53 protein-coding genes, 1 tRNA gene and 1 pseudogene (1 of these 55 running past the window's edge) are annotated in these 57,671 nt (G+C 63.2%); 24 read left to right on the top strand and 31 right to left on the bottom strand.

The features are described from left to right. The 10 genes from IHE30_RS14405 to IHE30_RS14360 form a co-directional block, all read left to right on the top strand. Window positions 1-420: part of a UDP-N-acetylmuramate--alanine ligase coding region (locus IHE30_RS14405; protein ID WP_337691614.1), annotated on the top strand (this coding region is incomplete at its 5' end). 28 nt of the annotated region lie to the left of the window's left edge; the window shows 420 of its 448 annotated nt. A gap of 134 nt (window positions 421-554) precedes the next feature. Further along, window positions 555-1,160: a TlpA family protein disulfide reductase gene (locus tag IHE30_RS14400; protein ID WP_337691613.1), complete on the top strand. Its 606-nt coding sequence runs from the start codon at window positions 555-557 to the stop codon at window positions 1,158-1,160. A gap of 273 nt (window positions 1,161-1,433) precedes the next feature. Continuing rightward, complete coding sequence (aroQ, locus tag IHE30_RS14395) at window positions 1,434-1,883, top strand: type II 3-dehydroquinate dehydratase (protein WP_337691612.1); 450 nt, start codon at window positions 1,434-1,436, stop codon at window positions 1,881-1,883. A gap of 75 nt (window positions 1,884-1,958) precedes the next feature. Continuing rightward, complete coding sequence (accB, locus tag IHE30_RS14390; RefSeq protein WP_337691610.1) at window positions 1,959-2,429, top strand: acetyl-CoA carboxylase biotin carboxyl carrier protein; 471 nt, start codon at window positions 1,959-1,961, stop codon at window positions 2,427-2,429. Window positions 2,430-2,444: 15 nt separating this feature from the next. Further along, on the top strand, window positions 2,445-3,812 hold the full coding sequence (gene accC / locus IHE30_RS14385) for an acetyl-CoA carboxylase biotin carboxylase subunit (RefSeq protein ID WP_337691608.1): 1,368 nt from the start codon (window positions 2,445-2,447) through the stop codon (window positions 3,810-3,812). A gap of 5 nt (window positions 3,813-3,817) precedes the next feature. Then, window positions 3,818-4,717, top strand: coding sequence for a 50S ribosomal protein L11 methyltransferase (gene prmA, locus IHE30_RS14380; protein ID WP_337691607.1), 900 nt, complete (start codon window positions 3,818-3,820; stop codon window positions 4,715-4,717). Window positions 4,718-4,783: 66 nt separating this feature from the next. Then, window positions 4,784-5,134, top strand: a complete 351-nt coding sequence (locus IHE30_RS14375) for a zinc-ribbon domain-containing protein (RefSeq protein WP_337691604.1) — start codon at window positions 4,784-4,786, stop codon at window positions 5,132-5,134. A gap of 243 nt (window positions 5,135-5,377) precedes the next feature. Further along, window positions 5,378-5,878, top strand: coding sequence for a thiol peroxidase (tpx, locus tag IHE30_RS14370; protein ID WP_337691603.1), 501 nt, complete (start codon window positions 5,378-5,380; stop codon window positions 5,876-5,878). Window positions 5,879-6,036: 158 nt separating this feature from the next. After that, complete coding sequence (locus tag IHE30_RS14365; protein WP_337691602.1) at window positions 6,037-6,975, top strand: carbohydrate kinase family protein; 939 nt, start codon at window positions 6,037-6,039, stop codon at window positions 6,973-6,975. 21 nt (window positions 6,976-6,996) lie between these two features. Beyond that, entirely contained in the window at window positions 6,997-7,473 is a 477-nt protein-coding gene (locus IHE30_RS14360) for a glycine zipper 2TM domain-containing protein (RefSeq protein WP_337691600.1), read from the top strand. 105 nt (window positions 7,474-7,578) lie between these two features. Here the strand turns inward: IHE30_RS14360 and IHE30_RS14355 are convergent, their stop codons facing one another. The 6 genes from IHE30_RS14355 to IHE30_RS14330 all read right to left on the bottom strand — a co-directional run bounded on the left by IHE30_RS14355 (window position 7,579) and on the right by IHE30_RS14330 (window position 15,504). Continuing rightward, window positions 7,579-8,157: a histone H1-like DNA-binding protein gene (locus tag IHE30_RS14355; protein WP_337691598.1), complete on the bottom strand. Its 579-nt coding sequence runs from the start codon at window positions 8,155-8,157 to the stop codon at window positions 7,579-7,581. A 440-nt stretch (window positions 8,158-8,597) separates the two neighbouring features. Continuing rightward, window positions 8,598-9,833, bottom strand: a complete 1,236-nt coding sequence (locus tag IHE30_RS14350) for a ribonucleotide-diphosphate reductase subunit beta (RefSeq protein ID WP_337691597.1) — start codon at window positions 9,831-9,833, stop codon at window positions 8,598-8,600. A gap of 391 nt (window positions 9,834-10,224) precedes the next feature. Then, complete coding sequence (locus tag IHE30_RS14345) at window positions 10,225-13,206, bottom strand: ribonucleoside-diphosphate reductase subunit alpha (protein WP_337691595.1); 2,982 nt, start codon at window positions 13,204-13,206, stop codon at window positions 10,225-10,227. Between the two features lie 345 nt (window positions 13,207-13,551). After that, window positions 13,552-14,166, bottom strand: coding sequence for a 1,6-anhydro-N-acetylmuramyl-L-alanine amidase AmpD (gene ampD / locus IHE30_RS14340; protein ID WP_337691620.1), 615 nt, complete (start codon window positions 14,164-14,166; stop codon window positions 13,552-13,554). Window positions 14,167-14,173: 7 nt separating this feature from the next. Beyond that, window positions 14,174-14,548, bottom strand: a complete 375-nt coding sequence (locus tag IHE30_RS14335; RefSeq protein ID WP_337691594.1) for a PP0621 family protein — start codon at window positions 14,546-14,548, stop codon at window positions 14,174-14,176. Between the two features lie 26 nt (window positions 14,549-14,574). Then, complete coding sequence (locus IHE30_RS14330; protein WP_337691592.1) at window positions 14,575-15,504, bottom strand: cytochrome C assembly family protein; 930 nt, start codon at window positions 15,502-15,504, stop codon at window positions 14,575-14,577. Window positions 15,505-15,632: 128 nt separating this feature from the next. On the opposite strand from IHE30_RS14330, the gene ffh reads away from it, so the two are divergent. Together ffh and IHE30_RS14320 are read left to right on the top strand one after the other, a co-directional pair. Further along, on the top strand, window positions 15,633-17,000 hold the full coding sequence (gene ffh, locus IHE30_RS14325) for a signal recognition particle protein (protein WP_337691591.1): 1,368 nt from the start codon (window positions 15,633-15,635) through the stop codon (window positions 16,998-17,000). A gap of 100 nt (window positions 17,001-17,100) precedes the next feature. Next, complete coding sequence (locus tag IHE30_RS14320; RefSeq protein WP_337691590.1) at window positions 17,101-17,649, top strand: hypoxanthine-guanine phosphoribosyltransferase; 549 nt, start codon at window positions 17,101-17,103, stop codon at window positions 17,647-17,649. Window positions 17,650-17,702: 53 nt separating this feature from the next. On the opposite strand, the gene IHE30_RS14315 is transcribed toward IHE30_RS14320, so the two are convergent. Continuing rightward, window positions 17,703-18,299, bottom strand: a complete 597-nt coding sequence (locus IHE30_RS14315; RefSeq protein ID WP_337691588.1) for a MarC family protein — start codon at window positions 18,297-18,299, stop codon at window positions 17,703-17,705. 12 nt (window positions 18,300-18,311) lie between these two features. Next, window positions 18,312-20,048, bottom strand: coding sequence for a proline--tRNA ligase (locus tag IHE30_RS14310; protein ID WP_337691586.1), 1,737 nt, complete (start codon window positions 20,046-20,048; stop codon window positions 18,312-18,314). A gap of 112 nt (window positions 20,049-20,160) precedes the next feature. Here IHE30_RS14310 and IHE30_RS14305 point away from each other — a divergent pair, with 112 nt between their 5' ends. Next, window positions 20,161-20,841: an RNA pyrophosphohydrolase gene (locus tag IHE30_RS14305; RefSeq protein WP_337691583.1), complete on the top strand. Its 681-nt coding sequence runs from the start codon at window positions 20,161-20,163 to the stop codon at window positions 20,839-20,841. A 130-nt stretch (window positions 20,842-20,971) separates the two neighbouring features. After that, on the top strand, window positions 20,972-21,574 hold the full coding sequence (locus IHE30_RS14300; RefSeq protein ID WP_443193682.1) for a CNP1-like family protein: 603 nt from the start codon (window positions 20,972-20,974) through the stop codon (window positions 21,572-21,574). Window positions 21,575-21,648: 74 nt separating this feature from the next. Here the strand turns inward: IHE30_RS14300 and proB are convergent, their stop codons facing one another. From proB to rplU, 4 genes are all read right to left on the bottom strand, one after another. After that, window positions 21,649-22,767: a glutamate 5-kinase gene (gene proB, locus IHE30_RS14295; RefSeq protein WP_337691581.1), complete on the bottom strand. Its 1,119-nt coding sequence runs from the start codon at window positions 22,765-22,767 to the stop codon at window positions 21,649-21,651. A gap of 68 nt (window positions 22,768-22,835) precedes the next feature. Further along, complete coding sequence (gene cgtA / locus IHE30_RS14290; protein WP_337691580.1) at window positions 22,836-23,990, bottom strand: Obg family GTPase CgtA; 1,155 nt, start codon at window positions 23,988-23,990, stop codon at window positions 22,836-22,838. A gap of 266 nt (window positions 23,991-24,256) precedes the next feature. Then, on the bottom strand, window positions 24,257-24,517 hold the full coding sequence (gene rpmA, locus IHE30_RS14285; protein WP_337691578.1) for a 50S ribosomal protein L27: 261 nt from the start codon (window positions 24,515-24,517) through the stop codon (window positions 24,257-24,259). A gap of 18 nt (window positions 24,518-24,535) precedes the next feature. Then, entirely contained in the window at window positions 24,536-24,847 is a 312-nt protein-coding gene (gene rplU / locus IHE30_RS14280; protein ID WP_013434098.1) for a 50S ribosomal protein L21, read from the bottom strand. Between the two features lie 280 nt (window positions 24,848-25,127). Between rplU and IHE30_RS14275 the strand changes: the two genes are divergently transcribed. The 9 genes from IHE30_RS14275 to IHE30_RS14235 all read left to right on the top strand — a co-directional run bounded on the left by IHE30_RS14275 (window position 25,128) and on the right by IHE30_RS14235 (window position 33,787). Further along, the gene (locus IHE30_RS14275; protein ID WP_337691574.1) at window positions 25,128-26,114 is read left to right on the top strand and encodes a polyprenyl synthetase family protein; all 987 of its coding nucleotides are present in this window, start codon (window positions 25,128-25,130) and stop codon (window positions 26,112-26,114) included. 29 nt (window positions 26,115-26,143) lie between these two features. Next, a tRNA-Pro gene (locus tag IHE30_RS14270) sits at window positions 26,144-26,220 on the top strand. A 677-nt stretch (window positions 26,221-26,897) separates the two neighbouring features. Next, a complete protein-coding gene (locus IHE30_RS14265) occupies window positions 26,898-28,214 on the top strand; it encodes an HlyC/CorC family transporter (RefSeq protein WP_337691571.1) in 1,317 nt (438 codons plus the stop codon). 63 nt (window positions 28,215-28,277) lie between these two features. Next, window positions 28,278-29,768 carry a GspE/PulE family protein gene (locus tag IHE30_RS14260; protein ID WP_337691569.1) on the top strand — a complete coding sequence of 497 codons (1,491 nt, stop codon included), beginning with the start codon at window positions 28,278-28,280 and terminating at the stop codon, window positions 29,766-29,768. Between the two features lie 14 nt (window positions 29,769-29,782). Further along, the gene (locus IHE30_RS14255; RefSeq protein ID WP_337691567.1) at window positions 29,783-31,009 is read left to right on the top strand and encodes a type II secretion system F family protein; all 1,227 of its coding nucleotides are present in this window, start codon (window positions 29,783-29,785) and stop codon (window positions 31,007-31,009) included. Window positions 31,010-31,054: 45 nt separating this feature from the next. Continuing rightward, the gene (locus tag IHE30_RS14250; protein ID WP_337691566.1) at window positions 31,055-32,047 is read left to right on the top strand and encodes a prepilin peptidase; all 993 of its coding nucleotides are present in this window, start codon (window positions 31,055-31,057) and stop codon (window positions 32,045-32,047) included. Window positions 32,048-32,049: 2 nt separating this feature from the next. Then, a complete protein-coding gene (gene coaE / locus IHE30_RS14245) occupies window positions 32,050-32,664 on the top strand; it encodes a dephospho-CoA kinase (RefSeq protein ID WP_337691564.1) in 615 nt (204 codons plus the stop codon). Between the two features lie 141 nt (window positions 32,665-32,805). Next, window positions 32,806-33,561 (top strand): cell division protein ZapD, encoded by a 756-nt coding sequence (gene zapD, locus IHE30_RS14240; protein ID WP_337691562.1) that lies wholly within the window; start codon window positions 32,806-32,808, stop codon window positions 33,559-33,561. A gap of 25 nt (window positions 33,562-33,586) precedes the next feature. Beyond that, window positions 33,587-33,787, top strand: a complete 201-nt coding sequence (locus IHE30_RS14235) for a DNA gyrase inhibitor YacG (RefSeq protein ID WP_337691561.1) — start codon at window positions 33,587-33,589, stop codon at window positions 33,785-33,787. A gap of 3 nt (window positions 33,788-33,790) precedes the next feature. On the opposite strand, the gene IHE30_RS14230 is transcribed toward IHE30_RS14235, so the two are convergent. From IHE30_RS14230 to secA, 4 genes are all read right to left on the bottom strand, one after another. Then, a complete protein-coding gene (locus IHE30_RS14230) occupies window positions 33,791-34,252 on the bottom strand; it encodes an NUDIX domain-containing protein (protein WP_337691560.1) in 462 nt (153 codons plus the stop codon). Between the two features lie 17 nt (window positions 34,253-34,269). Then, complete coding sequence (locus tag IHE30_RS14225; protein ID WP_337691558.1) at window positions 34,270-35,142, bottom strand: ATP-binding protein; 873 nt, start codon at window positions 35,140-35,142, stop codon at window positions 34,270-34,272. A gap of 43 nt (window positions 35,143-35,185) precedes the next feature. Further along, window positions 35,186-36,427 carry a bifunctional glutamate N-acetyltransferase/amino-acid acetyltransferase ArgJ gene (gene argJ / locus IHE30_RS14220; RefSeq protein WP_337691557.1) on the bottom strand — a complete coding sequence of 414 codons (1,242 nt, stop codon included), beginning with the start codon at window positions 36,425-36,427 and terminating at the stop codon, window positions 35,186-35,188. 89 nt (window positions 36,428-36,516) lie between these two features. Continuing rightward, window positions 36,517-39,357 (bottom strand): preprotein translocase subunit SecA, encoded by a 2,841-nt coding sequence (gene secA / locus IHE30_RS14215; RefSeq protein WP_337691556.1) that lies wholly within the window; start codon window positions 39,355-39,357, stop codon window positions 36,517-36,519. Window positions 39,358-39,638: 281 nt separating this feature from the next. Between secA and IHE30_RS14210 the strand changes: the two genes are divergently transcribed. After that, window positions 39,639-40,118: a DciA family protein gene (locus IHE30_RS14210; protein ID WP_337691554.1), complete on the top strand. Its 480-nt coding sequence runs from the start codon at window positions 39,639-39,641 to the stop codon at window positions 40,116-40,118. Window positions 40,119-40,125: 7 nt separating this feature from the next. Here the strand turns inward: IHE30_RS14210 and lpxC are convergent, their stop codons facing one another. The 15 genes and pseudogenes from lpxC to mraW form a co-directional block, all read right to left on the bottom strand. Next, the gene (gene lpxC / locus IHE30_RS14205) at window positions 40,126-41,043 is read right to left on the bottom strand and encodes a UDP-3-O-acyl-N-acetylglucosamine deacetylase (RefSeq protein WP_337691552.1); all 918 of its coding nucleotides are present in this window, start codon (window positions 41,041-41,043) and stop codon (window positions 40,126-40,128) included. Window positions 41,044-41,542: 499 nt separating this feature from the next. After that, on the bottom strand, window positions 41,543-42,733 hold the full coding sequence (gene ftsZ / locus IHE30_RS14200) for a cell division protein FtsZ (RefSeq protein WP_041752989.1): 1,191 nt from the start codon (window positions 42,731-42,733) through the stop codon (window positions 41,543-41,545). Window positions 42,734-42,844: 111 nt separating this feature from the next. Next, a complete protein-coding gene (gene ftsA / locus IHE30_RS14195) occupies window positions 42,845-44,077 on the bottom strand; it encodes a cell division protein FtsA (RefSeq protein WP_337691550.1) in 1,233 nt (410 codons plus the stop codon). A gap of 36 nt (window positions 44,078-44,113) precedes the next feature. Further along, window positions 44,114-44,875, bottom strand: a complete 762-nt coding sequence (locus IHE30_RS14190) for a cell division protein FtsQ/DivIB (RefSeq protein WP_337691549.1) — start codon at window positions 44,873-44,875, stop codon at window positions 44,114-44,116. A 15-nt stretch (window positions 44,876-44,890) separates the two neighbouring features. Then, window positions 44,891-45,832: a D-alanine--D-alanine ligase gene (locus IHE30_RS14185; protein ID WP_337691616.1), complete on the bottom strand. Its 942-nt coding sequence runs from the start codon at window positions 45,830-45,832 to the stop codon at window positions 44,891-44,893. Between the two features lie 2 nt (window positions 45,833-45,834). Then, on the bottom strand, window positions 45,835-47,226 hold the full coding sequence (gene murC, locus IHE30_RS14180; RefSeq protein WP_337691548.1) for a UDP-N-acetylmuramate--L-alanine ligase: 1,392 nt from the start codon (window positions 47,224-47,226) through the stop codon (window positions 45,835-45,837). Then, window positions 47,223-48,353 carry an undecaprenyldiphospho-muramoylpentapeptide beta-N-acetylglucosaminyltransferase gene (murG, locus tag IHE30_RS14175; protein WP_337691547.1) on the bottom strand — a complete coding sequence of 377 codons (1,131 nt, stop codon included), beginning with the start codon at window positions 48,351-48,353 and terminating at the stop codon, window positions 47,223-47,225. The genes murC and murG overlap by 4 nt, the downstream gene beginning before the upstream one ends. Further along, window positions 48,350-49,624, bottom strand: a complete 1,275-nt coding sequence (ftsW, locus tag IHE30_RS14170; RefSeq protein ID WP_337691546.1) for a putative lipid II flippase FtsW — start codon at window positions 49,622-49,624, stop codon at window positions 48,350-48,352. Before ftsW ends, murG begins: the two co-directional genes overlap by 4 nt. Continuing rightward, window positions 49,621-51,138 (bottom strand): UDP-N-acetylmuramoyl-L-alanine--D-glutamate ligase, encoded by a 1,518-nt coding sequence (gene murD, locus IHE30_RS14165; RefSeq protein ID WP_337691544.1) that lies wholly within the window; start codon window positions 51,136-51,138, stop codon window positions 49,621-49,623. The genes ftsW and murD overlap by 4 nt, the downstream gene beginning before the upstream one ends. A gap of 23 nt (window positions 51,139-51,161) precedes the next feature. Further along, entirely contained in the window at window positions 51,162-52,331 is a 1,170-nt protein-coding gene (gene mraY / locus IHE30_RS14160) for a phospho-N-acetylmuramoyl-pentapeptide-transferase (RefSeq protein WP_337691543.1), read from the bottom strand. A gap of 11 nt (window positions 52,332-52,342) precedes the next feature. After that, window positions 52,343-53,773, bottom strand: a complete 1,431-nt coding sequence (locus tag IHE30_RS14155; RefSeq protein WP_337691542.1) for a UDP-N-acetylmuramoyl-tripeptide--D-alanyl-D-alanine ligase — start codon at window positions 53,771-53,773, stop codon at window positions 52,343-52,345. Next, window positions 53,770-55,302 (bottom strand): UDP-N-acetylmuramoyl-L-alanyl-D-glutamate--2,6-diaminopimelate ligase, encoded by a 1,533-nt coding sequence (locus IHE30_RS14150; RefSeq protein WP_337691539.1) that lies wholly within the window; start codon window positions 55,300-55,302, stop codon window positions 53,770-53,772. The genes IHE30_RS14155 and IHE30_RS14150 overlap by 4 nt, the downstream gene beginning before the upstream one ends. Continuing rightward, window positions 55,299-57,089, bottom strand: coding sequence for a peptidoglycan D,D-transpeptidase FtsI family protein (locus IHE30_RS14145; RefSeq protein WP_337691537.1), 1,791 nt, complete (start codon window positions 57,087-57,089; stop codon window positions 55,299-55,301). The genes IHE30_RS14150 and IHE30_RS14145 overlap by 4 nt, the downstream gene beginning before the upstream one ends. Then, complete coding sequence (gene ftsL / locus IHE30_RS14140) at window positions 57,086-57,445, bottom strand: cell division protein FtsL (RefSeq protein WP_337691535.1); 360 nt, start codon at window positions 57,443-57,445, stop codon at window positions 57,086-57,088. Before ftsL ends, IHE30_RS14145 begins: the two co-directional genes overlap by 4 nt. Then, a pseudogene (gene mraW, locus IHE30_RS14135) lies at window positions 57,442-57,671 on the bottom strand (16S rRNA (cytosine(1402)-N(4))-methyltransferase); the annotation flags it as partial. The gene ftsL and the pseudogene mraW, both read right to left, overlap by 4 nt.

Here is a 57,671-nt window from a genome sequence, read left to right as displayed (position 1 = left end):
GCGCTGTTCCATGGCGACACACAGCCCGGCATTCTGCGGCGACTGCGCGAAACCGCGCTGGACTGGATGGGGCAACTCACGCAATTCAACCCCTACTTGACCGGCGCCGTGCTCAACGGCACAGCCGGTGTCCATTCGGACATCCACCTGCAAGTGTTTTGCGACAATCCCAAAGAGGTGGCCATCCACCTACTGAACGCCGGCATACAGTACGACGTATCCGAGACGCGCCATTTCGCCGGCCGGGGAGCAGTTGAGACATTGAGCTTCATCGTCCGCGACGGCGACGGCAACGCGGTCGGCCTCCATGTGGCGCTATACGACACGAATGATTTGCGTGGCGCGGTCCGTGCCGATGCGCGCGGACGACAGGCGCGCGCAAACGCGGCGTCGGTCCGGGCGCTGCTCGATGTGGGTTGAATGGCAGCGGCAGTTGCCACCCGCCCACACGCCCGCACGCACGCGCCTTGCATCGCATCGCCACTGGAACCGGCGCGAGTTGTAGCAGTTCGCCCTTGCTTAATGGAAGTGCAATGAACCCGACGTTAAATGCAATGAACTCGACGTTATATCCCGATTTCTCAACTGCTTCCCCCGCACCAGCGTCGGCACGCCGCGCCCGTGCCGCGTGGCGCGCTGTAGCCTGCTTGCTGTGCGCGCCGCTGCCTGTCTGTGCAGCGCAGCCAGTGGACACCGCGCAATCGGCATACGCTGCCGCGCCGCCCTACGCGGCCCACGACGACGCGGTGCGCGCGCTGTTTGCTAGTTCGCTGCCCGATCCGGCAGGCCAGCTTCAGCCGTTGGCCCAGTATCGCGGCAAAGTCACCGTGGTGAATTTCTGGGCGTCGTGGTGTGCGCCATGCGTGAAAGAAATGCCGGCGCTGTCCGGGTTGCAACGCCGCTATGCGGACAAAGGCGTGCGCTTCGTCGGCATTGGCGTCGATTCGGCCCGGAACATATCGCAATTTCTATCCAAAGTGACGATCGGCTACCCGGTCTACGTAGCCGGCTTCGGCGGTGCAAACTTGGCTCGCCAGTTCGGCAACGAGGCCGGCGGGTTACCGTTTACCGTAGTCATCGACAAAGCGGGACACGTTCGCTACTCGAAGCTGGGTGAAATCGACGCGGCGCGGCTGAGCATGGCACTGGACGCGCTATGACATAGGCGGAACAGTCAGTGCCGTGCGGCACGCCAGCTCGGCACTCGCGTGTCAGTCATCAGCAGCATGTGCCAATCACAAATTACACGGTAATTTATCGATAAATTGTAGACGTTTGCTGCTGTTGTCTACCATTTGCCGCTAGATTGGCTGAAATTACAGCCGCCACGCTTTGCCGAACGTCCGTTCTTTTGAGGGCGAGCGCGCCGAAAACTGGACAATTTTTTTGAATCAGCGGTAAAGTGCGCGCAAATTCGCAGAAAACGAGCGCTTATGAGTCTTCGCATCCTGGTCGTCAACGGCCCCAACCTGAATCTGCTCGGTACACGCGAGCCGCAGACGTACGGCAGTACGACGCTCGCCCAAATCGAGCAGGCGCTGGCGCAGAAGGCCAACGCCGCGGGGGCGGCGCTCATTTGCTTCCAGAGCAATCACGAAGGGGACATCATCGAGCGCCTGCACCAGGCGCGCGACGAGCAAATCGGCTTTGTGCTGATCAACCCTGCGGCCCTCACGCACACCAGCGTCGCGATCCGCGACGCGATTGCGGCAACCGGGATCCCGTTTGTCGAGATCCACTTGTCGAACGTGCATCGACGCGAAGCTTTCCGCCATGTGTCGTATCTTTCCGACTTGGCGGAGGGCGTGATCTGCGGGCTCGGCTGGCGGGGCTACTTATACGCGTTGGACTTTGCGCTGGAGCACCTGGGCCGGTCGCATTGACGTCTTTTCCTGGCAACACCACACTTTCGCTATTCCGGGCTTGGCCCGGGCGCCACATCAAATTGGGGACCACCGATGGATCTACGCAAACTCAAAACCCTGATCGACCTGGTATCCGAGTCCGGCATCTCGGAACTCGAAGTCACCGAAGGCGAAGGCAAAGTCCGGATCGTCAAGAACGCGGCACCTGTCTATCTGCCGTCCCAGGCACAATATGCCCCGGCGCCGCAGGTCACCGGTGCGCCCGGCGCACCGGCTGCCACGTCGACTGAGTCCGACGCACCCGCCACCCCTGCCGCTGCCACGCCGCAAGGCCATGTGGTCACCTCGCCAATGGTCGGCACGTTCTACCGCGCGCCGTCGCCGGGAGCCGATCCGTTCGTGCAAGTTGGCGACTCGGTCAAAGAAGGCCAGACAATCTGCATTATCGAGGCGATGAAGCTGCTGAACGAGATCGAAGCCGACAAGACGGGCGTGGTCAAGGAAATCCTCGTCGAAAACGGCCAGGCTGTCGAATACGGCCAACCACTGTTCGTGATCGGCTAAAGAGTCACTGTGCCTATGTTCGAGAAAATACTCATTGCCAATCGCGGCGAAATTGCACTGCGCATCCAGCGCGCGTGCCGCGAGCTCGGCGTCAAGACGGTTGTCATCTATTCGGAAGCCGACAAGGAAGCGAAGTACGTGCGCCTTGCCGACGAAGCAGTCTGCATCGGGCCGGCGCCGTCGAACCTGAGCTACCTGAACATGCCGGCGCTCATCAGCGCGGCAGAAGTCACCGACGCCGAAGCGATCCATCCGGGCTACGGCTTCCTGTCTGAGAACGCCGACTTTGCGGAGCGGGTCGAGCAGTCCGGCTTCACGTTCATCGGCCCGCGTCCGGAGACCATCCGGCTGATGGGCGACAAGGTCAGCGCCAAGCAAACGATGATCAAGACAGGCGTGCCGTGCGTCCCGGGCTCGGACGGCGCGTTGCCGGACGATCCAAAGGAGATCGTCAAGATCGCGCGCTCGGTCGGCTATCCGGTGATTATCAAGGCCGCCGGTGGCGGTGGTGGGCGCGGTATGCGGGTCGTGCACACGGAAGCGGCACTCGTCAACGCGGTCAACATGACGCGTGAAGAAGCCGGCCGCGCGTTTGGCAACCCGCAGGTCTACATGGAAAAGTTCCTGGAGAATCCGCGGCACATCGAGATCCAGGTACTGGCTGATTCGTTCAAGAGCGCGGTCTGGCTTGGCGAGCGTGACTGCTCGATGCAGCGGCGCCATCAAAAAGTGATCGAAGAGGCGCCGGCGCCTCACATCGCACGCCGGTTGATCGAGCGGATCGGCGATCGCTGCGCCGAAGCGTGCAAGAAAATGGGCTACCTGGGTGCCGGCACGTTCGAGTTCCTGTACGAGAACGGCGAATTCTACTTCATCGAAATGAACACCCGGGTCCAGGTTGAGCACCCGGTGACCGAGCTGATCACGGGCGTGGATATCGTTCAAGAGCAGATCCGCATCGCGGCAGGCGAGAAACTGTCGGTGCGGCAACGCGACATCGCATTCCGCGGTCACGCGATCGAATGCCGGATCAACGCAGAAGATCCATTCAAATTCACGCCGTCGCCGGGACGGATTACGTCATGGCACGCGCCCGGTGGCCCGGGCATCCGCGTCGATTCGCACGCGTACAATGGCTACTTCGTGCCGCCCAACTACGATTCGATGATCGGCAAGCTCATCGCGTACGGCGCGACCCGCGAACAGGCGATCAACCGGATGCGTATTGCATTGTCCGAGATGGTGGTCGAGGGTATTCAGACGAATATCCCGTTGCACCGGGAATTGATGCTAGACGCCAAGTTCGTCCAGGGCGGCACTAGCATCCATTACCTCGAAGACAAGCTGGCTGCCAAGCAGCAGGTCGCCCCTAAGGAAGCGTAACGGGCATGAACTATCGCGAAGTCGTCGTCGAAATTGATCGCGAACGCGCCGAGCCTTTGTCAGACGCGTTGCTTGAGCTTGGTGTGTTGTCGGTCTGCGTCGAGGACGCCGACGCAGACACGCCGCACGAACAAGCGCTGTTCGGTGAGCCCGGCCTCGTGCCGGAGCGCGCCGCGTGGACGCACTCGCGGGTGATTGCCATGCTTGCCGCGGAACAGGACCCCGCCGTGCTGCTGGCGGCCGCCGTGAATGCGGTCGGCCTGCCCGCGCTACCGGCCTTTACCGCGCGCGACGTCCAGGAGCAGGACTGGGTGCGGCTCACGCAATCCCAGTTCGAACCAATCCATGTCGGCCAGCGGATCTGGGTCGTGCCCTCATGGCACGAGGCACCGCAGCACGACGCCGTGGTGCTGGAACTCGACCCGGGGCTCGCCTTTGGCACCGGCAGCCATCCGACCACACGCCTGTGCATGGAATGGATCGAACAGCACGTGCGTGCCGGCGATTCGCTGCTCGACTACGGATGTGGCTCTGGCATCCTAGCGATACTCGCGCGCAAGTGCGGTGCCACGCCGGTCGTAGGCATCGATATCGACCCGCAGGCGATCGACTCGGCTCAGCACAACAGCGAGCGCAATCGCGTCGACGTCATGTATGGGCTGCCTCACGAGTGCCCCGCAAACGAGTTCGATGTAGTCGTCGCCAACATCCTGTCCAATCCGCTCAAGCTGATGGCTTCGATGTTGGCCTCCAGAGTAAAACTGGGCGGAAGACTTGCGCTATCCGGGGTGCTGGCGCGCCAAGCGGACGAAGTCGCGGCGGTCTACGCGCGCCACATCGAGCTTGCCGTTTGGCGTGAACAGGACGGATGGGTGTGCCTGGCCGGGCAACGCCGGGATAGTTAATTAGAATACCGGCACTTCAACCGATTGAGCGGCGCGCCGTGCGCCGGTTCAGGGAAACCCGTTGACATGACGCTCGCCACCCGCTGTCCCCGCTGCGGTACCGTCTACCGGTTCGTCGCCGATCAATTGAAACTGCACCACGACTTGGTGCGCGGTGGCCATTGCCAACCGATCTTCGACGGTGCGGGCCGGCAAGTCGCGCCCTTGTTGCTGACCGGCGATGCCGATGAACCTTCGCATGTCCCCGGCCGGGCGCAACCGCCCGTCGGGCCCCATGGGACATTGCCCATCCCGTTCGGGGGCCACAGCATACCGATGCTGCATGCAATGAAGCGCCGCCAGCGGCGCGTGACGACGACCACACCATCGCGGCACGACGCGACACGGCCCCTCGTGGCGATGAGGGCCCGGGTTTGATCACCCCGCCACGTGATAATCCCGTCCATCCCGCCACGCCGTCACCCGAGCGGACCGCGTGCAAGCTGATCAATAGCGGCCCCTTGGCGCCCACGTTCCACCCGTACAGCGTCAGTGCGCCGCTCTGCGTGACGCGGGATGCAAATTTATTATCCGTGACGCGCGGCATGTGCGCCACCCCATCATTAACCCGGCGGCAAGCGCTCGGCCCGAGCGTCCAACGCCACCATCGCAGGAGAAACCATGAGCCAAGTTACTCTCGGAGGCAACCCCATCGAAGTCGCCGGTACACTGCCAGCCGTCGGCCAGAAGGCCGCGCCATTCTCACTGGTCGGCAAGGGCCTGGCGGACGTGAAGCTCAACGACTTCACTGGCAAGCGCAAGGTCCTGAACATTGTGCCGAGCCTGGATACGCCCACCTGCGCAACCTCAACGCGCAAGTTCAACGAAGCGGCAAGCAAGCTGGAGAACACCGTCGTTATCGTGATTTCGGCTGACTTACCGTTTGCGGCGACGCGGTTCTGCACGACCGAAGGCATCGAGAACGTGATCACGGCCTCGACGTTCCGTAACCGGGAGTTCGCCGGCCAATACGGGGTGGACATCAAGACCGGGCCACTGGCCGGCTTGACCGCGCGCGCCGTCATCGTGCTCGATGGGGACGACAAAGTGCTACACGTGGAACGCGTGTCGGAAATTAAAAATGAACCCAATTACGACGCAGCCCTTGCTGCACTGAAATAACTCCCTGCCTGTCGCCGCCCAGCGCGGGCGACAGGCTCGATACCGGCCTTACCGCCCCGAGTATATCGTCCGGCGGCCGGCGCAAGCACGCCCCCGCACGCCGGCGATGCGCGCGCGGGGGCGATCCGGCACTCAACCTATCATAAGGAATCACCACTGTGGCCACGCTAATCTGCGGCTCGCTCGCGTACGACAACATCATGATGTTCGAAGGGCACTTTCGCGAGCACATCTTGCCCGACCAGGTCCATATTCTGAACGTCAGCTTCCTCGTTCCGTCCATGCGCCGTGAATTTGGCGGCTGCGCCGGGAATATCGCATACGGGCTGAAGTTACTGGGGGGCGAGCCACTGATCATGGCAACGCTCGGCGCAATCGACGCTCAACGCTATCTAGAGCGACTCGACTCGCTGGACATACGCCGTGATTGCGTGCGCGTGCTGCCAGACACGCACACGGCGCAGGCAATGATCACGACCGACCAAGAAAACAACCAGATCACCGCGTTTCATCCTGGCGCCATGCTAATGAGTCACCTGAACCGCGTCAGCGACGCACAGGATGTCACGCTCGGCATCGTCGCGCCGGACGGTGCACAAGGCATGTGCGAGCATGCGGAGCAATTCGCGCAAGCGAACATCCCGTTCATGTTTGATCCGGGCCAAGGGCTGCCGATCCTTGATGGTGCCCAGCTGCGCCGGATGATTGAACTTGCGACCTATGTGGCAGTCAATGATTACGAAGCGAAACTCTTGAGCGACAAAACCGGGTGGTCCGTGACGGACATCGCGAGTCGCGTCGACGCGCTGATCATCACGCTCGGCGCGCAGGGTGCGACGATTCATCACCGCAATGGCGTCGAAGCCATTCCGGTCGTGCCGGCAGAGCGGATCGTCGAGCCTACCGGTTGTGGCGATGCCTTCCGCAGTGGCCTGCTCTACGGCATTGAAAAAGGCCTGGACTGGGCCACCACCGGACGCCTCGCGAGCCTGATGGGCTCAATCAAGATCGCGCATCAAGGACCACAAACCTACACATTGGATCGAACCGAAATCGGCGCCCGTTTCGAAACCGCATTCGGCTACCGCTTGCCTTGAGCTATCTATGGGAGAACAACGATGATGACCAAGAGACACGTTACGCTTGTCGTGATGCTGTCCGCCAGCCTCTCGCTGGCCGCGTGCTTTACGCCCGCTGGCTCAGCCGACGTCTACACCACATCGCAGGCGCAGCGCGAACAGACCGTGCGCATGGGAACCGTGGAAAGCGTACGGGCAGTACACATCGTTTCGGATAACGAAGGCGGCGGCGCGCTTGGGACGCTCGGCGGGGGTGCGCTTGGCGCAGTGGCGGGTAGTTCAATCGGAGGCGGCCGCGGCTCGATCCTGACCGGCATCGTCGGCGGCATTGCGGGCGCGGTGGCAGGCAATACTGTTGCCCAACGGGCCGGCACCTCCAACGGGCTGGAAATCACGGTACGGCTCGATAACGGCGACCTGCGCTCGATCACGCAGGCAGCCACCGGCGAGGTATTCCGTGCCGGCGATCGCGTCCGGTTGCTGTCCGCAGGCGGCATCACGCGCGTGACGCATTGAAAAACATCCCGCACCGGGCACGTGCCTGGTGTGGGATGTCATGTCACTCGACGACTTGTGGCGCGCCGGCGCGTCGTCACGCACCGGCCCCATTCGACGTGTCGATTATGGACGGCTGCCAGTCGGGAACGGCCATGCCGCAGCCGGGTTCAGCGCGGTCTTCACCGCGTTGGCCTGCACAGCCGGCGTCGGCGTCGCAGGGGCGGCGGGGGCAGTGGCAGCTTTCTTCGCCGCCGCCTTCTTCGCAGCCGGCTTCTTGGCCGCAGCTTTCTTCGCCGGCGCCTTCTTGGCTGCCGCCGCCTTCTTCGCCGGTGCCTTTTTCGCGGCGACCTTTCTGACCGCCGCCTTCTTGGCCGGTGCCGCCTTTTTCGCCGGTGCCGCCTTCTTCGCGGCCACCTTCTTCACGGCGACTTTCTTAGCCGCGACCTTTTTGGCCGGTACTGCCTTCTTCGCTGCAACCTTCTTGGCCGCAACCTTTTTGACCGGTGCCGCCTTCTTCGCCACGACCTTCTTCGCCGCCACCTTCTTCACGGCGGCCTTCTTGGCGGCAACCTTCTTAGCCGGCACCGCCTTCTTCGCCAGCGTCGCTTTCTTGGCCGGTGCTGCCTTCTTCGCTGCGACCTTCTTCACAGCGGGTTTTGCTGCTGCTTTCTTCGCAGCCGGCTTTTTCTTTGCAGTGACCATCTTTTTCTCCTTCAGGTTCAGATGAGAGTTACAAACACCCTTCGTCAAAACCCGCTTCCCGCCAACGCGTTTTTTCAACGCGGCTGCTGCGAAGCGGATTATTCATCGGCGTACGCACCTGCATCCTGCTTACGCTAATGAATGCGGCAAGGCGCACGAGACCGACCCAGCGGCTCCGTGCGCCCCAACACGACCGGCATCGCTGCCGGCGAATGATTTGAAGCAGTCCGGCACACAACACCGCGGCCGGAGGCTTTTCCGGGGGTAGTTTGCCCATCCCACTGAAGGGTTCGCACAGTGCCGTTCGTCGTCAGTCGGCTATCCAGGCGGTCAGGCACACATTGCATCAGGCGGCACTTCTCCTAAACTTGTGCGGCACACGCGGCGGCGTCATCGCCGCCATCGCGTACTGCACACCCCTACCTATTCATTGGTGCGCGTCATTCCCAGCTCAGCGCGCCACCGGTTTGATATTCAATCACTCGCGTCTCGAAGAAGTTGCGCTCCTTCTTCAAGTCGATCATCTCGCTCATCCACGGAAACGGATTTTCCTCGTTCGGGAACAACGGCTCCAGGCCGATCTGCTGGCAGCGCCGATTGCAGATGAATCGCAAATAGCTTTTGAACATACCAGCGTTCAAGCCCAGCACACCACGCGGCATCGTATCCTCCGCATACCGGTACTCGAGTTCGACCGCATGCTTGAATAAGCCGCCAATCTCCTCGCGAAATGCCGGCGTCCACAAATGCGGATTCTCAAGCTTGATCTGATTGATCAGGTCGATGCCAAAGTTGCAGTGCATCGACTCGTCGCGCAGGATGTACTGGTACTGCTCAGCAGCACCGGTCATCTTGTTCTGCCGACCCAACGCCAGTATTTGCGTGAACCCGACGTAGAAGAACAGTCCCTCCATCACGCACGCGAAGACGATTAACGACTTCAGCAGCTTCTGGTCCGCCTCGAGCGTGCCAGTCTTGAACGACGGATCGGTCAACGTATGGATGAACGGGATCAGAAATTCATCCTTCGCACGGATCGATGACACTTCATGATACGCATTGAAGATCTCGCCCTCGTCCAGGCCGAGCGACTCGACGATGTACTGGTACGCGTGCGTATGAATCGCTTCCTCGAATGCTTGACGCAGCAGGAACTGGCGACATTCGGGTGCAGTGATGTGGCGATACGTGCCGAGCACGATATTGTTCGCCGCCAACGAATCAGCCGTGACAAAGAAACCCAAATTGCGCTTGACGATGCGGCGCTCGTCGTCAGTCAGCCCGTTCGGATCCTTCCAGAGCGCGATGTCGCGGGACATGTTGATTTCCTGCGGCATCCAGTGGTTCGCACAGCCGGCGAGGTACTTCTCCCACGCCCACTTGTACTTGAACGGCACGAGTTGATTGACGTCGGTCTTGCCGTTAATGATCCGCTTGTCGGCCACGTTCACGCGGGCCTCGGGGGCGGGCGCCGGCGACGCGTTCGGTTGCTGGCCCGGCGCGACAGCGACATCGCGCGTGAAGCTATCCTGTGCCAATGAAGCGGGCGTATCCGCAGCTTGCGCTGCGTACCCGGCGGACGATGCCACGGCTCCAGTCGCCGTCGTTTCTCGCACCGTCGGTTGCGGAACGCTCGGGGGAATTACGGCAGTAATCTCGTCATCCCAGTTGAGCATAAATGTCACCATCAATTTAGATCGGTTTGTACCATCTTTTCACCAACGATAAAAGAGTCCGCTGATGAAAAACGCTCTTTTGATCTCGCATTGAGACCTTCATACAACACTTTGATCGATAGGATCGTCCAGGACTTCATATCGGTTGCATCACGACCCAGATCGACCATTGCTTGATATCGATCGGCGCGACGCGTGGGCCATCCGTTTCATTGCACTCGCCGCACCTACCATGCACGTGGCCACCGCTCATCGCGCGTATCGCGTGTCGCACGATGCACACGCGATACATACCAAGCAGCACGCGTCCCGTGCCTTATCGTGTACCGCATGCAGTATGACCGCGGGCGGTATTAGACAACACGGTCGAGCACGCTCACGCGCTAATGCATCATTGGCATGCCTCACACTCCTCGAAGCCTGCATCGCCAGGACGCAGCATGCAAACCGGTCCCGCGATCTCATCCTGCGCTCCCGCATCGGCAGCGGCGTGCACACCGGCGTTGCGCGTCGCCGCGCTGCCCGACACGTCACTCCCCACGCCATGCATCGCCCCCCCGCCACCGTCGCTAGATGGCACCGCATTGAGCGCGCCATGCGCAACCGTCGACTTCTCGACATGCGTTGCGGCGATCGTGCGCAAGTAGTACGTCGTCTTCAGGCCGCGCAGCCAGGCGAGCTTGTAGATTTCGTCCAGCTTCTTACCCGACGCCCCGGCCATGTAGATGTTCAACGACTGCGCCTGATCGATCCACTTCTGCCGACGCGCCGCCGCCTCCACGAGCCACTTCGGATCCACTTCGAACGCGGTTGCATACGTCGCGCGCAGATCGGCGGGAATCCGATCGATGCGCGCCAGCGATCCGTCGAAGTACTTCAAATCGGCTACCATCACTTCGTCCCAGAGCCCGTGCGCCTTCAGGTCACGCACCAGATATTCATTGACGACCGTGAATTCGCCCGACAAATTTGATTTCACATACAGATTCTGGAACGTCGGCTCGATGCACGCGGACACACCAATGATGTTCGAGATCGTTGCGGTCGGCGCGATCGCAACGCAGTTCGAGTTGCGCATGCCATGCGTGGCGATGCGCTCGCGCAGCGCGGCCCAGTCCATCGTTTCGGACGAGTCGACCTCGACATACCCACCGCGTGAGTCAGCGAGCAGCTTCAGCGAGTCTTGCGGCAAAATTCCGCGATCCCACAGCGAGCCACCGTACGACGAGTACCGGCCGCGCTCACTTGCCAGTTCGGTGGAGGCCCAGTACGCGTAGTAGCAGACCGCTTCCATCGAGCGGTCCGCGAACTCCACCGCCTGCTGCGATGCATACGGCGTGCGCAGCAAGTGCAGGCAGTCCTGGAAGCCCATGATGCCCATGCCGACCGGACGGTGCTTCAGATTCGAGTTACGCGCCTTGGCAACCGCGTAGTAATTGATATCGATCACATTGTCGAGCATGCGCATCGCGACGCTGATCGTGCGCTTGAGCTTATCGTGGTCCAGCACATAGCCACCGTCCGCGTCCTGCTTCATATGCGCGACCAGGTTGACCGAGCCCAGGTTGCAAACCGCGATTTCGTTGTCGCTCGTGTTCAACGTGATTTCAGTGCACAGGTTCGACGAATGCACAACACCCACGTGCTGCTGCGGCGAGCGCACGTTGCAGGGGTCCTTGAACGTGATCCACGGATGACCGGTCTCGAACAGCATCCCGAGCATCTTGCGCCACAGTTGCGCGGCCGGAACCTTCTTGAACAGCTTCAGTTCGCCGCGCGCGGCCTTCTCTTCGTACGCGACATAAGCTTGTTCGAACTCGGCACCAAATTTGTCATGCAGGTCCGGACAGGTCGACGGTGAAAACAACGTCCAGTCGCCCCCCTCGATTACCCGCTTCATGAACAGATCTGGGATCCAGTTCGCGGTATTCATGTCGTGCGTGCGACGACGATCGTCGCCGGTGTTCTTGCGCAACTCAAGAAACTCTTCGATGTCCAAATGCCAGGTTTCGAGATACGCACATACTGCACCCTTGCGCTTGCCCCCCTGGTTGACCGCGACCGCCGTGTCGTTGACGACCTTGAGGAACGGCACCACGCCCTGCGACTTGCCGTTGGTGCCCTTGATGTGCGAGCCGAGCGCGCGCACGCGGGACCAGTCGTTGCCCAGTCCGCCGGCAAACTTGGACAATAGCGCGTTTTCCTTTAGTGCTTCATAGATGCCGTCCAGGTCGTCCGCGACAGTCGTCAGGTAGCACGACGACAGTTGCGAGCGGCGCGTGCCGGAATTGAACAGCGTCGGCGTCGAGCTCATGAAGTCGAACGTTGACAGCACAGTGTAGAACTCGATCGCCCGCGCCTCGCGGTCAATTTCATTCAACGCCAGCCCCATCGCCACCCGCATGAAGAAGGCCTGCGGCATTTCAATGCGCTGCCCGTCCACGTGCAGGAAGTAACGGTCGTACAACGTCTGCAGACCGAGATAGCCAAATTTCAGATCGCGCGACGCATCCAGCGCGTCGCCCAGCTTTTTCAAGTCAAACTGCAGCAGCTTCTCGTCCAGCAATTCAGCTTCGACACCTCGCTTCAAGAACTGCGGGAAGTACTCCGCATACCGCGCACCCATCTCGGACTGCAACACCTCTTCGCCAAGAATCTCGCGGCGAATCGTATGCAGCAGCAGTCGCGCGGTGACCTGGCTGTAGGCCGGGTCCTTCTCGATCATTGTGCGCGCGGCGAGGATCGCCGAGTCGTAGACCTGCGACAACGGCACGCCGTCGTAGAGATTTTTGACCGTTTCGGCGACGATCGGCTCTGCGCTGACCGCCTCGCCGAGCCCGTCGCAGGCGGCCGTGATCACGTTGCGCAACGCAGCAAGATCCAGCGGGCGCACGAGGCCGTTGTCGTTCACGTTCAACCCGCCTTGCGCCGGCTGTTGCGCCACCTCGTGTGCGCGCTCCGCGGCGCGTTTCTCACGATACAGCACATAGGCGCGAGCGACATTGTGCTCGCCGGCCCGCATCAACGCGAGTTCGACCTGGTCTTGAATGTCTTCGATATGGAATGTGCCGCCGTTCGGCCGGCTGCGCACGAGCGCGCGCACGACCGCCTGCGTCAGCGTCTCGACCAATTCGCGCACGCGTGCCGACGCGGCACCCTGACCGCCATTGACGGCGAGGAAAGCCTTGGTCACCGCGATCGCGATCTTGGACGGCTCGAATGACACCACACTCCCGTTGCGGCGAATGACCTTGTAGTCGGCAAACGTCGCCTGCGGCACCAATGCGCGCGCACCATGCGCAGCGCCACCGCCATGCGGCAGGCCGGCTGCGGCACTGGACTGTTGGGACGTGACGTTCTCGGTGGTTTGCATGGGCAAAACTCCTGATCTTGTGTCGTGCGGTGAATCCGCGTTCTTGGAACGAGTGGGGCATGGCACGGCGTATTGGCGCAGTGCCACAGCGCCCTGAAAACGGTGTCTGAGAAGGCGATGCGGCGCCATCGCTGGAAACGAGGCGCCGCCGAAAACCACAATATCTAGTAGCGGCGCCGTCGCCATATACCAACTATAGTGGAAATTTGCCCCAGATTCCACGAATAAATTTGCGCCCGAAGACTTGACTTTTTGGCATGCGCCGCCGATTGCGGGCTCGCCGCCATGCAAGCGTGGATGCGCCGCATGCTCTGCCGTCGCGGCGTCCAGCCGCGCGCAACATGTTCAACGCAGATAGGGAAAAAACGTCGCCGGCAGCGCAAGCTGAGCGCGCAACCGATGCCAGTCGAAATGCGGCCCCGGATCGGTCTTGCGACCCGGCGCGATGTCCGCATGGCCGGCCAGCGCAGTGATGGGATAGCGCTCACACAGTGCGATGCACAATCGCGTCAGCGTGTCGTACTGCGACGCCTCGAACACGTGCTCGTCCGAGCCTTCCAGTTCAATGCCGATCGAAAAATCATTGCAGCGCGCTCGGCCGGCGAAACACGACGCGCCAGCATGCCACGCGCGCGCATTGCACGAGACGAACTGCAGCAATGTGCCGTCCCGCCGCACAAAAAAATGCGCCGATACGCGCAGCCCACGCAGTCGCGTGTAGTAGGGGTGCGCGTCGCAATCGAGTTGGTTGAGGAACAGCGCCGCCACCGCGTCACCGCCGAACTGTCCCGGCGGCAGACTGATGTTGTGCACCACCACGAGCGTCGGCTCAACGCCTGCGGGACGCGCATCGAAATTCGCGCATGGCGTGTGCTGAGCCGGCCAAGCCCACCCTGGCACATCGACCACGATGCGCGCCGCCGCAGCGTCGTCGTTCACGAACCGCTGCGCCGCGCACATCGCCCGCTCACCGCGCATTATCGCGCCCGGCCGGCCGGGCCGCGTAGCGGACCGCATGCTCGTTGGAGCAAAAGAGCTGGCCCTTTACCCACACCGTTTCGCTTACCGGTACATGTACCCCGCACTGTGCGCAACGCACGATGGCCTCCGGCAGTGCGCCGCCTCCGGCGGAGCCTGTGCACCGCGTGCTGGCCGCGCCTTCGGTGCGACCACGGTCGGCCTGCGGGTGCATGGATTCCCGTCCCGCCTCGGATCCGTGGCTGACGGGCGCCCGATCACGACGCGCGAGCTGGCGCCACAGCCACTGGATGGCGAGAATCACAAAAAGCCAAAAGAGGATGCGGGCCATGACGAACGAATAAGCACACAGGAAACGATTCAAATGTCGACGCGAGCCGACTGCGTCAATCAGACCACCGCGCGATGCAACAGCACTTCCAGCACGAAGCGGCTGCCGACATACGCGAGCAGCAGCGCCGCGAACGACGCCAGCACCCAACGCAACGCGGTGCGACCGCGCCAGCCGCGCCGCTGGCGGCCCACTAGTAGCGCGCCGAACATGATCCACGACACGAACGCGAACACGGTCTTGTGATCCAGCTTGACGGCTTGGGCGATCAGTTGCTCGCTGAACCACACGCCGCTGATCAGCGCCAGTGTCAGCAGCACGAAACCAGCGGCGATCAGGCGGAACAGCAGCTTTTCCAGCGTCAACAACGGTGGCAGCGTATCGAACCAACTCGATAACCAGTCACGCGCGGGCGGCCCCGGCGTGCGCCGTCCGGCCACGCCGCGCAGCGCGTGCAGCCGGCGCTCGACCAGCAGCATCAGAATCGCATGCAACGCGGCGATCGCCAGCAACCCATACGCGACATTCGCCAACACGAAGTGGACCTTGAACAGCGGGTCTGCCGCATAGGCCAGCACGTGTACGCCGCCGAACAGCAGCGGCAGCAGCGTCGCCACGCAGGCAATCGGCATCAGCAGCAGTCGCAGCCCATCGAGCCGGAAAAAGAAACTCTCAATCCAGTAGATGCTCGCGCCGAGCCACAACATCGCCGACAGCGCGAATGCGAAGCCGAACACCATCGCGTTAGCTGGGAAGATCGTCATATGCAGCAGCACCCCGTGCAGCACCAGCGCGGCAAACAGCACCGCGCGCGCCACCGGTGACGTGCCAGCGCCGGTGGCGCGGCCGGGCGCTATCGCCAACGCGGCTGTCGGCGCCGTGGCCAGCAGCGTGCCGTGCGAATCGCGCGCATGCCGATGCGACCGCCAGGCGGCGACGCCAAGGCTGCCATACAAGAGCGCGGTGAGGGCATACAGTACAATGTGCATAGTTATTCAGTTTACACTAGCGCCCCGCCGCCGGCCCGGATCCCGCTGCCCCCGTGCGTCTTGATGCACCCGGACCGCGCCACCTGCCCGGGCTCACGTCGAGGCGCGGCAAACCGCACGTCACTCCCATGCTCGACAATCTCACACAACGTATGGCGCGCGTCGTGAAGACGCTTCGCGGCGAAGCCCGGCTTACCGAGGCCAACACGCAAGAGATGCTGCGCGAGGTGCGCCTGGCACTGCTCGAGGCAGACGTCGCGCTGCCGGTCGTGCGCGAGTTTATCGCGAAGGTCCGGGAAAAGGCGCTCGGTGAGGAAGTGATCAGCAGCTTGACCCCCGGCCAGGCACTGGTCGGTGTCGTGCAACGCGAGCTGACCGCGGTGATCGGCGGCGACTACGAGGGCAAGGCGGCCGAGCTGAACCTGGCGGTCACACCGCCAGCGGTGATCTTGATGGCGGGCCTACAGGGTGCCGGCAAGACCACGACGGTCGGCAAGCTGGCTAAGCTGCTGCGCGAGAAGCAGAAGAAAAAAGTCCTCACTGTATCGTGCGACGTCTACCGGCCCGCGGCGATCGCGCAGCTGAAAACCGTCACCGAGCAGGTCGGCGCGGATTGCTTCCCGTCCCAACCCGACCAAAAACCGCAGGATATCGCGCGGGACGCATTGGACTGGGCCAAGCGGCACTATCATGACGTATTGATCGTGGACACGGCGGGCCGGCTCGGCATCGATGAGGCGATGATGCAGGAAATCGCCGCGTTGCATGCGCAACTCAAGCCGGCCGAGACGCTGTTCGTCGTCGATGCGATGCTCGGCCAGGACGCGGTCAATACCGCGAAGGCCTTTAATGACGCGCTGCCGCTCACCGGCGTTGTGCTGACCAAGCTCGATGGCGACTCGCGCGGCGGCGCAGCGTTGTCGGTGCGTCACGTGACGGGCCGGCCGATCAAGTTCGTTGGCGTCGGCGAGAAGCTCGATGGCCTAGAGACGTTCTATCCGGAACGGATGGCCAATCGGATCCTGGGCATGGGAGACATCCTGGCGCTGGTCGAGGAAGCGCAGCGCGGCGTGGACGTGCAGGCCGCGCAGAAGCTCGCCGAAAAGGTGAAGAAAGGCGGCGCTTTTGACCTGAATGACTTTCGCGCCCAACTGTCGCAAATGAAGAAAATGGGCGGCTTATCGACGCTGATGGATAAGCTGCCGGCGCAATTCCAGCAGGCCGCGGGCAACGCCGACATGTCTCAGGCCGAAAAGCAGATGCGCCGCATGGAAGGCATCATCCATTCGATGACGCCGACCGAGCGCGCCAAGCCGGAACTGATCAAAGCAAGCCGCAAGCGGCGCATCGCGACCGGCGCCGGCGTGCAGGTGCAGGAGGTCAACCGGATGCTGAATCAGTTCGAACAGATGCGCGGCATGATGAAAAAGCTCAAGGGCGGCAACTTGCAAAAGATGATGCGCGGCATGAAGGGCATGCTGCCCGGGCTGCACTGAGCCGAGCCGCCACCGCGGCTGCCATCGCGGGCTTTCTCTGTGGAGCCCGCGCCGTTTTTCGATTCACCCTCTCTTTATTAGGCCCCTCGCCAAGATCCCGATGAACCGCGAAGAAGCCCTGGACATTTTCCGCCACTCTGAGGAGATCGTATCGTCCGCCGACGTGGCGGCGTCGATCCAGCGGATGGCCGTTGCAATCCGCGACGCGATGAGTGACGAGTTCCCGCTTGTACTGTCCGTGATGGGCGGTGCCGCGGTGTTCACCGGCATGCTGCTGCCGCATTTGGACTTTCCGCTCGAGTTCGACTACATCCATCTGACCCGCTATCGCAACACAACGCGCGGCCATGACATGCAGTGGCGCGTGGCACCGGCCGAATCAGTCAAGGACCGCGTCGTGCTGGTGCTTGACGACATCCTGGACGAAGGCGAAACGATGGCGGCGATCCGAGACCGGATCATCGAGAAGGGCGCGCGTCGCTTCGCCAGCGCGGTGCTGTGCGAAAAGCTCATTGCGAAGCCCAAGCCGCTGCACCCCGATTTCTGTGGTGTTCAAGTGCCGGACCGCTATGTGTTCGGCTGCGGGATGGACGTCAACGGGTATTGGCGCAACCTGTCCGCAATCCGCGCGCTGACAGGCGACGCCTAAGCCCAGTGCCGGCTACCGCGCCGGCGCGCCTGTTTCGCGCCGGACCGCGGCCCTTAAAGCTGTCGCGCAAAGATCCGGATACCCTCGAGGATCATCTCCACCGAAATCGCGACCAACACGAGCCCCATCAACCGCTCGAATGCCGCAACGGTGCGCGCGCCAATCCATCGCTGGATCCTCTCAGCCAGCAGCAGCACGATCGCGCACACGGCCATCGTCACCGTGAGCGCGCCGATCCATTCGAGCATCTTGCCCGGCGCGTGCGACGTCAGCAGCATGACGGTCGCGATGGCTGACGGTCCCGCCAGCGCCGGAATCGCAAGCGGCACAATCAGCGGCTCGCTGAGTGGCTCGCCGTTGGACGGACCTTCCGCGTGCGGGAAGATCATTCGAAGCGCGATCAGAAACAGCACGATTCCGCCCGCCAGCCGCAATGACAGATCTGTCAGGTGCATCATGCGCAGGAACGCGTCGCCAGCGATCATGAATATCATTAGGATGACGAACGCGATCGCCACTTCGCGCAGGATCACCTTCGGGCGCCGCTCCCGCGCGACGTTGCGCAACGCGTTGATGAATAATGGAATATTGCCCAGCGGATCCGTAATCAGGATCAGTAGGATCGTCGCAGATAGGAATGTATATTGCACAGTCGTAGTCCGTTAGCGCGCCAGTGCCGCGCGCACCCGCTCAACCACCCACACGGCCGCCTCTTCAAGCGGCAACAGCGTCGGCTCCACATCGCGGCGGCCCTGATACTCGATCTTGCCGTCCTTGAGGCCGCGCTCGCCGATCACGAGCCGGTGTGGCACGCCGATCAGCTCCCAATCCGCAAACATCACGCCGGGACGCTCGCCCCGATCGTCCAGGATCACGTCGATCCCCGCGTCGAGCAGCTTGTCATAGAGCTTGTGCGCCTGCTCGCGCACCGCGTCGCTGCGCTCGTAGCCCATTGGGCACAGCACCAAATGAAATGGCGCGATGGCCTCCGGCCAGATGATGCCGCGCTCGTCGAAGTTCTGCTCGATCGCCGCGCCGAGGATTCGTGTGATGCCGATCCCGTAGCACCCCATCATCATTGGTGCCGGCTTGCCGCTCTCGTCCAGGAACGTCGCACCCATGGCTTCCGAGTACTTCGTGCCAAGCTGGAATACATGCCCGACCTCAATGCCACGGCATAGATCCAATTCACCGCGGCCGTCCGGCGATGGGTCGCCCTTGCGCACGTTACGCAGGTCCGCCACGTCCGGCTCCGGCAGGTCGCGGCCCCAATTGACCCCCGTCGTGTGATAGTCCATCTCGTTTGAGCCAACGACGAAGTCACTCATGTTTGCCACGGTACGGTCCGCGACCACTTTCACCGGCTTGCGCGTGTTCAGCGGCCCCAAATAGCCGGGCGGCGCGCCGAACCAATCGACAATCTCCTGTTCGGTGGCGAACCGATAGCCGGCCAGCCCCGACACCTTGCCAGCCTTGATTTCGTTCAGTTCATGGTCGCCGCGCAGCAGCAACAGCCAAATCGTCGGGTCTGTACCCTCGTTATCCACGGCCAGCACGATCGACTTGATCGTGCGCTCTAACGCAATACCCAGATAATCGGCCACCTGCTCGCATTTCGCCTTACCCGGCGTGGCCTTCTTCGTCAGCGGCTCGCTCGGCGCCGCACGCGACGCGATCAACGACACGGCTTCGGCGGCCTCGATATTGGCCGCATAGTCCGAGCCTGGGCAATACGCGATTGCATCCTCGCCAGTCGCGGCGATCACATGGAATTCGTGCGACCCGGTGCCACCGATCGAGCCGTTGTCGGCCGCCACCGCACGGAACTCGAGCCCCAGACGCGTGAAGATCCTCACGTACGCGTCATACATCTTCTGATACGATAGCTGCAGCCCGGCACGGTCGCGATCGAACGAATACGCGTCCTTCATGATGAACTCGCGCCCCCGCATCACGCCGAACCTGGGGCGGATTTCATCGCGGAACTTGGTCTGCACCTGGTAGAAATTCACCGGCATCTGGCGGTAGCTCTTAATCTCCTTGCGCGCGATATCGGTGATCACCTCCTCATGGGTCGGCCCGACGACGAAGTCGCGGTCGTGGCGATCCTTCACCCGCAGCAATTCGGGGCCATACTGCTCCCAGCGGCCCGATTCCTGCCATAGCTCGGCCGGCTGCACCGCCGGCATCAACAGCTCGACGGCGCCCGCGCGGTTCATCTCCTCGCGCACAATCGCCTCCACCTTGCGGATCGAGCGCAACCCGATTGGCATATAGTTGTAGATACCGCCGGCGACGCGGCGAATCATCCCCGCCCTGACCATCAACTGGTGACTGACGATCTCGGCATCGGCCGGCGCTTCCTTCAGCGTGCCGATGAAAAAACGCGATGCTTTCATTCTTGAGGGATTCCAAAACGAGGGCGCCGTGCGACCCGACTCCAGCCGGGTCGCACGGCGCCCATTAACTGTTTATAATCAAAGCAATTTTAAAGGATTCGAAGGTGGTTGTATGCTGGATCGTGAAGGCTTTCGCCCGAACGTCGGCATCATCCTCTTGAACGCGCGCAACGAGGTGTTTTGGGGCAAACGGCTGCGTGAGCATTCCTGGCAGTTTCCGCAAGGCGGCATCAAGTACGGTGAGACGCCCTTGCAAGCGATGTTTCGGGAGCTGCGCGAAGAAACCGGTTTGAGACCCGAGCACGTCAAGGTCATCGGTCGCACGCGCGACTGGTTGCGTTACGAGGTGCCCGACAAGTACATCAAGCGCGAGGTCCGCGGTCACTATCGAGGACAAAAACAGATCTGGTTTCTGTTGCGCATGATCGGACGTGACTGCGATATCTGCCTGCGCGCGACCGATCATCCGGAGTTCGACGCGTGGCGCTGGAACAGCTACTGGGTGCCGCTGGACGCTGTGATCGAGTTCAAGAGAGATGTATACCAGATGGCGCTGACCGAGCTGTCCCGCTTCGTGCGACGGCAGCCCGGACGCCATGAACGTTCTGTGTCGCACCATGGTGCCCGCCCTTCAAAGATGAATGCAAAAGTGGTAACGGTATCGATCGAGACGGTATGCTCGAACATCGAGCCCGGCGTCAAGCCTGACTCAGGCCGCGCGGCGACCGCCGTGCTGGACGTAGCCGCCGCGACGCTGGTTGTCGAGCCGGTCAGCGCCAAGCCACGACCATGACTGCCGCATCGGTTGCCTGGCGGCGCATCGCCGCGTTGGCAGACCGCCGAGGGCCGCGCGCCGGAGATTCGCATCCGGATCCCGGCCCTTGTGCTTTAATACACCCCCTCTTGTGCCAGGAGCCCGTCTCTTGAAACGCGTCTGCCCGCCTGCCCGTCCATCGCGCCCAAGTTCGCGCCGCATCACCGCTCTGATCGGCACGATCACCGCCGCCGCGCTGCTCGGCGCGTGCTCGTCCCCGTCGCCGGACCAGGGACCCAAGCCCGGCCAGGACTTTATCTATTTGCTAGACCGCACCGAGAACTGGGTCGAGACCCAGGTCGATAAGCTGCCGCCGATGCCACGCGCCACGGACCTGCTGCCATTCGAGGTCTCCGCGACGACGAGCCTGCAGTTTGCCGTCGACGCGGCGTCCGTGTCGGTGGGCGCCGACGGCGTCGTACGCTATACGATCGTGATCACGAGCCCGCAGGGCGCACGCAATGTCTATTACGAGGGCTTGCGCTGCGAAACCTATGAATGGCGCCGTTATGCGGCAGCCGACGACAGCGGCGAACAATGGGACCGGGGCGCGGCAAACGGCTGGCGGCACATCGAGAATAGCCAGTTGAACGCGTATCAGGCCGCGTTATACCAGGATTACCTGTGCGCGAACAAGATCCCGCAGGGCAATGCCTCGTCGATCGTGCAGACTATCCGTTATAAACGGATCGCCGCATCGCGCTATCAATAGCGAGCACGCCCAAAGCAAGCCCAACCGGCTTCGCGCATCGCGGGTCCGTACGCGATGCGTGCACCTCACCGGCGCTACAGCATCACCAGGTTGTCCCGATGGATCAATTCTGGCTCGAGCATGTAACCGAGAATCGACTCGATCTGCGCACTTGGATGGCGGCGAATCAGCCGCGCCTCGGCGCTACTATAGTTCGTCAACCCACGCGCCACCTCGCGGCCCGCTTCGTCCAGGCACGCAATGACCTCGCCGCGGGCAAAAATGCCTTGCACATCGATGATGCCAATCGGCAATAGGCTCTTGCCGTCGGAAGTCAGCTTCTCGACCGCTCCCGCGTCGATCACGACATGGCCGCGCACTTGCAGATGGTCTGCCATCCATTGCTTGCGCTCGGCCATGCGGGCGGTCCGCGCAATGAGTTGCGTGCCGATCGGCTCCGCCGCCGCCAGCCGGACTAACACGTCCGGCTCACGACCGCTTGCGATCACCGTATCCGCGCCACTGTGCGCGGCGCGCTTGGCGGCCAGGATCTTGGTCAGCATCCCGCCCCGACCAATGCTTGTGCCGGCACCACCGGCCATTGCCTCCAACGCGGGGTCGCCCGCGTCGGCCTGTTGCACCAGCGTCGCGGCAGGATCCTTGCGCGGATCAGCCGTGTACAAGCCACGCTGATCGGTCAGAATCACCAGCGCGTCCCCTTCGATCAAGTTCGCCACCAACGCGCCCAATGTGTCGTTGTCGCCGAACTTGATCTCATCCGTGACGACCGTGTCATTCTCATTGATGATCGGCACCACGCCGAGCCTGAGCAACGTGAGCAGCGTCGAGCGTGCATTCCGGTATCGCTCGCGATCGGCAAGATCCGCGTGCGTGAGCAGGATCTGCGCCGTGCGGATCGAATACTCGGCAAAGCGGCTTTCATAGACCTGCGCCAGCCCCATTTGGCCGACCGCGGCCGCGGCCTGCAGTTCGGCGATCTCGCGTGGACGCCGGCTCCAGCCCAATCGCTGCATACCCTCGGCGATCGCGCCGGAACTGACCAGCACCACGTCCTTGCCCTGCTGGCGCAATGCGGCGATTTGCGCGGCCCATCGCCCGATCGCGTCATGATCCAGCCCACGCCCGTCATTGGTGACCAGGCTTGAGCCCACTTTCACAACCAGCCGCTTTGCCTCAGCAATGATCGAACGCATCGTTGCGCCGTCCCTGTGTTCCCGTTTCCTATGTTCCCGTTTGGCATCGTGTTGCGCGGCGGCGACAATCACTGTGTATCGGCGCCGGGTTGTGTCGCGTCGTCGGACGCCTGTGCGTCGTCGGACACCCGTGCGTCGTTGGACATCTGTGCATCGTCCCGGAACCGCACGTCGGCCGCCAGGTCCTCGGCATGCTGCACGCGCGCCGCCAGCCCGGTCTCGCTCAAGTAGTCGTAGACCGCATAACATAGATGCTCACAGCCCAGGCCGGTGAGCGCCGAGATCTGGAATACTGGTCCCTGCCAGCCGAAGCGCTCGACGAAATCGGCCACGCGTGCCTCGCGCTCATGCTCTGCAATCATATCGACCTTGTTCAAGACCAGCCACCTCGGCTTGCGGTAAAGCGCTTCGTCGTACTTACGCAACTCATTGACGATCGCGCCCGCCTCCGCAACCGGATCGACGCTGTCGTCGAACGGTGCAAGATCGACCAGATGCAGCAATATCCCGGTGCGTTGCAGATGCCGTAGGAACTGGTGCCCCAGCCCGGCGCCTTCGGCGGCACCCTCGATGAGGCCCGGGATATCAGCGATCACGAAGCTCTTCGCCGGTCCGACCCGCACCACGCCAAGATTCGGCGCAAGCGTCGTGAACGGATAGTCGGCAATTTTCGGTTTCGCGTTCGACACCGATGCGATAAAGGTTGACTTGCCCGCGTTGGGCATGCCCAACAGGCCGACATCGGCCAGCACCTTCAACTCAAGACTGAGCATCCGGCGCTCGCCCGGCTTGCCTTCGGTTTTTTGCCGTGGTGCTCGGTTCGTGCTCGACTTGAAGTGCAGGTTGCCGAGCCCCCCGGTACCGCCCTTAGCGAGCAGCACGCGCTGATCGTGCTCAGTCAGGTCGGCGATCAGCTCACCGGTATCCCTATCTGTGATCATCGTGCCGACCGGCATCCGCAACGTGATGTCTTCGCCTGCCTTGCCGTAGCAGTCCGAGCCGCGTCCGTTCTCGCCATTGCGCGCTTGGTGCTTCTTCGCGTACCGATAGTCGATCAGCGTATTGATGTTGCGATCCGCGATAGCGTAAACGCTGCCTCCTCGCCCACCGTCCCCCCCATCCGGCCCGCCGAACGGAACGAACTTCTCACGGCGCATCGATGCGCTGCCATCCCCTCCGTCACCGGCGATGACCTCGATCCTCGCTTCGTCAATGAACTTCATTCCAATTGCTCCGTTCGGCTTGCGCCGTTTGCCTGCTGCCGCCGGTCCGCCGAGCGTGCCGACGTCACCACGATTTTGTTAGCGCTCACACAATGCGTTGCCAGCACGCCCCTTATTTTGCCAGCACCAACAAAAAGGCCCCGCAGATTGCGAGGCCTTTTGCTTCGTCACGCCTGCCTGCATCGGCAGCCCGGGGCGACGTCACCGACGCGAACCCGGCGGACTGTCGAATCGGGTCAGCCGGTTTGCGTGGTGACCACCGGGTATCAGGCAGCCGGAACCACGCTGACGAAGTGCTTCTTCGCCGCGCCCTTGACCGCAAAGCGAACATGACCATCGGTCAGCGCGAACAGCGTATGGTCCTTGCCAATCCCAACGTTGTCGCCAGCATGCATCCGCGTGCCGCGTTGACGCACGATAATGCCACCAGCATTGATTGCCTGGCCGCCGAACACCTTGACGCCGAGGCGCTTGCTTTCGGAATCGCGGCCGTTCCGGGACGAGCCGCCTGCCTTTTTGTGTGCCATCTGTGGACTCCCTGCGCGTTACGCGTTGATCGCGTCGATGCGCAATTCGGTGTAATTCTGGCGATGACCGCCATGCTTCTGGTAGTGCTTCCGGCGACGCATCTTGAAGATCGTCACTTTCGCATGCCGTCCGTGCGATACCACGGTAGCCTTGACGGAAGCCCCACCCACCAGCGGCGTACCGAACTTGATCGATTCGCCCTCGCCGACTGCGAGCACCTGGTCGAGCGTGATTTCAGCGCCAATGTCTGCCGGTATCTGTTCTACTTTCAATTTTTCGCCGGCAGCGACCTTATACTGCTTGCCACCGGTTTTTATGACCGCGTACATTGTTGAACCTCACTTGAAAAGCGGCCCGGATCCGGACCCCTTCATTTGTTTCGAACACGCGTCCTTGCGTGCTTCGTGCATTTCCTGCGCACCACGCACAGAAACACTTGATTATATAGAGGTTTTTAACGCGAGTCAAAACCTGACGCGAATCGCGGCGCATACGGACGAGCGCGCCGTCTGATCATGTCTACAATCTGGCGGCAAAGCCCGGTCGGCCGCCCCAGTGCCTTATAATTCGCCTGTTTTGCTCCGCCCACCCTTTTTCCGGTTTACGTCGTTGACAGTCACTACCACCCCGTCCGCGGCCGCCACGCTTGCGCCGATCGCCGACGACATGCAACAAGTCAATCGCGTGATCCGCACGCGGCTCGCATCGGACGTCGTCCTGATCAACCAAATCGCCGAATACATCATCGGTGCGGGCGGCAAACGCCTGCGCCCCGCCCTGCTGTTGCTGGTGGCGAACGCACTGGGAGACCGCAGCGGTCACCGGCACGCGCTCGCGGCGGTCGTCGAGTTCATCCACACGGCGACGCTGCTCCATGACGACGTGGTCGATGAATCACAGTTGCGGCGCGGCAAGCAAACCGCCAATGCGCTGTTTGGCAACGCAGCCAGCGTGCTGGTCGGCGATTTCCTGTATTCGCGAGCGTTCCAGATGATGGTCGCGTGCGACAACCTGCGCGTGATGCAGATTCTGTCGGACGCCACCAACGTGATCGCGGAAGGTGAAGTGTTGCAATTGCTGAACATGCATGATCCGGACGTGGACCAAGCGCGCTACATGCAGGTGATCCGCTACAAGACCGCTAAGCTGTTCGAGGCGGCGGCCCAGTTGGGCGCGGTCATCGCCGGCGCGCCACCCGCGATGGAGGCCGCCGCGGCTGAGTTTGGCCGCACGATCGGCACCGCCTTCCAAATCATGGACGACTGGCTCGATTACACGGGCACGCCCGAGTCAATGGGGAAAAATGCCGGCGACGACTTACGCGAAGGCAAACCGACGCTACCGCTGATCTACCTGATCGAGCACGGCACCGCCGAGCAGGCGCAGTTGGCCCGGGACGCCATCGAGCATGGTGGCACCGACCGATTCGACACGATTTTCACCGCCATCACCGAGTCGGGCGCGCTCGAGCATACGCTGCGTTGCGCCGAAGCGGAGGCACAGGCTGCGGCGCGCGCCATTTTTTCATTTCCGGATTCCCAATTCAAAGAATCGCTGCTAGAATTATGCTCTTATTCGGCGTCGCGCCAGTCTTGAAAAAGACGGAAATGCTGAAGTGATCCAATCGGGGTGTAGCTTAGCCTGGTAGAGCGCTACGTTCGGGACGTAGAGGCCGGAGGTTCGAATCCTCTCACCCCGACCAGAATATCTCCAAAGGATCAATGACTTATCGGTCCTTTTCTAACTCGATGCGCATGTCGAGGTAAAGTCAAACCTACATTGGGTACCCCAAGAATGTCCCGTCAAGCTGACGGGACATTTTCTTTTTTACTCTCTTCCCTCGCGTCAGCATGCATGGCTGCAAGCTTCATGGCCAGCAACGCTGGATTCGCGGCTAACGTTCTGCGTTGCCGCAATGCATTCTGCGTTGTCGCGATAACGCTGGCGCGTCGAGCGACCGACCATCCTTCGTACTCGCACGACAAACGCGAAGTAGCGCCACCCGATCCCTTGCCTGGTGCCTCATAGCCGCGGCTGTGTTGGTACGAGCGCGAGGTTCTCGCGTCGATCGATGCCAACCGGGAACCTGCACCCCGACTGCTCAGTGCTCGCGTGGACCGTCCCGCAAAAGTGCAGCAGACTCCCTAGCAGCGGCAAACGCCGGCGCCGCTCCCGCACTCGAAGGGGATACGATGACCATCGGCGTGCAGATCGATCCCGAAGCGTGGCGTGCTGGCTTCAACGCAAGCGGCAACGGGATGCAATGAACCGGCAGGACGCCGGCGCCCGTACGTCGCCCGCCGGGCTACTGCACGGATGCCCCCGGCGCTCTGATATAGTTGACTTCATCGTCCATTAGCCGGCATCCGGCTTTTTCGCGTGGAAACTCTCCCTCTTTGGGCGCAAATTAGCGCCGTAGTCGTGCTGCTGCTCATATCGGGCTTTTTTTCGATCTCGGAAACCGCGATGATGGCGTTAAACCGCCATCGGCTCAAGCACTTGGCAGGCAAAGGCGTGATGGGCGCGAAGACAACGCAGGGCTTGCTCGCGCACACCGACCAGTTGCTGTCCGTGATCCTGATCGGCAACAATTTGATGAACGTCATCATCCCGGTGCTCACGACATCGATCGCGCTGCACGCGTTCGGCAATCACCGCGCGGTGCTGTCGATCACCACCGGGATCGTCGCATTTTTGATCATCGTGTTCGCTGAGATCACGCCGAAGATCGTCGGCGCAACTTATCCCGAAAAGATCGCGTTGCCGGCCAGCCTCGTGATCAAGCCGCTGATCACCCTCGCCCGCCCGCTGGTCTGGTTCGTCAATACACTGGCCAACGGTATCTTGTTCGTGCTGCACATCAATACGAAAGGCGCACGGGAAGACCTGCGCATGTCCAACGACGAATTGCGCAGCGTCGTCCTGGAATCAAGCAGCTTCATGCCAAGTAAGCACCGCAGCATCCTGCTGAACCTGTTCGACCTGGAGAGCATCTCGGTCGATGACGTCATGATCCCGCGCCGGCGCATCGAGGCGCTGGACTTCGATGCGCCGTTCGACCAGTTGATCCAGCAGTTGGAAACCTGCTACCACAACAAGTTGGTCGTCTATCAGGGCGACATTGACCGCGTGCTCGGTATGCTTCATGTGCGCAAAACCCTGGCCGCGCTGCACAACCAGGAATTCGAGCGCGAAAAGCTGCGCGAGTTGCTCACGCAGCCCTATTTCGTGCCCAGCGGCACACCGGTTTTCCAACAGTTGCAGTACTTCCAGGAGAACCGGCACAGGATGGCGCTGGTCGTCAATGAATATGGCGAAGTCCAAGGACTCGTGACGCCGGAGGACATCATCGAGGAGTTGATCGGCGAGTTCACGACAACATTGCCACGCACGGCAAGCGGCGCGGCAGGCGGCTGGGACACGCAAGGGGAATGCATCGTTGCGGGCAGCATTCCGTTACGAGAGCTGAACCGTCGGCTTGGCCTGCGGTTGCCGCTTGATGGTCCCAAGACGTTGAATGGGCTGATTCTGGAACGATTGGAAGCCATCCCGGAAGGCGACGTGAGCCTAGTGGTCAGCGACACGCGCATGGAGGTCATGCAGATCGACAACCAAGCCATCCGCACGGTGAAGCTATTCCGGCCCGCGCGGTTGGACGCCGCGCACGCTGCAGCGGCGCGGCAGCATGCCCACTAGCCTATCGGCAACAAACGGTACGCTGACCCGGCAGTACGCCAACGCGATTCGCCGTTCGGCTGAATGGCGCGGGCACCACAACCGCGCGACGATACGCAGGTATCCATTGTATTGCGCGGCCCGCGCATCGCCAGCATGCCCCATCACCCATTGTTCCCGGCCACGCCGCCATCCACGCCGGCACACGGCGCCGATCTCACTCCCCTGCCGTCCTCGGCTGCCCAGACCGTGCCGCGCGAACCCGATGCGCACGCACCTTCCCGTTTCACGGAGCCGGTGCGCTGCGCCGCGGCGTCCGGCGCCACCGGGCTGACGCCGCGTATCGCGCAACGTGCCCGCGCCAACGCTCACGCGCAGCCGTCAGACGACACCGACGCACCAGCGGTACGCCTGCTGGACGATCTATTCGCACGAGCCGGTGCGTGCCGTGCATCGGATATCCATATCGAGCCGGGCCCACACCAATGGCACATTCGGCTGCGGATCGACGGCCGCCTACATCGCCTCGACAATCCGCCCGCGCACCTGCGGGACGCAGTCATCACACGGATCAAAGTACTGTCACGGCTGGACATCGCACAGCGGCGCGCGCCCCAGGACGGCCGGTTGCGCATCGCGGTGCCTGGCGCCGGATTCGATGAATTCCGCGTGTCGACGCTGCCCACGGTATTCGGCGAAAAAGTGGTGCTACGCCGCCTTGATGCGCTGCCCGATGGGCTGGATCTAACAGGATTGGGCTTTGATGCCCCCCAGTTGTCCGCCGTACAGCATGCGTTGCGCGCCCGACAGGGCATGGTGCTGGTCACCGGGCCCACGGGCAGTGGCAAGACGCTGACGCTCTATACCTTCATGCGCGAACTCGATCGCGATGCGTTCAATCTTTGTACGATCGAGGACCCGTCCGAGATCGAGCTTGCCGGCATCAACCAGGTGTCGGTCAACGACCGAGCAGGCCTAGGTTTCGCAGCGGTGCTGCGCGCGTTGCTGCGACAAGACCCGGACGTGATCATGGTCGGCGAGATCCGCGATACGGAAACCGCCTCAGTCGCCATCAACGCCGCACAGACCGGGCATTTGCTGCTTGCCACGCTGCACACCAATGATGCGCCGGCGACGCTCGCGCGGCTCACGGATCTGGGCGTGGAACCGTACAATGTGGCGGCAGCGGTCAAGCTGATCACGGCGCAACGGCTGGTGCGGCGGTTATGCAGCGCGTGCCGACTCGCCGATACGCCCGACCCCGTCGCGCTGCGGGCGGCCGGCATGACGGCCGCACATGTTGACCAAGCGCTGGCGGGTTGCTGGCAATCCTATCGACCGGTCGGCTGCACGGCATGCCGCGGCACCGGCTTTGCGGGTCGCTGCGCAATCCATCAGGTGGTACCCGTGACCGCCGCACTGCAACAGCGCATCGCAGCGCGCACGCCAACCCATGCGTTGGCAGACGCGATGCGCGCAGCCGGCCTGCAGACATTGCGGCAATCCGCGCTCGCGCGCGTGCGCGATGGAACGACATCGCTGCATGAAGCCCTTGCGGTGACGGACGATGCGTGATGGACTGGCGCGCGATGCAGCCCCCCATCCAAGCCGCTTCGCCCCGGCGGCCGACGATGTCCCGCTTCCATTGGCGAGGCATCGGCGCCGACGGCCGCCGCCGCCGCGGCACGCTCGTGGCGCTCGACGCACGTTCGGCACTCGAGCGTATTCGGCGCGACAGGATCGTCGCGGTCGAGCTTATCGAGGTCCGCGCACGGTGGAGCCCGCGCATACGCCACGCCGATCTGACGCGCGCCACGCGGCACCTGGCCATGCTGCTACGCAGTGGACTGTCGCTGCAACCCGCGTTGGCGCTGGTGGCGCAGCACGCGGGCACGCCGCTCAAACCCCTATTCGAAACCGTGCTGCGAGACATCACAGAAGGCAGTACGCTGTCCAGGGCGCTGCAACGCCACGGCCGTGTGTTTCCCGCCGCATACTGGCGGCTCGTCGAGCTTGCGGAACACACCGGCTCGCTCGATACGATTCTCGCTCAACTGGCGGACACCCGGGATCGTGTGGCCGCACAACGTGCGCGACTGCGCAACGCGCTATGGTATCCAACGCTGATCCTCGCGCTGGCACTGGGCCTGTGCGCGCTACTGCTGGGCTGGGTCGTGCCGACATTCGAACGGGTGTTCGCCGGATTCGGCTCGCCGTTGCCAAGGCCCACGCAGATCGTGGTCGCGCTGTCCCGGCAGATGCTGGCACACGGGCCGGCGATGGTCGCGGCGGCGGGCCTCGGGATCGCGTGTGGCATGCTTGCCTGGCAGCGCTCGCCACGGTTTCGCCTGCGCCTGCATGCACTGCTGTTGCGTGCGCCGCTCGTAGGCCCCATCGTGCAGCGCGTGGCCATTGCGCGCTGGAGCCATGCGCTGGGCCAGGTTCTCGATGCCGGCATCGCCCTGGCCGACGGGTTCGACGCGGTGGACGGCATTAGCGGCAATGCCGCGATGGACGCAGCGACACGCGACATCGCGGCACGCGTGCGCGTCGGCGCAAGCCTGGCCGAAGCCATGCGTGCCAGCACCTGCTTTCCGCCCGACGTCGTGGCCACGATCGCGCTTGCCGAACAAGCCGGCACGCTCGGCACGACGTTGGCCGATATCGGCGCTTGGAATGACCGGCTCGTGGCGGAACGAATCGGCCTGCTCGCACAACTGGCCGAACCGCTTATCATTGTCGGGCCCGGTGCGCTGATTGCCGCGCTCGTGGTCGCCATGTATTTGCCCATTATCGAGATGGGCAACGTCATGTGATTTCAATCAGGTAGCATCGCGTACCGTTCCTCGCTGGCCACCGACATGTATTCGTTTTCTGTCATCGCCCCACATGGCCCCGGCCACTGGATCGCCGGCTTCGCCGACGCCTTCTCGATGCTGCCGGTTGCTTGGCAGTACGCTTTCGCATGCGTGCTCGGATTGGTCATCGGCAGTTTCCTGACCGTCGTCGTACACCGCGTGCCGCAGATGCTTGAACACGCATGGCAGCAAGAACTGGCCGCCTACGTGCCGCAAAATGCCCAGCACGCGTTGAGCGCAGAAAGTGATGGGCACGATGCCGTACCCAATCCGGCGCCCGAGCGAAGGCCCGCTCCGTTGTCGCAGACCGATTTACCCCGTCGCTATAACCTGTGGGTGCCACGCTCGGCGTGTCCTGCGTGCGGACATACGCTGCGCTTGCACGAGAACATCCCGTTGCTCAGCTTTATCGCATTGCGCGGCCGATGCTCGGCATGCAGCATGCGGATTCGTTGGCGCTATCCGTTGATCGAATCCGCCTGTGTACTGTTCGCGGCGCTCTCGCTCGCGGTGTTCGGCCCCACGCCTACGGCGCTTATCGCCTTTGCATTCTGCGCCGCGCTGCTCGCGATGAGTGCCATCGACCTGGAGACCAAGCTGCTGCCCGATTCGCTGACGTTGCCGCTGCTCTGGGCGGGGCTGCTGATCAATCTACATGCCGTATTCGCGCCTCTGGACGCGGCCGTGATCGGTGCGGCGGCCGGGTATTTGTCGCTGTGGACCGTCTACTGGCTGTTCAAGCTCGTGCGCGGCGCCGAGGGTATTGGCTACGGCGACTTCAAGTTGTTTGCCGCCATTGGCGCATGGTTCGGCTGGAGCCCGCTGTTGCAAGTGATACTGGTTGCCTCAGTGTGTGGCGCGATCGTCGGCCTTGGCGCCACGCTCACCAAGCGGATGCGCCTGGAGGAGCCGTTGCCGTTCGGTCCGTTTCTGGCGGGGGCAGCGGTGCTCACGCTGTTCGGCGGCACGCCGCTCTATCGGCTGCTCGGAGGTTGACGATGTTCAAGGTGGGACTCACAGGCGGGATCGGCAGTGGCAAGACAACGGTCGCCAATGCTTTCGCTGCCTATGGCGTGCCGATCGTGGACACGGATCTGATCGCGCATCGCGTCACCGCGCCAGGCGGCGCGGCGATACCCGGCATCCGAACACAGTTCAGTGCCAACTTCATCACGGCGCAAGGCGCACTGGACCGCGCGCGGATGCGCGAGTTGGTGTTCAGCAACCCACAAGCGAAGCAACGGCTCGAAGCAATCGTGCACCCACTGATCCGCATCGAGACGGAACGCGAACTGCAAGCGGCGAGCGGCCCCTACGTAATCTGTGTCGTGCCGTTGCTGGTTGAGGCAGGCAATTGGCGCGAACGTGTTAATCGCGTGCTGGTAGTGGATTGTGCGGTGCAGACGCAGGTCGCGCGCGTCATGCGGCGCAATGGCTTCACGCGCGAACAGGTGCAAGCCATCATTGCACGTCAGGCCACGCGGCAGACGCGGCTCGCGGCCGCAGACGATATCATCGTCAATGAGGCCGACACCATCGAGCCGCTGCTGCCAGAAATCGCGTTGCTGCATCAGCACTATTTGTCATTGGCGCGCGATAGTGCACCATCGTAAATTGGCGTGTGCCGGTGGCATGCGACGCAGCACGACTTTCGTGGTGAATGTCGTGGCGATTGCTAGGGGCATTCGCGCGCATTAGAATGGGCGCAAATTGCCGCCCCTGTCCGGCATTTTCAAAGTGAAAGGCATTTACGCTTGATTCTCTACGAGTATCCGTTCAATGAGCGCATTCGAACGCTGTTGCGCCTCGAAGATTTGTTTGAGCGCTTTACGTTCTTCCTCACCCAAGCAGACCCGAGAGAACACCACGTCGCACTGACCACACTGTTCGAGATCGCGGAAGTGACGAGCCGCAGCGACTTGAAGTCGGATCTGATGAAGGAGCTTGAGCGCCAGCGCCAGGCCTTGGTACCGTTTCGCGGCAATCCCGGGATCGAACAGGGCGCGCTCGAGACCGTTCTCGCCGACATCGAGCAAACGCTGGCCAGCCTAGCGCAGATGCAAGGAAAAACGGGTCAACATCTGGCCGACAATGAATGGCTAGCCAGCATCCGCAGCCGGGCCATCATTCCCGGCGGAACTTGCCGCTTCGATCTGCCATCGTATTACGCATGGCAGCACAGCGCTGTGGAGCAGCGCCGCGCGGATATCATGAAATGGGCAATGCCATTGTTGCCGCTACGCGATGCGGCAGTGATCGTATTGCGTCTTGCTCGCGAATCGGGGCAAGCCGCGAAGGTCATGGCGATGCAGGGCAGCTATCAGCAAATGTTGTCGGGGCGGACCTATCAATTGATGCAAGTGCGTGTGGCGCCAGACCTGCGGGTCATTCCTGAGGCCAGCGCCAACAAGTACATGCTGTGGGTGCGCTTCACCGCGCAGGATGGCCACATGCGGCCGCGCGCTGTCGACATCGACGTGCCATTTCAACTGACGCTGTGCAACCTGTAAGCCAAATCATCCAACCCTTGCCGATATGACGACCGTCGTCAACTGCCCGACTTGCGGCAAAAAGGTCGAATGGAAGCCCGAAAGTCGGTTCCGTCCTTTTTGTTCCGCGCGCTGCAAGCAAATCGATCTCGGTGCGTGGGCAACCGGGAAATACACGATCGGCGGCGATGACCGCCCGGCCGACGAGTCGCATGGCGACCCGCAGAAGCCGGGCGAATTGAACTGAGGTTCAACCCCGTTCAGCGTCGAGCCAGTCGATCACCGGCAACGCCGCCGGCAGCAGCGGCGCAACCTGGACGGGGGGAATCTGCCAGATCAACGCCTGCCCTTCTCGACCGCTTGGCTCACCGCTCCACCGGGTCACCTTGCAGAAGAACAGCCGCACGTAAGCGTGCGGGTAGTTATGCTCGAGGACCCGCCAGCGCACGCAGTCGGCAATCGTCACGCCGAGCTCCTCATGCAATTCGCGCGCCAATGCGTCCTCGACGCTCTCGCCCGGCTCCAGCTTGCCGCCCGGAAATTCCCAGTAGCCCTCGTATGGCTTGCCGGCGGGCCGCTGCGCGAGCAGAAAACGCCCATCCTCGTGCAGCATCACGCCGACGGCCACTTCGGTGATCCGGCGCCCATCAGCGGTATGCGTGGCGGCATGTGCCTGCGACACATCGTGCCGCGCGGCCGTATCCGGCGTCATGGTCGGTCGCGCCGCGGTCATTGGGTCTTCTGCCGCCGGCCGGACCAGTCCCGGGCAAACTGCCACGCAACCCGGCCCGAACGCGAGCCGCGCTCCAGCGCCCAGACCAGCGCGTCGCCCCGCGCGGCATCGATCTGCGCGTCACTGCATCCCAAATGCCTGAGCCAATGCGCGACGATCGCCAGATAGTCGTCCTGCTTGAACGGATAGAAGCTCACCCACAACCCGAAGCGCTCAGACAGCGAAATCTTCTCCTCGACCACTTCGCCCGGATGGATCTCGCCATCCGCCGTGTGCCGATAGGTATCGTTGTCACGCATGTACTCGGGCAGCAAATGACGACGGTTCGACGTCGCGTAGATCAGCACGTTGTCGGACTGGGCCGCAATCGAGCCGTCCAAGGCCACCTTTAGCGCCTTGTAGCCGGACTCGCCTTCCTCGAACGACAGGTCATCGCAAAACACGACAAACCGCTCCGGGCGCGACGCGATCTGCTCGACGATGTCGCCCAAAGCGTGCAGGTCGTCCTTGTCGACTTCGATCAAACGCAGGCCTTCGGGCGCAAACTGGTTCAGACAGGCCTTGATCAGCGACGACTTGCCGGTGCCGCGCGCGCCCGTCAGTAGCACGTTGTTCGCCGGCAGGCGCCGCACAAACTGACGGGTGTTCTGCTCGACTAGCGCCTTTTGCCGGTCAATGTTCTGCAAGTCGGACAGCTGGATCGCCGGCAGATGGGCGACCGGCTGCAAAAAGCCCCGCCCCTGCCGCGAGCGCCATCGGAACGCGATGGCCACGTCCCAGTCGGTGGCCGGCACGGCCGGCGGCAACACGGCCTCCAGGCGTTCGAGCAGCGCCTCGGCGCGCGTCAGGAATTGTTCAAGCTTATCCATCGCAATGGATCTCCAGCGGTACGGTCATCTCCCGCGGTGTGGGTCAGGAGCGGTAATCGGCGTTGATGGACACGTAGTCGTGCGACAGGTCGCAGGTCCACAGGGTCGCCTGGGCATCGCCGCGCGCCAAGCGCACGCGAATCATGATTTCGCTTTGCTTCATCACGCGCTGGCCGTCCTCCTCACGATAATCGGGATGGCGGCCGCCGTCCTTGGCCACCAGCACGTCGTCCAGGTACAGCTCGATACGGCTCACATCCAGGTCAGCAATGCCCGCGTAGCCGATCGCCGCCAGGAGCCGGCCCAGGTTGGGGTCGCACGCATAGAAAGCGGTCTTGACCAGGGGCGAGTGGCCGATCGCATAGGCCACCTGCCTACACTCGTCAACACTGCGGCCCGCCTCAACGCGCACCGTCATGAATTTCGTCGCCCCCTCGCCGTCGCGCACGATCAATTGCGCAAGGGTCTGCGCGAGCTGCGCCAACGCGTCGCGCAGCGCGCGGTAGGCGGCACTTTGCGTGGACGTGATCACCGGCAGCGTCGAGCGAGCGGACGCCACGACGATGAACGAGTCATTCGTCGACGTATCGCCATCAACGGTGATGCAGTTGAACGATTGGTCGGCCACGTCCTTGACCAATGCGTCCAGCACGGGCTGGGCGATCGCCGCGTCGGTCGCGACAAACCCTAGCATCGTGGCCATGTTCGGCTTGATCATCCCGGCACCCTTGCTGATCCCAGTCAGCGTGACCGTATGGCCGTCGATATCGAGCTGCCGCGAGGCGGCCTTGGGCAGCGTATCGGTCGTCATGATCGCCTGCGCGGCTTCGTACCAGTGCGCCGGTGCGAGTTGCGCAACGGCTTGCGGCAATCCCGCCTTGAGCCGCTCGATCGGTAGCGGCTCAAGGATCACGCCAGTGGAGAACGGCAGTACCTGCCGCGCGTCGATGCGCAACAGCCGCGCCAGTTCCGCACAACTATCACGGGCATGCGCCAAGCCCGGCTCGCCGGTCCCGGCATTCGCATTGCCGGTATTGACGAGCAGTGCCCGAATCGGCGCAGCGCCGCCACGCGCCGAGGCAAGATGTTCACGACACACAGTGACCGGCGCGGCGCAAAAGCGGTTCGTGGTGAACACGCCGGACACCGTTGCGCCATCATCGACAGCGATCACCAGGACATCCTTGCGATTCGGTTTGCGCAGATTGGCTTCGGCCCAGCCAAGCGTGACGCCGGGCACGGGATGAAGCGACGCGGGATCAATCGAGGGAAAATTGACGGCCATGATTGCAAACGCTGGTCAGGGAAAAAGCCGTCCGCGGGCGCGGCGGGCGGCATCGGACAGGAACGGGGCCACCCCGCCGGCAGCGCACATCACGCAAGCCGACCGTGGCACTGCTTGTACTTTTTGCCGCTGCCGCACGGGCACGGATCGTTGCGCCCGACTTTCGGATACGGGTTGTCGCGCGCAGCCACTAACGACTGGTCGGCGGCAAAGTCCGGTGACAGCTCGGCGCTCGCATGGGTCGCGAGCGCCACCGGCGACACGCGCGACGGCGCATCGGCGAGCGCGGCGTCAACACCGCCACCGGCAGCCTGTGCAAAGTCGGCGTGCCGAAACTCAACGTTCGCCAAATGGCCCGCCTGCTCTTCGTATTGCTCGGCCGCCGCTTCAAGCTGCTCCGGTGTCTGGATCTGCACGTTCATCACAATGCGCGTGACTTCGTGCTTGACCGCGTCCAGCATCGCGGCAAATAACTCGAATGCCTCGCGCTTGTATTCCTGCTTCGGGTTCTTCTGCGCATAGCCGCGTAGGTGGATGCCCTGGCGCAGATGCTCGAGCGCGGCCAGGTGCTCGCGCCAACGCGAGTCCAGCGTCTGCAGCATCGCCGAGCGCTCGAAGCTGCTGAACGCATCGCGGCCGACCTGCGCAACCTTGGCCTCGTACGCTTCGTCACCCGCAGCGATCACCGCATCGCGTACCTCGTCGGCCTCGATCGTGTCCGCCTCGTTCACCATCTCCTGTAACGCGAGATCAAGCTGCCACTCGTTGCATAACGCTTGCTCGAGCGCCGGCACATCCCACTGCTCTTCAATGCTGCCGGCTGGCACATAGGTGCGCACCACCTCAGTCAGCACGCCATGCCGCATCGCACCGATCGTCTCGTGGATGTCCTGTGCCTCCAACAACTCGTTGCGCTGCTGATAGATCACCTTACGCTGGTCATTGGAGACGTCGTCATACTCGAGCAATTGCTTGCGGATATCGAAGTTACGGGCCTCGACCTTGCGTTGCGCCGATTCGATCGAGCGCGTCACGATGCCGGCCTCGATCGCCTCGCCTTCCGGCATCTTCAGCCGGTCCATGATCGCGCGCACGCGGTCACCGGCGAAGATGCGCAGCAACGGGTCCTCGAGCGACAGGTAGAAGCGCGATGAACCGGGATCGCCCTGGCGGCCCGCCCGCCCGCGCAACTGGTTGTCGATCCGGCGGGACTCGTGCCGCTCGGTGCCAATGATGTGCAGTCCGCCGGCCGCCTTGACCTGCTCGTGCAGCGTTTGCCATTCGTCGTGGATCTGCTGGATCCGACGTCGCTTCTCGTCGTCGCTGATCGACGCATCGGCTTCGATCAGCGACGCCTGCTTGTCCGGGTTGCCGCCGAGCACGATGTCGGTGCCACGGCCCGCCATGTTGGTCGCAATCGTGATGCGCTTCGGACGGCCAGCCTCGGCGACGATCGCCGCCTCACGCGCGTGCTGCTTCGCGTTGAGCACCTCATGTGGCAGCCCAGCCTGCTTGAGCAGGTGCGACAGCAGCTCAGAATTCTCGATCGACGTGGTGCCGACCATCACCGGCTGTCCCCGCTCGTAGCAGTCGCGGATATCGCGGATCACCGCGTCATAGCGCTCCTTTGCGGTCTTGTAGATCTGGTCCTGGCGATCCGTGCGCTTAGACGGCCGGTTGGTCGGAACCACGACCGTCTCGAGTCCATAGATCTCGTTGAACTCGTACGCCTCGGTGTCCGCCGTGCCGGTCATCCCCGCCAGCTTGGCGTACATCCGGAAGTAATTCTGGAACGTAATCGACGCCAGCGTCTGGTTCTCCGCCTGGATCTTCACCTGCTCCTTCGCCTCGACAGCCTGGTGCAGGCCGTCCGACCAACGCCGGCCCGGCATCAGGCGTCCGGTGAACTCATCGACGATGATCACCTCGCCGTTCTGCACGACATAGTGCTGATCGCGGAAGAACAGCGTATGTGCGCGCAGCGCCGCATACACGTGATGCATCAGCGTGATGTTCTGCGGTGCATAAAGACTCTCGCCATCGCCAATGAGGCCCCATTCGGCCAGCAGCCGCTCGGCCTTTTCGTGACCCGATTCCGTCAGGAATACCGAGCGTGCCTTCTCGTCCAGCGTGTAGTCGCCCGGCTTCTCGACGCCGCTACCATCGGCCTTTTCCTCGCCAATCTGGCGCTCCAGCAACGGCGGTAGCGCATTCATCCGCACATACAGCTCGGTGTGGTCCTCAGCCTGCCCCGAAATAATCAGCGGCGTGCGCGCCTCGTCGATCAGAATCGAGTCGACCTCATCGACGATCGCGAAATTCAGCCCGCGCTGCACGCGCGCATCGGTCTCGTAGACCATATTATCGCGCAGGTAGTCAAAGCCGAATTCATTGTTCGTGCCATACGTGATGTCCGACGCGTAAGCTTGCTGCTTCTGGCCGTGCTCCATCTGCGACAGGTTGATGCCGACGGACAGGCCGAGGAAATTGTAGAGCCGGCCCATCCATTCCGCATCGCGCTGCGCGAGATAGTCGTTGACCGTCACCACATGCACGCCGCGCCCAGACAGCGCGTTCAGGTACGCCGCCAGCGTGGCCACCAGCGTCTTGCCCTCGCCGGTGCGCATTTCGGCGATCTTGCCGTAGTGCAGCGCCATGCCGCCAATCAACTGTACGTCGAAGTGTCGCATCTTCAGCACGCGGCGACTTGCTTCCCGGCACACTGCGAATGCCTCCGGCAGCAGCTTGTCGAGCGACTCCCCGGCCGCCACGCGCTGCCTGAACTCGTCGGTTTTCGCGCGCAATTGCTCGTCCGTCAGCTTTTCGATCTGCGCCTCCAGCGCATTGATCGTCGCGACAGTCTTTTGATACTGTTTGATCAGCCGCTGATTGCGACTGCCAAAAATCTTTTGCAGAAAACCGGTGGTCATCGGATCGGGATCTCGAGTCGGCACGCGACGCCGGATCGGCGCGACTCTCGCACGACCCGTTGGCGAACGGCGGTTCGACGGCTGTGTCCAGTTAGATTCAAAGGCGCAATTTTATCACGCTGACTGTGTACTGCCCGCGTCAGGGCGCGCTTGCGCGCGGTTGTCAACCCGTGCGGCCGGCTAGCAGCGCGATTTCGTCGAGCCGGCCACCAGCGGCTACAATGGCATGGATACGTCGATTCCCCGACGGCCGCAAGCCGCCAGTCCCCTGCACGAGTGCCATGAGCCGCTATTCGCCCTATCCGTTGCCGCGCAAGCCGTTCACACCCCGACCGCTCACCGAGTTGATGTCGTCCAGCGCCGAGTTGGCCGCGCTGCAAGCCGGCGTGCGACAGGTGGCGGCGCTGGAAGCGGCGCTGCAAGCCGTGCTGCCCGGTTATCTGGCCAGCCATGTGCATGCCGGTCCGATTAAGGATCAGGCACTGACCCTTTTTGCAGCCCACAATGCGTTGGCCGCCCGGTTACGCCATCTGGAGCCCACTGTGCTGACCGAGTTGCAGCAGCGCGGTTTCGCACTGCGCGCGATCAAGATCCGCGTGCGCCCGCAAGCGCCAGCCGCTGCTGCGCAGATCAAGCAAGCCCAGGTTTCCGCAGCCGGCGCCGATTGTCTTTGCGAGTTGGCCGACGCATTGGAGCCTTCGCCGTTGCAGGAAGCCGTCGCGCGCATGGCGCAGCGGCATGCAGGCCGCCGCCGCCCCTAGCGCGATGTCACGCGTACACTGCCTGCGGATCGTAGGCAAAGCCCCGCGGCGCCGCTTTCTGGTCGGCAAACGTGACGATCTCGTACGCGTCCTCGTGGGCGAGCAATTCGCGCAGTAACGCATTGTTCAAGCCGTGACCGGACTTGTACGCGGTGTACGATGCCAGCAATGGATGGCCGACCACGTACAGGTCGCCGATCGCGTCTAGCATCTTATGTTTCACAAACTCGTCGCCATAGCGCAGGCCATCGTTATTCAGCACGCGATACTCGTCTAGCACGATCGCGTTGTCCATGCTGCCGCCTCGCGCTAGGCCCAACTCGCGCATCATTTCGACTTCGTGCGCGAAGCCGAATGTGCGAGCCCGCGCGATCTCTCGCACATAGGACGTGTCGGCAAAATCGACTTCCAGTTCCTGGCCGGTCTTGTCCACCGCCGGGTGACGGAAGTCGATCGTAAACTTCAGCTTAAAACCGAAGTACGGCTCCAGCCGAGCAAACTTGTCCGCATCACGCACTTCGACCGGCCGCGTGACCTTGATGAACTGCTTGGCGGCAGCCTGCTCGTCGATCCCGGCCGACTGGATCAAGAACACGAACGACGCCGCGCTGCCATCCATAATCGGGATTTCCTCGGCCGTCACGTCAACATACAGGTTATCAATCCCGAGCCCCGCGCAGGCTGACATCAGGTGCTCGACGGTCGACACCCTCGCGCCGTCCTTTTCCAGCACCGACGCAAGGCGCGTGTCACCAATCGACATCGCGCTGGCCGGGATATCGACCGGCACGGCCAAGTCGGTGCGACAAAACACAATTCCGGTATTGGCAGCAGCCGGACGCAGCGTCAACTCGACCTTGCGCCCGGAGTGCAGGCCGATGCCAACCGTCTTCACGATCGATTTGATGGTCCGCTGCTTCAACATCGTCTTGACTCTTAATAGGTTATTCTAATCACGGGTTTTAAACCCATAGTTATTAGTATACTCGACTTGCGAAACTCCCGCTTTTATCAACCTGTATGAAACTGTTTCCCGTTGTTACGGTTTCCCTATTGAGCGGATGACAAAGCGGCCCGATACCTGGAAGGAGGCGGTTCCCAGGCACCGGGCCGTGTGACAGCAGTGCGCAAAACACTCGCGCGCGCGTTGCCGGCACGCAACAGCTGCGATTAACAGGCCGGATCTGCGCCGTCGTGAACCACACGCCCTGCCCGGGGCGTGCTATCGCTGCTACGCTTGCCCATCTTCGTCGGCCAAGCGCCGACGGTCGCGACCCGCGTCCGTCATGCCGCCGGAGCGCAACGCCGCATCCGCTGTTTTCTCAGCGGGCAGCCAGCGGGGCCAGGCATCCGGCGCGATGCCGACCTTGCGCGTCCAGCCAGCGCGGTCCGCGTCGCTGTGACGCCCGCGTCGGGCGCTCGGATCAATCGGCTTGCTTGCGCAGGAACGCCGGGATGTCGTACGTGTCCACGCCCTTTTCTTGCAACGCCTGCACGTGCGATGCGGCGGTTTCCCGCGAGCTGCGCCACACCGCCGGCGTATCCAGCGCGCCATAGTCGGTCGCGCCCGGCGCGGCGGCATAGCTAACCGGCTGCGCGGCGATCGGATGATTATCTGTGCCGGTACGCAGCAGCGTCATCGGCGCCGCCTGCTGCTTCTTGACGGCGCGACCAAGACCCGTCGCCACTACGGTTACCCGCATCGCATCGCCCATCGCGTCGTCGTACACCGCACCGAAAATCACCGTCGCATCGTCGGCCGCGTAGCTCTTGATTGTGTTCATCACCTCACGAGTTTCCGACAGGCGCAGCGAGCGGCTCGACGTGATGTTGACCAGCACACCTCGCGCGCCAGACAGGTCCACGCCCTCGAGCAGCGGGCTGGCCACAGCTTGTTCGGCCGCCAGCCGCGCGCGGTCTACGCCGGCCACCGTCGCGGTGCCCATCATCGCCTTGCCCTGCTCGCCCATCACGGTTTTGACGTCCTCGAAGTCCACGTTCACAAGGCCATCGACGTTGATGATCTCAGCAATGCCGGCCACCGCGTTATGCAACACGTCGTCCGCGCACTGAAAGCACTTATCCATCTCAGCGTCGTCGCCCATCACGTCGAACAGCTTGTCGTTGAGCACGACGATCAGCGAGTCAACATGCGATTCGAGTTCCTGCGAGCCCGCTTCGGCCACCCGCATGCGCTTGCCGCCCTCAAACTCGAATGGCTTGCTCACGACACCTACCGTCAGAATGCCCATCTCCTTGGCAATTTGCGCGACCACAGGCGCGGCACCGGTACCGGTGCCGCCGCCCATGCCCGCCGTGATGAACACCATGTGCGCACCACGCAGCGCATCGGCAATCCGTTCGCGAGCCTCCTCAGCGGCGGCGTGCCCCATGTCGGGTTTCGCCCCGGCGCCCAGGCCGGTCTTACCCAGTTGGATCACGGACGGTGCCTTGGACCGGTTCAGCGCTTGAGCATCGGTATTCATTACGATGAAATCGACGCCCTGCACGCCGCGGTTGATCATGTGCTGGACGGCATTGCCGCCAGCGCCACCGATCCCGACGACCTTGATGATCGTGCCGTTGGTTTCGGTTTCCAGCATTTCGAATTCCATTAGTGCCTCCGTCAAGTATTAAGCGACTTCGCTCGGCGTTACGCAGTGGCGAAATCGGGCAATTCCGTCACCGTGCACTGGCCGCCGCCGCCAGCGCGTTGCGAAACGACTTCAAAAATTACCTAAGAACCAGTCCTTCATCCGGGACCACACCTGCGTGGCGGAACCGGACTGCGTGGCGACCTTGCGTCCACGCATACGCTGTGAACGTCCCTCCACCAGCAACCCCATCGCGGTCGAATACCGCGGATTGCGCACCACGTCCGCCAGGCCGCCGGCATATTGCGGCACGCCGATACGCACCGGTTTGAGAAAGATGTCCTCGCCCAATTCAACCATGCCGGCCATCATCGCCGCGCCACCGGTCAACACCACGCCGGAACTCAGCAGCTCCTCGTAGCCGGACTCGCGCACGACTTGCTGGACTAAAGAAAACAGCTCCTCCACGCGCGGCTCAATCACCGCCGCCAGCGCCTGGCGAGACAGCACCCGCGGACCGCGCTCACCCAGCCCCGGGACCTCGATCATCTCGTCCGGATCGGCAAGCGCCTGCTTGGCAATCCCGTAGGTCACCTTGATATCCTCCGCGTCCGGCGTCGGCGTGCGCAGCGCCATCGCGATGTCGCTGGTGATCTGATCACCCGCGATCGGGATCACTGCAGTATGGCGGATCGCACCCTCGCTGAAGATCGCGATATCGGTGGTCCCACCGCCGATGTCGACCAGCACGACACCCAACTCCTTCTCGTCCTCGGTCAGCACGGCCAGGCTCGACGCGAGCGGCTGCAGGATCAAATCGTTGACCTCCAGTCCGCAGCGGCGCACGCATTTGACGATGTTCTGCGCGGCTGAGACGGCGCCCGTCACGATGTGCACCTTCACCTCCAGCCGGATGCCGCTCATGCCAATCGGCTCACGCACGTCTTCCTGGCCGTCGATGATGAATTCCTGCGTCAGGATGTGCAGCACCTGCTGGTCGGTCGGAATATTGATTGCCTTCGCGGTCTCAATCACACGCGCGACGTCCGCCTGCGTGACCTCCTTGTCCTTGATCGCCACCATGCCGCTTGAATTGAAGCTACGGATGTGGCTGCCGGCGATGCCAGTGAACACGTTGGTAATCTTACAGTCGGCCATCAGTTCGGCTTCCTCGAGCGCGCGTTGGATCGACTGAACCGTCGCCTCGATATTGACGACCACCCCCTTCTTCAGACCCTTCGAGTCGCTTTGCCCGAGCCCAATCACTTCATAGTGGCCCTCGCCCTTTAACTCGGCGACAACGGCCACCACCTTCGACGTCCCGATGTCGAGGGCAACCAGCAGGTCCTTGTAGTCTTTGCTCATAGCGTGCTCAATTGCGAGTGTTGTCCGTTCATTGCGTCATGGACGCAGCTTCTTCGCCTTCGGGTCGTCGGGAATGAAGCGCATCCCTGCAGCCCGGATCGCGAACCCATTCGGGTAGCGCAAATCCACATATTCGATGTCGTTGCCCCAGCGCTGCGTGACCGTTGGCCAGGCAACCACGAGCCGCCGCGCACGGCTGGCCAGCATATCCTTGTTGCGCTCGCGCCCCAGCTCCACCTGCATGCCATTGGTCAGCTTGACGGTCCAGGCATAGCGCGGCGACAACGTGACCTCCTCCGGCTTCACACCCAACGGCTCGAACCATTTCTGAAAATCGCGGTATCGGGCCACGACATCGCGCTCCGAGCCCATTGGGCCGGCGAACACCGGCAATTCGGCATCGGCCTCGGCCTGGTTGGCCGTGAAGACCTCGCCATCGACGCTGACAAACTGGTCGCTGCCCCACGTCCCCAGGGGCTTGTACTCCTCGAGCGTGACCGCTAGCGCATTCGGCCACACGCGGCGCACGCTCGCGTGTCGCACCCACGGGATCTGCTCGAACGCGGCACGCGCGCTGTCCAGATCTACCGTGAAGAAATTGCCGTGCAGCTTGTCCAGCACATTCGCGCGCACCGTCGGCCGGTTGATGTGCTCGATATCGCCGTCGATCAGCAGCGTGCGCAGCGCAAAGGCCGGCCGCTGCAGCAGCCACAGGCCGGCACCGGCGAGCACGATCGCCAGCAGCGCAGCATGCAGCGCGCTGGTGATCATGTTGAGCTGGCGCGGATTGTTCCACATGTCGGTAGTCGGGCGTCAATCCTTCAGCGTGAGCGCAAGCACGTTCACGACTAGTTCGCTGTACGAGATGCCGACCGCGCGCGCCGCCTTCGGCGGCAATGAGTGATCGGTCATGCCGGGCGAGGTGTTAATCTCCAGGAAATACGGGTTGCCATCGCTGTCGAGCATGAAGTCGGCGCGCCCCCAGTCGGTGCACGCGAGGACCTCGAATGCGCGGCGCGCGAGCGCCGTCAGCCGCTGCTCGTCAGCATCGCTCAATCCGCACGGAATCCGGTACTGGGTATCGTCGGCGACGTATTTCGCGTGGTAATCGTAGAACTCGCCAGCCGGCACGATCCGAATCAGCGGCAACTGCAGCGGGCCGGCAATGCACGCAGTGTATTCCCCCCCACCGTCAATGCTCTTCTCCACCAGCACGACCGGATCATGCTGCGCAGCCTGCGCCAGTGCATGCGGCAGATTGTCGGCCGCCTTGACCTTGATCACCGCGACGCTCGAGCCTTCGGTCGCTGGCTTGACGAACAGTGGCAACCCAAGTTTCGCGACAATTTGCTGCGTCCGTGTCTCGTAGTCCTCGCCGCGCCGTACCGTGTCGAACGGCGGCGTCGGGATCCCGAGCTGCTGCCAAATCAGTTTCGTGCGGAACTTGTCCATGCCCAGTGCCGAGCCGAGCACGCCCGGGCCGGTGTAGCGGATCCCGTAGAAGTCGAGTGCGCCCTGGATCTGGCCGTTTTCGCCATATCCGCCGTGCAACGCAATGAACGCGCGCGCAAACCCTTCGTCCCCGAGCGCCGACAAGGGCCGCTCCTTCGGATCGAACAAGTGCGCGTCCACGCCGGCGTCGCGCAGTCCCTGGCAGACCAGCCGGCCGGACACGAGCGACACATCGCGCTCGGACGACTCACCGCCATAGAGCACCGCCACTTTGCCGAATGCCTTTGGATCGATCGCACGCATCTTCACGTCCTTTGCTCCTGCGTGAGTCGCGCCGGCACGCCACCGATCGAGCCCGCCCCCATCGTCATCACGACGTCGCCGTCGGCGACCACCGCCGCCAGCGCGGGCGCAATCTCGTCGATGGTCTCGACAAACACCGGTTCGACCCTGCCAGCCACGCGGATGGCCCGCGCCAGCGCGCGACCGTCCGCGGCCACGATCGGCGCCTCACCGGCCGCGTAGACCTCGGTCAGCACCAGCGCGTCCACCGTCGAGAGCACCTTGACAAAGTCCTCGAAACAATCGCGCGTGCGCGTGTAGCGGTGCGGCTGGAACACGAGAACCAGCCGCCGGTCCGGAAATGCACCGCGCGCCGCGGCGATCGTCGCGGCCATCTCGACCGGATGGTGGCCATAGTCGTCAATCAGCAAGTACGCGCCGCCGCGCGTGAGCGGCACTTCGCCATAACGCTGGAACCGCCGGCCTACGCCGTTGAATTCCGCGAGCGCCGACTGGATATCGGCATCGGCCACCTCCAGCTCAGTGGCGATCGCGATGGCCGCAAGCGCATTCTGCACGTTGTGCGTGCCGGGCAAGTTCAGCACGATGTCCAACGGCGCCGCGTCGGTGCGATGGACGGTGAAATGCATCCGTCCGTCCCTAGCGCAGACATCGGTGGCACGCACATCGGCTTCCTGCGCGAACCCATAGCGGATGACTGGCTTAGAGACGAACGGCAGAATCTCTCGCACGTTCGGGTCGTCCACGCACAGCACCGCGATGCCGTAGAACGGCAGCCGATGCGTGAACTCGATGAACGCCTGCTTGAGCCGGGCGAAGTTATGACCATACGTATCCATGTGGTCGGCATCGATGTTCGTGATGACTTCGATCACCGGGAACAGGTTGAGGAACGATGCATCCGACTCGTCAGCCTCGGCAACGATGAAATCGCCCGTGCCGAGCCGTGCGTTCGCGCCCGCGCTGATTAGCCGCCCGCCGATGACAAAAGTCGGATCCAGTCCGCCGGCCGCCAGCACGCTGGCCACGAGACTGGTCGTCGTAGTCTTGCCGTGCGTGCCGGCAATCGCGATGCCCTGCTTGAGTCGCATCAGTTCCGCGAGCATGAGGGCGCGTGGCACGATCGGAATATGCCTGCGCCGTGCCTCGCGCACCTCGGGGTTGTCAGTGCGCACCGCCGTGGAGATGACAACCGCATCCGCGCCGTCGATATGCCGCGCGTCGTGACCGAACGTGACGTGGGCGCCGAGCCCGCTCAACCGATCAGTGACAGCCGAACGGTTCAGATCCGAACCGCTGACCTGGTAGCCCAGGTTGACGAGTACTTCGGCGATGCCGCTCATCCCGGCACCGCCGATCCCGACAAAGTGAATATGCTTGACGATGTGTTTCATTGCTTTCCTTGCGCACCGTGCCGCGACGTGTGCGATGCGTCTGCCACATCGCGCGTGACGAGCGACGCGCACACCTGTGCGACGCGCTCGGCGGCATCGGGCTTAGCCAGTTCGCGCGCGCGAGCCGCAACGCGTGCGAGCGACGCGCGCGTCTGACTGCCAATCCAGTCCGCGAGTTTCTTCGCGGACAATTCATTTTGTTGCATGACGCTCGCCGCGTGATGCGCGACGAGAAACGCCGCGTTGGTCGTCTGATGGTCGTCCACGGCAAACGGGAACGGCACGAACAGCGCCGCCACGCCCACAGCGGCGATTTCCGATACCGTCATCGCGCCGGCGCGACAAATCACAAGGTCGGCCTCGGCATAGGCGCGCGCCATGTCGTCGATGAACGGAACCAGCTCGATGCCGTCGCCCTGCACCAGTCCCGCGTCCGCGTAATGCACGCGCAACGCTTCGATATGCTTGGCACCGGCCTGGTGCACCACGTGTGGGCGCTGCGCCGGATCGAGTAACGCCAACGCGCACGGCACCGTTTTATTGAGCGCCGCGGCACCGAGGCTGCCGCCGACCACCAGCACGCGCAACGGGCCGGTGCGCGCCGCGTACCGCACTTCGGGTGGGGCCACTGCGGCCAGCTCCGCGCGGATCGGGTTACCAGTCCAGTGCGCGCCGGGTAGCGCATCGGGAAAGGCGACCAGCACGCGGCGCGCGAGCCTGGCCAACAGCTTGTTGGCCAGGCCCGCAATCGAATTTTGTTCGTGCAGCACCAATGGAATGCGCGCAAGCACGGCCATCACGCCGGCCGGAAACGAGATGTAGCCGCCCATGCCGAGCACGACGTCAGGCCGCACGCGGCCGAGCACCGCGCGACTTTGCAGGCACGCGCGCAGCAGGTTCAGCGGCAAGCACAGCTTCGTGGCAATGCCTTTGCCGCGCACGCCGCCAAAACGCACGAACTCGACCGCAATGCCGTACTTAGGCACCCATGTCGCTTCCATTCCGTTTGGATTGCCAAGCCATACGACCCGCCAGCCCTGCGCCTGCATCCGCTGTGCGACCGCCAGCCCGGGAAACACATGACCGCCGGTGCCACCCGCCATCACGAGCAGCGTGCGCGCGCTCATACCTTACCTCCGCGCATCAGCACCCGGTTCTCATAATCGACGCGCATCAGCAGCGACAGCGCCACGCAGTTGAGCAAGATCCCAGAGCCGCCATAGCTGACTAGCGGCAGCGTCAACCCTTTGGTCGGCAGCAGGCCGAGGTTCACCCCCATGTTGATGAACGTCTGCGCGCCGAGCCACAAGCCGATGCCTTTCGCGACCAACCCGGCGAACGTGCGGTCCAATGCGAGCGCCTGGCGGCCGATCTCGAACGCGCGCCGTACAATCCAATAAAACAGCAGAATCACGAAGACTACGCCGACAAAGCCAAGCTCCTCTCCGATCACCGCGAGAATGAAGTCGGTGTGTGCCTCAGGCAAATAGTTGAGCTTCTCGACGCTGCCGCCCAGGCCAACCCCGAACCACTCGCCGCGTCCGAATGCGATCAACGAATGGGTAAGCTGGTACGCCTTGCCTTGCGCATAGCGGTCGTCCCACGGATTCAGGTACGCAAAGATGCGTTCGCGACGCCACGGCGAGGCCCAGACGAGCATGGCGAACGTGCCAATGGCGGTCAGCGCCAGGCCGCCGAACAGCCGCCCGCTCACGCCGCCCAAGAACAACACGCCCATCGCGATCGCCGCGATCACCATGAACGCGCCCATGTCCGGCTCCAGCAGCAGCAGCGCGCCGACCACGCCGACTGCGAGCGCCATCGGCAGGAAGCCCTTTGTGAACTGGTGCATGTACTCCTGCTTGCGCACCGTATAGTTGGCCGCGTAGATCGTCACCGCCAGCTTCATGATTTCCGACGGCTGCATGTTCGTGATGCCGAGTGGGATCCACCGACGCGCGCCGTTCACGCCCTTGCCCAGATGAGGTATCAGCACGACCACCAGCAACAGCAACGCGATCAGGAAGAAGCGCGGCGCGTACTTGTCCCAGGTCTTGACCGGAATGCGAAACGCCACCAGCGCGCAGAGCACACCGGTCATGAGCGACACAACGTGCCGCACGAGGAAATGGTAGGGCGTATAGGCCGAGTACTTGGGCGAGTCGGGCAGCGCGATCGACGCCGAATACACCATCACGAGTCCGAGCGACAACAGCGCGATCGTCACCCAGAGCAGCGAGTGGTCATAGTCACGCATGCGCGAGCGCAACGGGCGAATGCCGCTGACCGCACTAGCCAACCCCACGCCGCGTGCCGGAGTGGCGCCGACGACTCCGTCGCTGGGCACTGCGTAGCGGCGCCCAGCGAGCCTTGCTGCGATCCGCTGCATCCGGCTCATAGCATCCCTCCCTTATCGGCAGCGATGTCCTCGACCTCGCTGCGGAACACCTGCGCGCGCTGCGCATAGCCGGAAAACATGTCTAGGCTCGCGCACGCGGGAGACAACAGCACCGCATCCCCGGGCTGGGCGACGGCTGCCGCGGCACGCGTCGCCGCCTGCAGGCTTGGATGCAGAGCCAGTTCGACGTCAGTATCGGCCAGTGCCGCACGCAGCGCAGGCGCATCGCGGCCGATCAGCATCACAGCCCGGCACCAGCGCGCCACCGGCGCCGCGAGCGGCGCAAAATCCTGGCCCTTGCCGTCCCCGCCCGCGATCAATACGATCCGCTGCGCGAGGCCGTCGAGCGCGGCCACGGTCGCGCCGACGTTGGTACCCTTGCTGTCATCGATGTAGTCAACGCCATCGATCGAGCCAATCCACTCGACGCGATGCGGCTCGCCACGGTACTCGCGCAAGCCGTGCAGCAACGCGGCGAGCGGCAGGCCGATCGACTGTGTCAGCGCAAGTGCAGCCATCGCATTGGTTGCGTTATGCAAGCCGCGGATGCGCAGGGCATCGACAGGCATGAGCCGCTTGATCGCGATATCGGGCACGGGCTCGCCGCTCTTGCGACGGCGATTCGTCGCGCGTTGTTTAGAGGCGTCGTTGCGATCATGGGCCTGGACGAGCCATGCGATGCCTCCATCGCGTTGGATACCATAGTCGCCATCGTTCTGCGGCACGTTGCGTCCAAAGGTCCAATACGGCGCAATGGCATCGCCGGCCGGCACGCACGCCATCACGCGCGCATCATCGCGGTTCAATACGCGCAGCGTACGCAGCCCGAAGATCCGCTCCTTTGCCGCAGCATAGGCGTCCAGTCCGCCATGCCAGTCCAGATGGTCCTGCGTGATGTTGAGGATGACGGCCGCATCGGGTTCGAACGTGTGCGATGTCTCGAGTTGGAAGCTGGACAGCTCCAACACCCAGACGTCAGGCAGCTTCGCCGCGTCGATGGCCTCGGCCAGCTTGTCCAGCATAGCCGGACTGATGTTGCCGGCCACCGCGACGCGTCTACCGGCCCGTTCGCACAGCAGCCCGGTTAGCGCCGTGGTCGTCGTCTTACCGTTCGTGCCCGTGACCGCTAGCACCTTGGGCTGGTAGCCGTCAGTGGCCAGTGCGCGCAACGCCTGCGCAAAGAACTCAAGCTCGCCCCACACGTCAATGCCGCGCTCGCGGGCCGCGCCGATCAGTGCAGCCAGGTCGGCACCAAGCGGCGACAAACCGGGACTGATGGCCACCAAATCGATACCGCCATCGAGCAGCGCGGGACTGAACGCACCGCCAACGAATTCAGCATCGATGTCCAGCGCCGCCAATTGCGACAGGTTCGGTGGCGCGGCGCGGGTATCGGCCACGCGCAAGCGACAACCGTGGCGCGCGCACCAGCGCGCCATCGCTAGCCCCGATTCGCCGAGCCCCAGCACGAGCGTCGTCGGGCGTTGCCGTTCTCCGAACTTCTCACCGAACATCGTTTCGTTTCCTCAGTTTTCGGTTACCGTAATTTCAGCGTGGATAGACCAAACAGGCACAGCATCAGCGTGATGATCCAGAAGCGGACTACCACCTGGGTCTCCTTCCATCCGGACAACTCAAAATGGTGATGCAACGGCGCCATCTTGAAGATGCGTCGGCCCTCGCCATAGCGGCGCTTCGTGTAGCGGAACCACGTGACCTGCAACATCACCGAGACGGTCTCAGCGACGAACACGCCGCCCATGATAAACAGCACGATTTCCTGCCGCACGATCACCGCGATTGTGCCCAGCGCGCCACCGAGCGCGAGCGCGCCCACATCCCCCATGAATACCCGCGCCGGATACGTGTTGTACCAAAGGAACGCGAGTCCCGCGCCGCCCATCGCCGAGCAGAAGATAAGTAACTCGCCCGCGCCGGGAATATGCGGAAACAGCAGGTACTTCGAATAGACAGCGCTGCCCATCACATACGCAAACACGCCGAGCGCTGCCCCGACCAGCACGACTGGCATGATCACCAGTCCGTCCAGCCCGTCGGTCAAGTTCACCGCGTTGCTCGAGCCGACGATCACGAAATAGGTCAACGCAATGAATCCCCAAACGCCGAGCGGATAGCTGATCGCTTTCAGGAACGGCAGGGCCAGATCGGCGCGCGCCGGCAAGCCGATTGAGAATCCGCTGCGCACCCACGCCATGAACAGATCGAACACGCGCGCGTTATTCGCCTCGGATACCGAGAACGCGAGGTACACGGCGGCGAATAAGCCGATCACCGATTGCCAGAAGTACTTTTCGCGCGAGGACATGCCGCGCGGGTCCTTGTAGACGACCTTGCGATAATCGTCGACCCAGCCAATCACGCCGAAGCCGAAAGTGACCAGCATCACGATCCAGATGAAGCGATTGGTCAGATCGCTCCACAGCAGCGTCGACACGGCAATGCCAATCAGGATCAGCACGCCGCCCATCGTCGGCGTGCCAGACTTGATCAAATGCGTCTGCGGTCCGTCCTTGCGCACGGCCTGACCCATCTTCAGTGCGGTGAGCTTGTGAATCACCGCGGGGCCGCAGACGAGGCCGATCAACAGCGCGGTGATGGTCGCCATCACCGCGCGAAACGTCAGATAGTTGATCACGCGCAAATAACTTGCATCGCTTTGCAGCCATTGCGCCAGCGCCAATAGCATTCGAGGTCCTTTCAATGCGCGCCGGGCCGGGCCGGCGCATCGGTTGCAGTGGGAAAAGTCAGCGCTTGGACCACGCGCTCCATGCGCATGAAACGCGAACCCTTGACCAGGATCGTCGCGCCGGCGGCGCACTCCGATGCAACGGCGTCCTGGCGGAGCAGCGCGGAAACGAGCGCCTCGACTGAATCGAAATGATGGGCGTGCGGGCCGAACGCGGTGCACGCATCGCGACTCGCGTCACCGAGCGCGTACAGTGCATCGAGCCCACGCTCGCGCGCATAGGCGCCGACTTCGCGATGAAACGCGGGACCGTTGTCGCCGACTTCTCCCATGTCGCCCATTACCAGCACGCGCGGCGCCTGGCGCATGGCCAGTACGTCGATCGCCGCGCGCATCGAATCCGGATTGGCATTATAGGTATCGTCGATCACCGTCGCACCGGCCCATGGCGTCGCTTGGGCAAGTTTGGCCTGCAACCGTCCATTGACCGGCTCGAAGGTCTCGAGCCCGCGCCGTATCGCGTCCAGTCCGACGCCGGCGGCAAGCGCGGCCGCGGTGGCGGCAAGCGCATTGCGCGCATTGTGCTCGCCGGGCGCGCGCAACGATACCTCGAGCGCGCCGGCGCGCGTCTCGATTCGCAATGCGCCGGTGTCCGTAGTCGTGCCCTGAACCGCCGCGTCGCTATTGGCACCGGGCCGGCGCAGCGCGAAGTCCACGATCCGGTTGCCGGTGGCCGCCACCCGCCAGATGCCGGCATACGGATCGTCGGCGGGAAACACCGCCGTGCCGTCCGGCGGCAGCGCATGAATCACGCTCGCATGCTCCAGCGCCACGGCCTCGACCGTCATCATGAATTCCTGATGCTCGCGCTGAGCGTTGTTCACCAGTGCAATGGTGGGTCCGGCAATCCGGGCTAGCTGTTGCGTTTCGCCAGGATGGTTTATGCCCAGCTCGACGACCGCAAGCCGATGCTGTGGCGCGAGCTGCAACAACGTGAGCGGCATGCCGATGTCGTTGTTTAAGTTGCCCTGCGTCGAGAGCCGCTGCGCGTGGCCGACGGCGGCGGCAAAGATCGACGCGATCATTTCCTTGACCGTGGTCTTGCCGTTGCTGCCGGTTACCGCGACCAGTGGCAACGCAAACCTGCGACGCCAGCCAGCCGCGAGCGCGCCGAGCGCGGCCCGTGTGTCGGCCACGCGGATCGCCGGCACACGCCAGTCACCGGGGCTGCGCGACACCAATACAGCGGCCACGCCGCGCTGCGCGAGATCCGGCAGGAAATCGTGCGCGTCGAAACGCTCGCCCTTGAGCGCGACGAACAGGCTTGCCGGCCCGCAACTGCGACTGTCGGTTGAGACTTGATCGAAAGCGACCGTATCGTCGCCTAAAACCGTGGCGCCGTCGATCAGTGCAGCCGCCTCGCGCAGTCTCAACATCGTCATTCGGCTTCTCCGCGAGGTTGCGTGACGCGCGACGCGAGCGCGAGGTGTGCATGATCCTGATCCGAAAACGGCCGCTTCTTACCCATCACTTCCTGTGTTGCCTCATGTCCTTTGCCGGCGATCAGCACGACGTCGGCGGCCGACGCGCCACGCACCGCCTGCAGGATCGCGCCGGCGCGATCCTCAATGGTGCGCACGCGTGCCGGCTCGCGCATCGCCCCGACGATCTGGCCGATAATTGCCAGCGGCGGCTCGCTACGCGGGTTGTCACTCGTCACGATGACGCTGTCGGCGAGCCGCTCGGCAATCGCCCCCATCAGCGGCCGCTTGGTCACATCGCGCTCGCCTCCACAGCCGAACACACAGACGAGCTTGCCGCCCCGCTGCGTGGCGATCGGCCGCAGTGCGTCGAGCGTTTTTTCCAATGCGTCCGGCGTATGCGCGTAATCGACGACCACCAGCGGCTCGTCCACTTGCGGCCGCCCGCCGAGCTGCTGCATCCGGCCGTTGACCGGTTCCAGCCGCGTGATCTGAGACAGCGCCGCATCGAATGGCACGTCGGCGGCCAGTAGCCCGCCGAGGACGGCAAGCAAATTGGCGACATTGAACAGGCCGAGCGTGCTCACCTCGAGTTCGGCATGCCCCCAGTCGGATACCACCGTGAAGGCGGTGCCGGTAGCGGTCGCGCGGATCGCCATCGCATGCAGCGAAGCGTCGCCACGCGGCCTGGTCGACGCGATGCCGTACGAGATCGTGCGCACCCGCGTGGCCAGATGCCCGATCAGCCGGCGCCCGGCCTCGTCGTCGCGATTGATGACGGCCGCGCGCAAGCCCGGCCAGTCGAACAGCCGCGCTTTGGCGGCCTCGTACGAGGCGAGGTCCTTGTGATAGTCGAGATGGTCCTGCGTCAGGTTAGTGAACACCGCGATGTCGAACGCGACGCCATTCACGCGCCCCTGGTGCAGTGCATGCGAGGACACTTCCATCGATACCGCGCTTGCGCCGTGCGCACGCAACGCCGCCAGGCTGCGGTGCACCTGCGGCGCGTCAGGGGTCGTGAACCCGGTGGGCGAAAGCTGTCCCGGCAGTCCGATGCCCAACGTGCCGATGATCGCGCAACGGGTGCCGCTGCCGCTCAACGCGCCCGCGACCCAGTGGCTGGTGGTGGTCTTGCCATTGGTGCCCGTGATGCCGACCATCAGCATGTCACGGCTCGGCTCGCCATACCACGCACTAGCAATGTGGCCCGCAAGCTGATCGAGTTCAGGGACCTCGAGCACCGGTCCGCCACCCGGGAACTCACCGCCGGCCTGGACCAGCACAGCCGCCGCGCCACGCTGCAACGCATCGGCGATATACGCACGACTGTCTGCGCCGTTCACCGCATACGCGACGAACGCGTCGCCGGCGCGCACCGCGCGGCTGTCCGCCCACAGTTGCGCATGCGGCGCAAGCCGGGCGCGCAGCCACGCGAGCACATCGGCCCGCGCGCGCTCGATTTGTTCGGGCGTCAGTGGCGGGCGGCTCATCGCACGGCCCTCTGCGTCGCGCTCACATTGATGATTGACTTGGAGTCGTTGCTGACCACGAGCTGCTTAACCGGCATGTCGGGCGGCACATTCAGCGAGCGCAGCGTGTCGCCGGCAATCGCCGAGAAGACCGGACCGGAGACCTGTCCGCCGAAGTGGCTGCCGGCTGTCGGCTCATCGACCGACACTGCCACCACGATGCGCGGATTCGGCATCGGCGCCATGCCGACGAACGACGCCCGATACTTCCTGCGATCGTAGCCGCGTCCCACGTGCTTGTATGCGGTGCCGCTCTTGCCGCCGACGCGGTAGCCCGGCACCGCCGCGTCGGGCGATGTGCCGCCCGGCTGCGTGACAGTCTCCAGCATCGCGCGAACCTGCCGCGCCGTGGTGGCCGAGAACACCTGCGTGCCTTGCGGCTCCTTGCCGTTGCTGCCCCTGATCAGCGTGAGCGGAATGATGCAGCCATCATGCGCGATCGCGGTATAGGCTCGGCCAAGCTGGAACAGCGACGCGGACAAGCCGTAGCCATATGACATCGTCGCCTGCTCAATACGACGCCAACTCTTCCAAGGACGCAACCGTCCAGCCGCCGCACCAGGGAAGCCGACCTTCGGCGCCTGGCCTAATCCGATGCTCGTATACATATTCCACATTTCCTCAGGCCGCAACTGCATCGCAATCTTGGTCGCGCCGATGTTGCTGGATTTCTGAATAACGCCGCCAACGGTCAACACGCCAAAGCCGGCGTCGTCCGTGATCGTCGCGCCATCCAATGTGAAGCGGCCCCCGCCGGTATCGACTAACGTCGTCGGCAACACGCGGTGCAGGTCCAGGGCGAGCGACACGGTAAACGGCTTCATGATCGAGCCCGGCTCGAACACGTCGGTCAGCACACGGTTGCGTAACTGCTCGCCGGTCATGTGCGAGCGCTCATTCGGGTTGTACGTCGGATAGTTGACCAGCGCGAGCACCTCGCCCGTCTTCACGTCGATGACGATCGCCGCGCCAGCCTTCGCTTTGAACCGGTCGACTGCCGCCTTCAGGTTAGCGTACGCGATGTACTGGATCTTGCTGTCCAGCGACAACTCGACGTCCTGCCCATTGCGGGGCTTGACCCACTCGTCGACGTCCTCGACGATGCGCCCGATCCGGTCCTTGATCACGCGGCGGCTGCCTGGCACGCCGGCCAACTCTTTCTGGTCCGCCAGCTCGATGCCTTCCTGCCCCTCGTCCTCGACGTTGGTGAAGCCGATCATGTGCGCGGTGATCTCGCCTTCCGGATAAAAGCGCTTGTATTCAGGGCGCACGTAGATGCCGGGGATGTCCAGTGCGACCACCTTTTGTGCGACGTCCAGCGGCACTTGCCGCTTCACGTAGACGAACGTCTTATCTTGCGACAACTTTGCGCGCAACGCCTTCTCATCCATCGACAACAGCTTTGAGAGCTTCGTCAGCTTGCCGGCGCCTAGCTCGTCGGGCACCGATTCGGGAATGGCCCAGATCGCGCGCACCGGCAAGCTGGTGGCCAACACCAGCCCGTTGCGATCCAGGATCTTGCCACGCGTGGCCGGCAACTCGATGGTGCGCTGGTAGCGGCTTTCACCCTGCTTTTGATAAAACGCGTTGCCCGGTCCCTGGATCCAGAAGGCACGCGCCGCCAGTGCGACGAACGCGACGAACAGCAGAAACACGATGAGCTTGGAGCGCCACATCGGCCAGTGCATCGACAACACCGGGCTCGATGAAAACGGTACATGACGACGGTGATGGGGTGCGCGCTTCATCGGGCCGCTCCCGCCGTGGTGCCCAGCGACGCGGAGTCAGATGCGCCGGCCCCGGCCCCGCTGGCCGGCGGCGTATCGGCCGGCACGCTCGCCGGGTCGACGCTCAGATACTGGGTACGCCCCGGCACCACCGGCTGCATCTTCAGGTCGGCGGTGGCGATACGCTCGATGCGCGAGGTCTTCGACAATGCGCCTTGCTGGTATTGCAACTGCGCATAGTCCAACTGTAGCTGATGCTCTTGCGACTGGGCACGCTGAAGATCGATGAACACCTCGCGCTGCCGATTCGTCGCGTTGACGACCGACAGCGCGCAGCCCAACACAACGATGAGCAGGAAAATGTTGAGCCGGCTCATGCAAGCACCCGCTCGGCAATGCGCATCACGGCGGAGCGGGCACGCGGGTTGGCCGCCACTTCCGCTTCGCCAGCAAAGATACGCCCAAGAATGCGCAACGGCGGACTGGGCAAGTCCGCCGCGCGAATCGGCAGGCGCCGGTCCACGGCCGGCGCGCGCGCGTGCGATTGAAAGAATCCTTAACGATGCGGTCCTCTAGCGAATGAAAGCTGATGACCACCAACCG

It is taken from the genome of Mycetohabitans sp. B46, from assembly GCF_037389205.1.
In the GTDB taxonomy this organism is placed as follows: domain Bacteria; phylum Pseudomonadota; class Gammaproteobacteria; order Burkholderiales; family Burkholderiaceae; genus Mycetohabitans.
The sequence above is the reverse complement of the archived record's forward strand: the minus strand, read 5'-3'. Positions and strand labels throughout refer to the sequence as shown.

Coding starts and splice junctions, on each gene's coding strand:
- IHE30_RS14400 (WP_337691613.1), top strand. CDS start 555: ATGAACTCGACGTTATATCCCGATTTCTCAACTGCTTCCCCCGCACCA.
- aroQ (WP_337691612.1), top strand. CDS start 1,434: ATGAGTCTTCGCATCCTGGTCGTCAACGGCCCCAACCTGAATCTGCTC.
- accB (WP_337691610.1), top strand. CDS start 1,959: ATGGATCTACGCAAACTCAAAACCCTGATCGACCTGGTATCCGAGTCC.
- accC (WP_337691608.1), top strand. CDS start 2,445: ATGTTCGAGAAAATACTCATTGCCAATCGCGGCGAAATTGCACTGCGC.
- prmA (WP_337691607.1), top strand. CDS start 3,818: ATGAACTATCGCGAAGTCGTCGTCGAAATTGATCGCGAACGCGCCGAG.
- IHE30_RS14375 (WP_337691604.1), top strand. CDS start 4,784: ATGACGCTCGCCACCCGCTGTCCCCGCTGCGGTACCGTCTACCGGTTC.
- tpx (WP_337691603.1), top strand. CDS start 5,378: ATGAGCCAAGTTACTCTCGGAGGCAACCCCATCGAAGTCGCCGGTACA.
- IHE30_RS14360 (WP_337691600.1), top strand. CDS start 6,997: ATGATGACCAAGAGACACGTTACGCTTGTCGTGATGCTGTCCGCCAGC.
- IHE30_RS14355 (WP_337691598.1), bottom strand. CDS start 8,157: ATGGTCACTGCAAAGAAAAAGCCGGCTGCGAAGAAAGCAGCAGCAAAA.
- IHE30_RS14350 (WP_337691597.1), bottom strand. CDS start 9,833: ATGCTCAACTGGGATGACGAGATTACTGCCGTAATTCCCCCGAGCGTT.
- IHE30_RS14345 (WP_337691595.1), bottom strand. CDS start 13,206: ATGCAAACCACCGAGAACGTCACGTCCCAACAGTCCAGTGCCGCAGCC.
- ampD (WP_337691620.1), bottom strand. CDS start 14,166: ATGTGCGCGGCGCAGCGGTTCGTGAACGACGACGCTGCGGCGGCGCGC.
- IHE30_RS14330 (WP_337691592.1), bottom strand. CDS start 15,504: ATGCACATTGTACTGTATGCCCTCACCGCGCTCTTGTATGGCAGCCTT.
- ffh (WP_337691591.1), top strand. CDS start 15,633: ATGCTCGACAATCTCACACAACGTATGGCGCGCGTCGTGAAGACGCTT.
- IHE30_RS14320 (WP_337691590.1), top strand. CDS start 17,101: ATGAACCGCGAAGAAGCCCTGGACATTTTCCGCCACTCTGAGGAGATC.
- IHE30_RS14310 (WP_337691586.1), bottom strand. CDS start 20,048: ATGAAAGCATCGCGTTTTTTCATCGGCACGCTGAAGGAAGCGCCGGCC.
- IHE30_RS14305 (WP_337691583.1), top strand. CDS start 20,161: ATGCTGGATCGTGAAGGCTTTCGCCCGAACGTCGGCATCATCCTCTTG.
- proB (WP_337691581.1), bottom strand. CDS start 22,767: ATGCGTTCGATCATTGCTGAGGCAAAGCGGCTGGTTGTGAAAGTGGGC.
- cgtA (WP_337691580.1), bottom strand. CDS start 23,990: ATGAAGTTCATTGACGAAGCGAGGATCGAGGTCATCGCCGGTGACGGA.
- rpmA (WP_337691578.1), bottom strand. CDS start 24,517: ATGGCACACAAAAAGGCAGGCGGCTCGTCCCGGAACGGCCGCGATTCC.
- rplU (WP_013434098.1), bottom strand. CDS start 24,847: ATGTACGCGGTCATAAAAACCGGTGGCAAGCAGTATAAGGTCGCTGCC.
- IHE30_RS14260 (WP_337691569.1), top strand. CDS start 28,278: ATGGCGCGGGCACCACAACCGCGCGACGATACGCAGGTATCCATTGTA.
- IHE30_RS14255 (WP_337691567.1), top strand. CDS start 29,783: ATGCAGCCCCCCATCCAAGCCGCTTCGCCCCGGCGGCCGACGATGTCC.
- IHE30_RS14250 (WP_337691566.1), top strand. CDS start 31,055: ATGTATTCGTTTTCTGTCATCGCCCCACATGGCCCCGGCCACTGGATC.
- coaE (WP_337691564.1), top strand. CDS start 32,050: ATGTTCAAGGTGGGACTCACAGGCGGGATCGGCAGTGGCAAGACAACG.
- IHE30_RS14235 (WP_337691561.1), top strand. CDS start 33,587: ATGACGACCGTCGTCAACTGCCCGACTTGCGGCAAAAAGGTCGAATGG.
- IHE30_RS14230 (WP_337691560.1), bottom strand. CDS start 34,252: ATGACGCCGGATACGGCCGCGCGGCACGATGTGTCGCAGGCACATGCC.
- IHE30_RS14225 (WP_337691558.1), bottom strand. CDS start 35,142: ATGGATAAGCTTGAACAATTCCTGACGCGCGCCGAGGCGCTGCTCGAA.
- argJ (WP_337691557.1), bottom strand. CDS start 36,427: ATGGCCGTCAATTTTCCCTCGATTGATCCCGCGTCGCTTCATCCCGTG.
- secA (WP_337691556.1), bottom strand. CDS start 39,357: ATGACCACCGGTTTTCTGCAAAAGATTTTTGGCAGTCGCAATCAGCGG.
- IHE30_RS14210 (WP_337691554.1), top strand. CDS start 39,639: ATGAGCCGCTATTCGCCCTATCCGTTGCCGCGCAAGCCGTTCACACCC.
- lpxC (WP_337691552.1), bottom strand. CDS start 41,043: ATGTTGAAGCAGCGGACCATCAAATCGATCGTGAAGACGGTTGGCATC.
- ftsZ (WP_041752989.1), bottom strand. CDS start 42,733: ATGGAATTCGAAATGCTGGAAACCGAAACCAACGGCACGATCATCAAG.
- ftsA (WP_337691550.1), bottom strand. CDS start 44,077: ATGAGCAAAGACTACAAGGACCTGCTGGTTGCCCTCGACATCGGGACG.
- IHE30_RS14190 (WP_337691549.1), bottom strand. CDS start 44,875: ATGTGGAACAATCCGCGCCAGCTCAACATGATCACCAGCGCGCTGCAT.
- IHE30_RS14185 (WP_337691616.1), bottom strand. CDS start 45,832: ATGCGTGCGATCGATCCAAAGGCATTCGGCAAAGTGGCGGTGCTCTAT.
- murC (WP_337691548.1), bottom strand. CDS start 47,226: ATGAAACACATCGTCAAGCATATTCACTTTGTCGGGATCGGCGGTGCC.
- murG (WP_337691547.1), bottom strand. CDS start 48,353: ATGAGCGCGCGCACGCTGCTCGTGATGGCGGGTGGCACCGGCGGTCAT.
- ftsW (WP_337691546.1), bottom strand. CDS start 49,624: ATGAGCCGGATGCAGCGGATCGCAGCAAGGCTCGCTGGGCGCCGCTAC.
- murD (WP_337691544.1), bottom strand. CDS start 51,138: ATGTTCGGTGAGAAGTTCGGAGAACGGCAACGCCCGACGACGCTCGTG.
- mraY (WP_337691543.1), bottom strand. CDS start 52,331: ATGCTATTGGCGCTGGCGCAATGGCTGCAAAGCGATGCAAGTTATTTG.
- IHE30_RS14155 (WP_337691542.1), bottom strand. CDS start 53,773: ATGACGATGTTGAGACTGCGCGAGGCGGCTGCACTGATCGACGGCGCC.
- IHE30_RS14150 (WP_337691539.1), bottom strand. CDS start 55,302: ATGAGCCGCCCGCCACTGACGCCCGAACAAATCGAGCGCGCGCGGGCC.
- IHE30_RS14145 (WP_337691537.1), bottom strand. CDS start 57,089: ATGAAGCGCGCACCCCATCACCGTCGTCATGTACCGTTTTCATCGAGC.
- ftsL (WP_337691535.1), bottom strand. CDS start 57,445: ATGAGCCGGCTCAACATTTTCCTGCTCATCGTTGTGTTGGGCTGCGCG.